We start from the raw sequence: 57,671 nt of genomic DNA, 5'->3' as shown, positions 1-57,671 counted from the left end.
GAGCTAATTCCTTCTATTAATGAAACCCAAGTAGACAATCTCCAGGCAGCTATTGACTTGTTAAAAAAAATAGACAAAAAGTTAGAAAAGAATTTGCCTAATGATACAAAAATGGCAAAGCCAATATGGCATAAAGTAATTATGCAGGCAATTTATAACGATATAACGAACAATCTAGTATTATCAAGAGCTAAACTTATAGATAAAAATACTGTTAAGCAATCTACAATTAATATAGCTGACAAAGGCAGTTATTATGGCAATATCTCAACTATATATACCAAGGCTGGATTAAAAGAAATAATATTCCCAGAGATAACCTCCTATAAAGAGGTTATTAATTTACTAAAAAAATATGATATTGATAGTTCTGCTATTAATAACTATTATAATAATGCTTTACAAACATATATAGACAATTATAAAAAATCATATATTAAACTTATAACTTCATACAAAAATAGTATAAATCCTAATGATATAATTTCTTCTTTACTACTTATTTCATCAACTAGTTCCCAGTTTAATAATATGTTAAAAACTCTAATAGAGAACACGACTTTTGATAAAAAAAACCTAGAAAAAATACCTCAATTAGAACTAATTAATTTATACTTCCAAAACGTTAATAAAATGATTTCTAACCCTAATGATATGGAACAATATAATCAAATAATAAGAAGTATAGTCGATAAAATTCATGACTCTGATGACAAAAGTGATGCTATAAACAAGGTAACTCTTGATTTATTTACACAGCCAAAAGGTTCTTATTTATATAAGGTAAATTCTTTGCTGAAGAAGAATAATATCAGTGAAGAAAATTCTATTATTTTCACAGCACCATTACAAAGTATCATGCAATTTGGGAGACCTTATCTTACCACGTGTAAGTATAATCTTTGGGAAAAAGATATATTACCAATGATTGATAAACAAAAAAAATATTATCCTTTCATAGATAAATCTGACACAGCTATTTCTCCAAAAGAGCTTACTGAAACCTTTGGTCCAAAAGGGAAATTTTGGAAAACTGTCAAAAAAGATATGTACGGAATATTTGAATACAAAAATGAGCAATGGATAGCTAAAATTCCAGGTCTATTTGGCTCTAATACTCAAAATATGGTTAGTATTCTTAATAGTGTCCAAAAACTTACAAACTCTTTATGGGATAAATCTGGAAAGCCAAAACCTTTAGACATTACATTACATATAATGCCAGCTCCAAATGCCTACTTGGCAAATAATACTTTTGTTAAAATGACTATTTTAAGTACTGGTAATGAAAAAGTTATAGGAATTAGTACCCAACAAAAGCCTATAACGCTAAAATATAAATGGTTTGAGCAGCAACCCAGCTCTGTGGGGTATATAGATAACTATGATCAAATTAACTCTATAGAAATACATTCAAGCTACTGGTCTTTTTTAAAGCTTCTTGATGCAGCAAATAAAGACGGTAACACATATACTTGGGATCAAAATAATATAGCTATTAAATTTAAAATTCAATTTGACAATATGTTTAGTGCGTTTAATAAAATAAATACCACGGAGAGCATATAATGAAAAAACACCTTTTTAGTATAACCATCCCCCTTTTATTATCAGGTTGCATAACGACTACAGCAAAAGATAAATTTTATCTTAATCTAAAATCTTCTGCTCAGGCAAATGAGGGTAACAATTATCTAGTAGTTTATGAGCAACCTAGTTCTATGGAAAAGATGACTCAGACAACATATGACTCTCTTAGCAAACAAATTCTAGATAGCGAACACCAAACAAAGCTAATTCACCCTCAGAATCTAACTGACACATTATCGTTTAAATCTAAGGATGAGCCTGGAGCTATATATTTTGTTATGAATATAGGAAAAGATTATAACATCTGGAGATATTATATACCTGACCCTGCTGGAAACTCATGGAGTTGTACAGTAGATAATAAGGGGTATATAAGCTGCAAAGAAAGCGAGTAATAATATTATGGCAGATAATAATAATAATTTTTTTGAAATAACTTCTGACGATATAACTATAAATGCAAACCAAAAAACCATTTTGACACTAAGTCAGAAAGATGAGTCAGCTAAATTAACAGCTAAAGAGACAACTATTGAATGTAAAGATAAAATTATTCTAAAATGTGGTAGTAATAGTATAGAAATAAATTCTAGTACAGTGATCATAAAATGTGGAGAAAGTTCGGTGGAGCTTTCTTCTAGTGGTGTTAGTATTAAAGGAACATCTATAAATCTTGATTAATTTGTTTGAAAAAATAGTTGCAAATTTAAGGCTCGTAACTGTTTAATCAAAGATATAAAACAACTTAATTTATTTGGCGTAAATAAAACCATTACTATCGGAGTAGTACTTTAAATTTTTATAATTATTATCTATTAGGCTATTTTCAAGATATTTTCTTGAACGAAGACCCATGTAGAAATCGTCTTTTGGTCTTTTTTTTATGCTGAATTGAAAATCTTTCTTTGAAAGATTCCTTATATTAGTAAAAATATTATACATATTGTGACATATCGGGGAACCAGGTTTTTGTATGCTAAAGTTAGCGACACCTCTAAAGAAATATAAAAAATTTTCTTTATATCTCCATAAATACTCAAACAACATTTCAGCAAAAAAACATTTCTCAGGACCATATGAACCATAATCAGATATTAATTGATAAATACATTTAAACGCTTTTTTAAGTCTACTCGTTGATAAGGATACTTTAAGCATATTAGTAACAAATTTTCTAACATACGCATCTTCTTCTTTTGACCCTATTTGCTTTTTAATATAGTTATTAAAGCAAACGATAGTAGCATCCATCAATATACTCATACTTCTAAATTCAGAATTACGAAGTTTTAATAAAAGTGCATGCCATTGATCTTTATTAGATATCCATGGCGGAGATGATTCTACATATTCTGTTCGATGCTTATCTTCTTGTTTACGATAAAATTTAATATTATTTCTATACGTATAATCTAAATTATAAAGCTGGTAGCATTCTATTAATTCCCAAATGGTAACACTAGGTATTTGTATAAGAATACTATCAATTAGGTTCCCAATCTTGTCTATAAGGCGTTTATTTTCAGGATCGATTTTGGGTGAGTCGAAAAAAGCATCTGTATTTTCATTTTGGCTAAAAGAATCAATATTATGAAAAGCAGTGAGCAAATCTATATTACATTTATTTATATACGGTTCAAGCTTTATTCCATCCAAAATAAAATGTATTTTTTTGCCTCTTTTTACAAAATGGGATATGTTTTTTTTGCAAAGAAAAATTATAATTAAGTAATAAACGTAAGCACTTATTATGAATTCGCCGTCGTTGAATTTTTGTGGATATTTGCCAATAGCTTTGGCCCAACTAATCGCATACTTCCTATAAGAACATGTTTCATGAGGGAATTTTGTAAGGCGACCTTTGGTTTGTGGATGCTCCAAATTTCCGTCAAAATCAAGGAATTTATCGAAATTGTCAAGTTTAAATTCATTTTTTTCTTTACCCAAAAAATTATATATTTGTAGAAATAAATTGTAAAAGTTAGGTTGTAAAGACATCGCAGGCTTATTTATACCTATTAAGATATTGTATTGATCACTTAGAACAAGCGATGACTTTATATCTTGGAACCCATTTTTCAATAGATATGTCTGCGGCTCTTCCCTGTTACCTAAGCCGTACAATAAGTCGCCATAGCTAAAATTGTTTTTTAAATACATAATAACTATTTTTTATTTTCTATTATAATTAATTTTATTTTTTAAATAAAGGTTTTATTTACATTTTTGTAAAACACAGGATGGTGTGGTTTAAATATATTTTAAATTTGTTGTTATTCTATTTGGAATCTGAGTCATAAACTAATAACTGTTAATTTAGTTGGCAAAATAAGAGCTGTAAAGAAGAGCATCTTTCTGACACATAATGGCTTTCAGATACACAATAACCTTTTTACAAGTTTCCTTGCTTTAATAGGATTAAATAAAATTGTACTTAAAGATAAATGGTCAGCTCCAGCATCTAGGTATTTTTGGGCATCTTCTAGAGTGTATATCCCGCCGCCGCCAATTATGGTTATATTATCGCCAAACTCTTCTCTAGCTGCTTTTATAGCTGGTAGGGTATATTTCTGCAAAGGGTAGCCTGATATACCACCTTTTTCAGTAGGTATTGTGTTACACAAATGAAAAGTTGTTATTCCAACAGCTACATACTCTTTTATCTTAGCATTAATATTTATAGTTGGTGGCATTTTGATAGATATATTTCTACCCTCAAATAGATAGGCAAGCTCAGCAGGAAAATCAACGATACTAGCATTAGGACAACCTATATTAATTTCTATATTTTTATGATTAGCAAACTTTTGTGTTTTTAAAGTTGCTGCAAAACTATGCCAGTCTGCTATTTCTAATGCAGCTAATGAAATAATATCTTGCGATCTTTTGGGTGGATTTGTATTTGCTAAACCAGGATTACGTAAACCAATTTTATTACGCCAAGCATTTTTTTCTATTTTGCGAATAGTCTTTATAGCTTGTTTTATAAGACCCCAACGTCTATTTACTGTAAAAGATCCATATACATTAGAGGTTTCTTTAAATTTAATATACTTCCCAAAGGGTGGGGAGATTATTATCTTCTTTAAATTTTGGTTTTGCATAATTTTCATATAAAATCTTGTAATTTAGCCACGATATTATCAGCTTTTAATAGAGGTCTTCCGACTATTATATAGTCAACGCCTAACTCTTTAGCTTTTTGCGGAGTTAAAGCATTAAAATGATCATCTTTAGAGTCTGACTCAAGTCTAACGCCTGGTACGTATAGTTTAACCTTATCGCCAAATTTTGCTTTTACATTTGCAACTAAATGTGGATGACATATAAAATTTTCCACACCTAAATTCACACATCTTTCAAACTTAGCTAAACTATCTTGTTTATCAAAATTAGCATCACTACTTAGTGTAATCACTGCTAAAGGAGTAGCCTGTGTATTTGCACTAAGAGCTGCTTTTACCATCTCATCACTAGCTGTACCATGAAAAGTAAAATATTTAAAGTTTGGAATAGCTTTTGAATAATTTTCAATGGCTGTTTTAACAGTATTTGGAATATCATGTAACTTAAAATCTAAAAATATATCTTTATCGCCTACAAGTTCGTGAATCTCTTTAAAAGAAAGAGTAGAACATAAGATATGACCTATTTTTATACAGTCAACATACTTTGAAATAATGGCTGTCTTTTCTAAATCAGATTTAGAAATACCATCAGCTGAAAACATTATTTTCATATAATTCTTCTTAAAGTTAGTTACTAAACTAGTATTTTGTATTAGTATAGCAAACCTTGTTGAATATAACTAAATGGGTTTTTATAAAAATTTATTAAATATCTATAAACACACATAGATATAATTAATATGACTATCTTTTGCAGTCACTCAAATCACCAAAGTTGTCATCAAAACTAAGTTACTGAGTTTTACCTTTCCTTTGGATACCGCTTTTTGGGATTAGCTATAAATAACCATTATCTTTATACAGTCGTAGTTAAAACTCATGTTCAAACTCTAAAGCTAGACCTTTCTTATCACTTACTATTTTTCCTTGATGGTATTTTAATATGCCATTTACGATAGTTGAATGGATTTTTGACTTAAATGTATAACCTGCAAAAGGTGTCCAACCACATTTATAATGACAACTCTCATCAGTTACTGTATGCGGATTATTCAAATCGACTAACACTAAATCAGCCATATAACCTTCTCTAATAAAACCACGATCTTTAACTTTATACACTATAGCAGGAGCGTGAGCCGTTTTTTGTACCACTTGTTCAAGTGTTAAGAAACCTTTGTGATAATGCTCTAAAACCGAAATAAGTGCTTGCTCAACTAATGGTAAACCAGCTGGTGCTTTAAAGTATGTCCCTTGCTTTTCTTCCCAAGTGTGCGGAGCATGATCTGTAGCTATTACATCTATCACGTCATTTTTAACTGCTTCTAAAAGAGCTAAACGGTCAGTTTCTTCTTTTATAGCTGGATTACATTTAATTAAAGCTCCTTTTTCAGCGTAATCTTTACGTGAGAAAAATAAATGATGAGCACAAACTTCAGCTGTAATTCGCTTTTGTTCTAGTGGTAACTCATTATTGAAATGAATCATTTCCTCAGCTGTAGTTAAATGTAAAACATGCAAACGAGAGTTATATTTTTTAGCTAAAGACACCGCTAATTGTGACGATTTAAAGCAAGCTTCACGTGAACGAATATCAGGATGCAAGCCAAATGGTACGTTTTCATCATATTTTTCACGGGCTTTATCTTCATTTGCTTTAATCATAGGTGTATCTTCACAGTGAGTCACTATTAGTAAAGGACTATTAGCAAAAAAACCCTCTAATGTTTCTTGATTATCTACTAACATATCACCTGTTGAAGCACCCATAAAAATTTTGATTCCACAGGCATCATTTGGTTTTAAGCGCTTAAGCTCATCGATATTGTTATTCGTAGCTCCTAAATAAAAAGCATAGTTTGCATGTGAACGTTGAGATGCTCGCTCTTTTTTCTCAGCTAACCTTTCAACTACCGTAGTAGCTGGGTTAACATTTGGCATCTCCATATAAGAGGTAATACCTCCCATTACAGCTGCTCGTGACTCAGATTCTATATCTGCTTTATGCATTAATCCAGGTTCTCTAAAATGTACCTGATCATCAATCATTCCAGGAAGTAAATGTAATCCTATGGCGTCTATAACTTGGCCTGCTGATTTATCTATATTTGCAGCAATTTGAGTTATTTTGCCATTTTCGATGAAAATGTCAGATTTAAAAATTTTTCCTTCATTTACAACGGTAGCATTTTTAATAAGTAAACTTTGAGTAGACATATTTTATCTCCTTTTGACGTTCTAAGGAGATTATAATCAACGAAGTTATAAATCTCTAGGCTTAAAAAATATCGTATATGGTAAGTCAAAGGAGGATTTTAATAATTTCTAATTACTTCAAAAACTTCTTGTAATTTTTTCTCATCTTTTTCACCAGTTTTAGATTCTACTCCAGAGTTTATATCATATCCAGAACATTTGAGCTCTATTGCTTTAGCTATATTTGTAGAATTTAGACCACCAGATAAAATTATACTTTTTCTATCCTTTATAAGATTCCAATCAAAAGTTTTGCCTGTGCCACCTTTTTTACCATTTACTTGGCTATCTAAAAGATGGTAATCAACATTATCTAAGAACTTCGGAATTTCTGTACCGACACCGTACGCTTTCCAGATCTGACAATTTTTATGCAATTTAGCTTTTAAATTATCTATGTATTGCTGGTTTTCGTTGCCATGAAGTTGGACTGCGTTTAACTTTAAACCATATGCAAAATCTACAACTTCATTAATATCAGCATCAGCAAACACACCTACATAATTTAATCTAACTTTTTTAGATATCTGTTTAGCGATGTCATAATTTATAAAACGAGAAGATTCTTTTACAAAAATTAATCCTCCATAAACAGCTCCTGCATCATATGCTTTTTGAGCATTCTCTACAGATGTTAAACCACAAATTTTATTAAATCCATAGATAATCTTTCTTACAGCAAGTTCTAGGTTACGTTCCCCCATAAGAGAGCTGCCGATAAGAAAACCGTCAGCATAATTTCTTAAATCTCTAACCTCTTTGTTTTTATAAATACCTGACTCAGAAATTATAATTGCTCCTTTTGGTATTTTAGGGGCTAGTATTTTTGTTGTGTTTAAATTTATAGATAAATCTCTAAGGTTACGATTATTTATACCTATAACTTTTGCTTTTAGATTTATAGCTCTTTGCAGTTCCTCTTCATTACTTACTTCTGTTAAGATACCCATATTTAATCTATTAGCAACTTTTGCTAATTTTTTATATTCTTGATCTCCAAGCACAGAAAGCATTAATAAAATAGCATCTGCCTTATAATATCTAGCTAAATATATTTGGTATTCATCTATAATAAAATCTTTACACAAAATAGGTTGTTGTACTTGGTTTCTAACTATTTCTAAGTTTGCAAAACTTCCCATAAAAAATTCTTCATCTGTAAGTACAGAGATAGCATTAGCATAATTTTTATATACAGAAGCTATTTCATTAAGATTAAACTTTTTACGGATAATTCCTTTGGAAGGTGAGCCTTTTTTGCACTCTAATATAAATACAGCTTTTTCAGACTCCAAAGCTTTATAAAAATCCCTATCTGCTTTGACAATTCCATTTTTAAAAATTTCTAGAGGGAATAATCTCTTTTTTGCAAAAAGCCATTTTCTTTTTGCTTCAACAATTTTTGCTAATATCGTTTCCATATTTTACTTCTTTAGGCTTTTTGTGACTATTTTAAACGAAAAAGAAGTAAATGTTGAATATTTAAAACCAGTCTTTTCTTGAATTTGTAGGTATTTATTTGTTACCGTGTATAATTTAAATTCCAGAGCGGAGCTATCGCTGTAAAATATAAATTATATCGCTACCAAATATGGTAAAATGTATTTTATATAAGTAACTAATTAGCGGAGTATTAATTATAAAGTTACTATCAGAATTTGACGACATATTGGTTATAGACAGAGAATACGTTTTTAGAAATATAAGCAACCCTAATGAGAGCTCTATAGCTATTGGACCTTTATTCACCTGTGTAGCATTTTTATTGATATGCTATTTAGATGAAACAGACGTTGATGAGGTCATTCTATTTGCTGCTCACTTACAATGTGGCGGATTTGGATATAAAAATTTAGACAGTATAGATAAAAAGATATCTAAAAAAAATATCCAAAAATTGGAATACTATTATATTATCCCAGGATCTATTGATAAATATTATGTAGAAGATATTGAGAAAATAACAGCTTTTTTAAAAGAATATAGTGTAACAGTTCAAGATAACGTAATTGAGCTGCGTAGTGATGGTGCTCCTACTCCACTATTTATATATACCCATATTTCATTTCAAACTACAGAACTAACTTTAAGAAAAACTAATAGTGATTTGAGCTTATACATATTTGATCTTATATATGAAGATCAAACTAAATATGCATGGGAAAGAAATTCATCTATTTGTAGGTGTTGTAAAAAAACAAAATTAAAACTATTTCATAGGCACCATTGTAGGGTTTGTGGTAAGTCAATATGTGATAGATGTACCTTTAGAAAAAATATAATTGATAAACACATCAGACTAGCTACAAAGAATAGCTTTACTCCTTCAAAGAAAAAAACGGATGAAAACCTACTAGAAGTTAAAATTTGTGCCAATTGTATTAATCTATACTTAGATGATATTAGTGATTTTAAGTGAGCTGAGGGTGCCATAAAGTGTAGCAAAGAATGAGTACTTATATCCTAATGATGTTTAATTTTTCTCTTACTACTGGAGACGCACACCTATTTTCAGAATCTAACGTTATAACAGTAAAACTCTAGTCCTCTTCCCTTAAAGTGACACTAATAATGAAATCTATCGAACACTTATTATCACAGTTTCTATTAAAAAAAGATATTGTCTATCAAAAATACCTTATATAAAATAATGTTTTTAGCGTGTATGGTTAAATGTCAAAGTGTATAAAACCGTTTGAAAAATAAAAATCTCTGGCTAAATAAAAATGCGGGATACCGAAGTTCAGTTTAATTTTTATATCACAAGACAACGACGTTTTATAACATATAATTTCTTGTTAAATTGGGGATCATAAAGTATGAATATTTTAGACAGCTTAAGTAACATAGAGTTGTCTTATTCAATCATCAGTTTGTCAGCCAATATTTTTAAACAGCACAACATAACCAGATTTAGAGATTGGTTAAAAGTTTTAAGTATGCAACAAAATCCAAGAAGGAGATAATAATGAATGACTTTGAATATATAGACAAGGCAGTTAGCATTGTTTATATGCAAGATGATTTGCTGGCTATGCTATCATTAGTAAAAATTTTGGGTAAAGATGGTGAGCCAATATACGAATCAGCAGAGACAAGTTTAGTAAAATTTATCTCATCTTTAAAAAGCCTTGAACCAATTGTCCTTGGTGAAGGGGTTTCAAAAATTACTTTAGAACAGTTGCTTAAGCAGCTTGAAAACCCTCTTACAAGAACTAAGGCATCTATTTTGTTACAACAGTATCATCAAGACCTAGTGACAAAGATTAATTTAGAAGCATCAACAAAACAAAAAAACACTTCTGTTAATGGTATGGGCGTTTTGTTATATGCTTACTCTTTGGTTCAGGCTTTTTACAGCGCTAAACCATTAGCTACGCTTTTAAAAGCTGTGCACACTTTAGCAGTTAAGGAGAACGGTTATACCTATGCACTAGAGCAAATAAAAGACTCGGAAAATGCACCTTATTACCTGTATAGCTTACTTATGCCTAGCGAAATTATTGAAGAAAATAATAATGCTGAAGCAGCATTTTTAGAAAGGCTTGACCAACGTTACGAGCAATCAGGATTGCCTAAAAAAATCAGCTCTAAGCTAAGAGGAAAAAGGTTTGAAGATGGTTATTACTATGAAATGCTTTACTATGTATTAAGTTACTTTGCTGATTCTAAAAATTATGCAGAGGTACACAATAAGATTTCAGAACAATCACGTGAACCTGAAAGTTATTACATCATCAGTAAAGATCTGTATCCAGAGTTTCCAATAACTGCGCCAAGTACCATAGATGAAAAATTAAAATCGGTTTTGTGTAATGCTGAGAATATACAAAAAAAGACAAATGAGTATTTTAAAGAGCTTGAGCAAATCAAAAAAAATGCTGAAAAGCTGAAAGAATATAAGCGTAAAACGTTAAATGTCAGTTTAAAACAAGCTATTTTAATGTCTAAACTAAACTTGGCAGTTGCTATGCTTCATGAGTTAGGTACGCGCTTATCAAAGCTAGATATTGAAATTAAAGATAAGTTACTTTTGCCGAAAGAAGCCGTTCTTAATACAAGAAAGCTCCCTAGGTTCCAACAGTGGTGTAGCGCATTAGATGAGTTGATGTTGCGATTAAACAATAAAAGGGATAGTTTCTCTTGCTTGGTATATCATAAAATAATGTCAGCTACTTTAGCAAGATATGATGAATTATCTAAGATTTATGACGAAATATATACTGGAACAGTTTATGATGATAAAGCTATTCGTGGCTTAGTTACAACTAAAGCAAAGATGATTGCAAGTATCCAGATGAATCCTCTTAAATTACTAGGTGATGTATGTAGTGAAAATAATGTCCAAAAAAGTGATCAAGAAACAATTAAACACCTATTTTTAGATTTCCATAGTGAAATTCTTCCAATTACTAAAAACTGCTTGGAAGAATTTTGTTATTCATCTCCAACTAGTTTAAATAAACAATATCAGCTTGCAAAGAGAGAAACGCATCGCCATCCATTATATCCGTTAATAACAATATACAGCGAGTGGTATAAGCTAAGGTCTTTTGTTTTATTTTTTGAGAACTTTGGTAATACTCTTAGCGGCTATCTTTTAGGGTTTGAGAAAGTTAACGGAGTTGCATTTGAGATGCTCCATAAAGATTTGGTGTATCTAAGTTATGCTTTTGGTGCAATTTATAATGATCTTGAGCAATCCGCGCAAGCAATGTTGTTGAAGTATATGGCGATTTTTGCTATTGATCCAAGCAGTGAAAATTACTATTTAGCATTTAAAAAGTTTGCAATTATTGAGAGCTGTATTTTCACACACTCAGCGTTTAAATCAGTATCCTTTAATGCAATGCTAGATAAATATATTAAAAAAGAAAATTTAGAAATAAGCTCTCAATTTATAGAATTTATGAAAAGCTGTGAACGTACTAGAACTGGGTTTACACTTTTTAGTGTAGATCGAGGTACACACACTCTAGCCTATCAAGCAAGTGGTCAATACCAGTTTGAGTTAATTGTTACACATCAAGAGTTTCAAGAAGTCCAAAATGAACTTACACAGTTATATGAATTGGGTGGGGTTCCAGCACTTACAGCAATTGCAATGGTGGTATTTATAAAAAGTTATAATGATAAATTTTTAACTGGAACACGAGCTAAAGTTGAAAGCTTTAAAGGGCTTTATACTTCAGACATTTTTGCAGCTTGGCGCAGAACAGGCGTCAATAGTATGGGAAGAATTCTTAGATTAGTTAATTTAGATAATGACTATAACAGCCTACTGAAGTTACTTGAGAAGTTACAACAATATAAAACAACAGAGTCTATAAAGAAGGACGTAAATGATTTTTTAAAGGAAAAAAGTCAGCTCCTTATAAATTGTTTTACAGAAAAAACTAGGCTAAATCTTGAGCAAATTAAATCCACTATTGATAATATTGACCGAATGCTAAACGTAGAAGCAGTTACCAAAGCGACAGGTAAATCAAAATGTAGGGAAAACTTATTACAATCAAAGGAAGTTTTTAGCTGTTTATATCAAAAGCTTGTTTACCTTGATATCGCATGTTTTTCTCAACGCTTAATTACAGGATTAAAACCATTTAAGGCTAATAGAAAATTTATTGATATGTTGGCATATTATTTGACCAAAACGTTTGTTCGCAATGATGAAGTAGTAATTACACGCTATGAAAATCTACCGAAGCTTGAAAGTTTTGGCAATGTTAACAAGAATGAAAATTTTCAACTTGCGTTACAGAGCGATACTCAGCTTGCTTTCCGATCAAGCTATGAGAAAGACCGTGAAATTTTAGGAATTACTCACGATCATGAGACAGGTAGAGAAATCGTGCCGCGTGATACCAGCAATAAGTTTTATTTTTTCTTGAAAATGCTCACTAGCATGTGCGAATACTACATGGATAGTATTATTAGAATATTCGGTGATCACTATGATAAAAAAAATAAGGAACGTTTTGATCAATTTCTAGATAAATTATTGGAAGATTTTCAAATAGCAGTTAACACTGACTTTAAGACCACCTACTTAGATAAAGTAGTTTCAGATTTGAAACTAAATATCAAAATTATTAATTTATATGTTATATTTTCGTCAGCTCCTGAAACAAATCGTTTTAAAGAAGATAATGGTGTTGACCTTCATTTTTTGCAACTATTTATTGAAGAAAGTATTGCAAGCCTTAAGGTTAGATCTTTTGATAAAGTAAAATTCTTTGATAGTTCATACCGAGAATTTAGCTTGATTGAGCGTTTCACCAAAGTCTACGATGAACTTGAATATATTTATACCTTTATGAAAGATAATGATAATTTTATTATATTATCGCGTTCAGATTTATTTGCTATATACAACTTAGCAAATGATCAAGAGTTCAATAAGCGTCTTTCTAATCCAAAAGATAAACAAGCTCAGGCTTTAAAGACCATATTTGATAGTAAAAGCACAAAGCGCTTTAAACTTAAAGATCTAAAGCGTGCAGTTGATTCCTATGAATTATATTTAACAAAACATGTTATATTCCCTGAATACAATGAGAATACAGTTTTGTCATGTGGATTATTATGTTATGAGTATAACCAAATTATTACTATCATATATCAGGATATCCTTGAAAGAAGCCAAAACTACCATGGGCTGTACAAGTTTAAATGGTGGCATGTCGCATCTTTAGGGTTCGGTGCTGCAATTGATTACCTTTATACGACGAACAATCTTGCTGAAGGAATTAAAGAAATTCAAACAATAATTTCTAAAGGGTCGTCTAATGCTAACCAACAAATTCAACACATCATAGCAGTTGCAAATAAGCGTTTACAAAAGAATAGTAAACGCAATGATAGCGTGCGACGCCTATATGCGTTTTTAAATCAAGATTTATCTAAATATATAGCAGAAAAAACCAAACAAATTAAGCTTTCTAAGCCAGATTTTGAGTTTCGACGAGTGTCTACTGTTAATCAAAGTAGTTTTGAGCAACATTTAAACAAAAAAGATTCGAATGATGGTAAAGAAAAATTTAGCTCTATGAATGACAGTTCATTAGATATTGGTATAAATAACGCATTAGTACTCTCAATTAGCCAAAATTTAGCTCCTTTAAACTTACTTACACCAGAATTGCGAGCTTCTATGGCTCTTGATATTGTTCAAGATATCGCTAGTCATAATGTGGAACGCGCATCCTTTATTTCTAATGGATTTATTGATATTTGCGTTGGCAAAAGGCACCAGGAAGGAGTTATTAACTTAAATCAAGATGACAAGTTTATAATAAAACCTTGCCGAACGATACTAAGTGATGAAATTGAAAAAGGGAATATACTAACTGAGATTAGCCAATTAGTAGCAGTTTCAAAAGATAGCTTAATTATCTTACCAATTAGTTTTGGAAACTGGCACTTTATGTTATTTATGGTTGACACTGTAAATAAAAGGCTTTATTTTTTTGACTCATTAAACGGTAATCGAGCTGAGTGGGCTAAATCTAAAATCAAAGTGTTAGGGATAGAACGTTATCAATTAGTTTGTCTTACAGAATCATTTCAGCAAAACAATGATTGTGGATTTTTAGTGCTTGCCTTTATAGATCAGATTTATCTTCGCAATAATAAAAATATGGATATGGTTGAGCTATATAGATCAATCAAGAAAGAATATGATAGTAGTTTCCTAAGACAATATTTTTGTCACTATGCTGGGAAACCTTATGCTGCAGATAATTGGGTATTCACCATTAAATAAAACTAAATAATTTTGGCAACAATCTTTGTTTCTTTGTTATGTAACTTAAAAATTGAGAAAATCTAAGGCTTGATAATCTTTATATTAAACTTTTTTCTGATATCTTTTATAGGCGTATTCAGGTAACTATCATGACTGTACCAGTCCTATTTTTTAGTCATTTTAAAAGCTCTTTATATCCTTTTAAATGTAACGTTGGAACCAACTAAGGTCCAAATATCATTTATAGCCTCTCCTTTTATTTAATCTTTTGATTGCTTAGCTTTTTCGTTATTCTTATCCTTAGGCTTTTTATTTTCCTCGTTACAAGCTTTGTCAGTATCATGACAAGGGCAAGCAGATTCAGAATCACAGTTATCTTTTTTATAGTATTTATAAGCAAACAATACGATAACTGCAGCTATAACAACCAACCAAGCATTACCATAGCTGGAACCTGGCAATATAGCTAGGATTAAAGTAATTATCTTTAATACTACAGCAACCCCTAAAATAGCTAAAAAGACTGCTAAAGCGCATTTAGCCATTTTTTTATAACATTCAGGATTTTCTTTAAAGCAACATTTCATAATTCTATCTCCATTGTTTTATGATACAGCTTAATTTTACCAAGAAAAAACGCTATTAGGTAGTATTAATTCAAGAGGCAGCAGATGAAAAATTAAATGATTTGGCTGCAATAATTGCTTGCACTATTTATTGCCTAAATTAAACAAAGGTTACCAAAAATAATATCGTTACAACAAGTTTTTTTATACCATATAACATAAGTAGATGTAAATATTGAGTTTTAAAGCATGAAAGAATTTAGTAAGAAAACCCATACACCTTTTTTACAAAAAAATTATCATAATTTATTATCTAACCCTATTGATCATTATCTTAGGGGTGTAACAGCATCTTTAAAGGCTTATCCTGCTATTTTGCTTGCTGAGGAGCAGCCTAATTCTATCAAAAATGGTATCAGATTATTAAAAAAATTAAGTGATAACAAACGCATCGGCCATGCTACAGCGAAAAAATTTTGGTCAATAGTAGGAGATTCAAAAGTATTAGATTATTACGAGTTAGTTAAGAATGCTAATGAAGGGGCAAAGGTCATATTTGCTAATAATTTTGACTTAACTAGTATCTTAGCTGAGATTTTAAATATTTCAGGAAAGTCAGCTTTAGATTTGCTTAAAAGCATAGGGCTTGGAGAAATAGGGGCATTTGCTCTTGATTTAACTATTCCTGATTGTTGGGGCACTTTAATTGGTGTTAGTTTATCAGTTTGTTTACTTGGGCTGGATTTTGGCAGTTGTGCTGTAGTTGGTATGGCTGCGGATGCTGGTAAGAGCGTTAAAAAGACTTATGATTATACTAAAAAAGGTCTTGAAATTGGTGGTGTTGCTCTTAATCATAATTTGATGCTCCAAGTCTTAATATGTAAGATGTTAAATGGGATTATTAAATACAAACCTACTGGCATGCCTTCTAGAATCTGCGTTGATATTGTTGACATGGTGCTTTTTCTGTTTTCAAAAATGAATGGTGTGTATATAGGGTCATATTCATTATTTGAACTGCTAATGGTTAATAAGCTCAATTTTATTAGTACAGCTCGTGACAATAAAGTTGATGCTTATATAATGAATCTTTATAAAGAGTTTCAAAAAAAATCTGAAGCATTAAATTACGTTGTAAATATAAAAGATATTGATGAGGTTATGAAAATTAGGCAATCTTTTTTTCAAAATCGTTTTAGTAATTTAGAAAGTCACTATGTCTCTGTTATGAATGCTGCTACAGATGATAAAATAAAAACCCAAGCTAAAAACAAAAATAATTCTGTCATTACACAACCTGATGAAGTATCAAGGAAAATAGCAGATTCTTATCTAACTATTCAGACAATTTTCAAGGAGACATTAGTAATAGAAGAAAGGCGTATAGCATTAAGTGGTAAAATTCCTATTGAAAAAATTAATAATAGTACCAGTAACTTTTGCAGCAAAGTGTTTGATTCATTTAATGAAGTTGATAGTTTATTGATATATTACCGAACTCAAAGTACTAATATTAGAAGATTACTTGACAAAATTTCTGGTGATTGCAAAAAACTTAGAGTTTCATTAGCCCAGGCACAAAAAGTTGGAGTTAAACGTAGATTTATAAATAATACGGCAGAGGATAAACGTTTAGGAAATTTAAGACAACAAATTGACACTGTGACAAGGATTAATGATCAACAAAATAGGGTTCGTCTAGAAGGTATGGATTTAGCCACAGAATCTTTAGATTATAAAAAAGTTATTCACAATGGTAAAGCAGTATTTGAACGCAGAAATAACACTTTTAGAATGAATCAAATAATTCGACATAGTCAATGTCAATCATTAGATTATTTACTAAATAGTAATTACCAAAACTCTAATAATAGTGTTGATAATTTTCTTAAGCAGGTAGAGGATGCTCTAGGTGACAAAAGTAATATTGATAAATATTATCAATATGGAAAAGCGATAACTTCAACTATACCCAGAATTAAATATAAAGCTATTGATTACTCTAAAGTTTCTGAGCTTCAGATTCTTAGCAGAGCAGCACTAACTTGCTTTTGGAGGACTGAAAGCGAATTTTCACTGAGATTCATTTTCTGGCACTATTGTGTTTGTACAAGAATTGACATAGATGACATTTCAAATAGATTTATTGATGATAAAGTAGCGATAGTACATAAATTATTTTCTGATAATTTGTACAAAAAATTTAAAACAGCAACTTCTAATTTTGAGTATTAGATTTTATATATCATACTACTAATATAAGAAGTATGATATATTGTAAATTTTGACGTTCAAACTACTTATATGAGCCAAATATCAAAAGATGATTATCAAATTTTATTAAAAATGCAAAACTTATATAAAGAGTTAGGCTTGGATTTTCCAGAAAAATATAAAGTAGGTGGAGCAAGAAAAAAATGTTTTTCTACCGAATATTATATGAGCGATGAAATTGCTAATATTGATGCTTTAAGGAAAATTGCAAAGTTCAAACTGCATCTTCATAGTAATAACCCTTATTCACAATATAATAAAATAACAGAAACCGTGTTAAGGCACTTGTGTAGACTGTTGAGAGAATATGTAAATAGATCCATTGGCCATAGAGCTGACCTGGTTAGGTATTTACTCATATATGAAAACATTGATGCAATTTTGGCATTAAGCCAATCTGATATGACACCTAGCTCAATGAAGCAAATTATGTCTCGATGTTTGCTTTATAAACAACTTGGTTATTGTGAGAGGTTTTTTTACGCAGGGATTCTAAGTACAGAATTTGCAAACACATTTAAGAAGATATATGAAGAAATCAGAATTTTAATTTTTGAACTTCTAATAGATTTTATTAACCAAAGCCATGTAGAGAAAATAGGAAGTTTAATTAATATATTAACAACATATCGCGAATATCTCTTTCTCTACTTCACATCTAGTGACATACTCTCGCTTGAAGAAGAGGAAAATAATGATTTAGATATTAATCATCTTAAAGTTTATTTAAACCAAACGATGCTTGGCGCATTTTCTTTATCAGAAAATAAAAGCAAAAATAGATATTTAAATATGGTGAGGTTCACGAAACAATTGGTCCAAATAATAGAAAGAGAATTTCACATAAAATTTATTTCTATTGGCACTAATAATTATAATTTAAAAGATATTACCGAATCGCATAATCATATTAGACATATCACAGCCAATATTTGTAAAAGCTATGACGACTTTGCAAAAAATTGCGTATATAAAGAACTCTCGGGAAAATACATGTCTAAAGAATCACGAGATCTAAGGGATCAGAATATATTTATAGGTAATAAAAATGGTTTAAAAGGTATTGTATTTTCAGATTTGTTATTGGCATATTTTTGTAATGGCTTTTTAATATCTTCATCGCTAGGCAATTTAATCGATGGTTCTATAAAGTCGGGATTTATCGATGAGGTGTTACAAAAAAGATCAGATAAACGTAAATTTTCTAAAATGATCCAAGATTTTATAATACCCTTAATAAACTTGCTTAGAAACTATATTATTATTTCAACCATTTTAATTGAGCTCAAACTATATAAAGATTTCTATATACACCACGGTGAGCAGTCTCGGGAAAATTTAACTAAACTATTTATAAATCTTTCAACTGATATTCAAAAAGTGCTAAACCATACCAGAGATAATATGTCAAAAGTAAAAGATTATTTAATTGAAGAATCGCCTATACCTCACAAATGTAGAGAAATGAATTCTATTTTTAATCAATTAAACGTTGGCGAATCATCTTATGTTTCTAATATTTTTAAAGAGTCTGAAAGTATATGTATACAGAACGATATGATTAGTAAAGGTGAGTTGTTAGACTTTAAACAATTTTTTATATCAGCAAAAAATAATAAAGATATATTTTCTATTTTATCTTTATTCGGTATGAGGATAAAAGGTTATAATAATCACCATCAAAATATAAACCCAAATATGAATGAGAAAATCCAAAAGTGGGTAAATGGAAGTAATGAAGTAATTTACGATACTATGAAGGTTTTTCTTGAGCAAGTACAGTTTACTAAAAAGCAAATTGATAATATTAAAATAGGTGAAGAAAATATAGATATTAACGCCTTGGATGAGAACATTAACATTAATGTTTCATACTTTATTGCTTAAATAATCTCTATGTAAAATAAACCTAGTTAAGTCTTTGTTATAAGATATAGATTTAAATAAAGAGGCAAATTATGGCAAAATTAAATGAAAACCAATTTAATACGCTAAACCGTATATTCAAGTACTATGAACAAAGTAATATTTATGTAGATAAAGAAAAATATGGAATTGACTTAACACCTCATAGAATGTTTAGTTTTTTTCTAATCGGGGAATTTGGACCAAAAAGATGGTACAGTTATTCAAACGATTTAACACAAGAAAACCTTAAAAAAGCACGACTTGAAGGTAGGTCAAAATTGATAGAAGACCCTCATGGAAAATTTACATCTCTTGCAATAACTATCTCAAACGTATTTCAAAACTATTTTCATTCACATGACTCGGAATGGCTTACTTCTCCAGATATTATAAGAGGTATTGTGGCGCAAATAGAGTTAGAGTGGATAAAGAGCAAATTATGTAGATATCAATACTCTAATTATGCTTTACTAGAAATAGCTAAGCGAATCAAATTTTATACAAATCTAGAAACTGATGAATATTTTTATCAAGGGAGATCAAAAAGGTTTATTGAAGTAATAAGACAAGTTAAAAAGGAATCTATTCTTGTATTAAAAGAATCTATGTTAAATTATTATAACTACGGAAAAGTGAAGCAATTTAAAGATATAAAAAGAGTAGCTACATACAATAATGAAATAATACTAACTATTATAACATCAGATGAACTGCAGAACGCTCATGATGGTCGCTACCAAGAGTTAATAGAATTTATTTTTAATACCTCTAGAGAGATTTCAAACATGCATATTATTGATGATTTAATCAATAAAAAGCAACCTAATAATCATATACCATCAGGTGGGATGAATCGTTTAATTTTTAACAAAATTAAAAAACCCAGTAAAGAAGATTTAGTAATTAGCTTTTTATCTAAATGTGAAGACACTTTAAATAAAGCGTTATTGAAACTAGATAATATTAAAAAGTACGCTTTAAGTAAAAAGATTACAGGATACACCACAACACAATTAAGGGCGAGAAATTTTGCCCTCCCTTTAAATGGAAATTTGATTCCTGATAAGTCATATCACCACTCAGGGCTAAAGAAAAAGCAGTATTTTGACCAACAATCATTAGAAGCATTATTAGATATTCATAAAGCATTTTTAGTGTGTGTTTTTATAAACTCTATTTCCTCTGCGATAGAATGCTATTTAGAAATATGTGGAGAAATTATCTTTAATACTAATGAAGAATTTAAGAATATTGTTTGTGGTTTTTTAAATAAAACTACGAATGTATTGCTTTATGAAATAAACCCAAGCAAAGCTTTGGATGAGTTGATTTACACTTTTGTAAGGAATAACGGAGATAGCGAGTTTTTATCTGCCGCTAAAAGGAAGATATCTATCACCCCAGGCTTTAATTCTAATGGATCATTGCATTTGCTAACGGAGCTAATATCTTTGTTGGCAGACACTAAAGAGTATAAAAAAAATATTAATACCTCTGGGGCTGAAATCGGTGAGATTAGTAGCTTTATTAAAGAACATGGAGGTTATTTACATAACAATCCTATAAATGATGAATTAATAGATATAATTCACACCAATGGCACACCTACTGATGTAACGATGCTTTTTGGAGCCTCAGCTGCTTTAGCATATGTAATTTATAAAACGTCATCAATCACAAGATTTTTTTAGGGTAAAGGTAAAGCTGAACAAAAAGTTAAAGGATAAGTAACATTTAATTACAAAGCCAAAGCGTGTTAACATTTTCCTAAGTTGTTTGATATCGGTTAATAAGTTTATAGGAGTAGTTGATTATTATCCGTCTTATAGTGAGTCTTAAGTTTATCTTTATTCCACGCATTCATAGTTGCTTTGGATATGGTGACACCTTCATAGTTTTTAGATGGGTTAGCATACATTTCCAGATAGTAGTAAAAGCTACCATTTTGTTTCTTGTTTGGAAGCAAAACAGCAGCATTTTTATAGCTTTCTATAAATAGATCTTTAATGCCGGCTATATTGTTACAGTAAGATATAATATCTTCATCTTTTGTTAATGAGAAGGTATAATCGTAACTATTATTAAGGTGCGTTGTTAGCATTTCTATATAGAATTTTAGTAAAATTGCTCGAGTTTGCCCTGTTATCCCATGTCGATTAATAACGCCATATCCCTTTGATGTTGTTGCTATTGCCAATAATTCTGCAATTAACCCTGATGCCATTTTGCTAATAATACCTGGTGGAAATATTGATTGCAGGATTTTTAAAGATTCTGTGGGATTTGAGCCACCCATTAAGGAAGTAATTTCATCACCTATATGTGGTTCCAAAGAACCAAAAGCAAAAGTTTGAGCTTTACCTTTTGCTATGTTAATTGCTCCAGACCCTGTAGGAGGAGAGCCAGTTTTTTCGTGGTATTTTCCTTGGTAGGCGATAATTGCTTCACAGATTAACTGTTTGATCTTAAAAGTATCTGTTATATTATTAAAAGATTTTTTTATAGCTTTAGATGCGGCTTCGCTGACTACTTCATCAAGATGATTATCTACAATGTCTTTATTTTGTATACACCGTTCGATTTTTCTATTTAGATCTGTATAATGGTCGTATTTTTCATTTCCAAGTAGTGCTTTAATTTTATTTCTAAATTGAGGTTCTCCACATAAGAAGGCCCATAGTTTATCAGTATCACTTACTTGCATGACTGATCTGTAATCAAAATCTACATTATTATCATCCAAATATTTATCGTTGTAAACATTATTTAAGGACTTTCCTACAGCATTAAAAAGATTTTTAGTGACCTTAGGTTGTAGAGTATCAGGGGTAAGGTAGCATTTCAGTAGATCACCCATATTTAAATAATCATTATACTTATTTGTTACTATACATGCATTGTGGAATACTGCTAGAGCAATGAATGAGTAGTGTGAGGTTATAAATCTTCTTTTATTATCGTCTTCTTTATTACTACTTAGATTAAGAAGAGTATTCCCGAAATTTTTAAAAAATTCATTCAAAGCGGCCCGGTCATTATCATGATCACGCATACGAATTAAAGCAGCCTTAATATTATTAGCTTTTTCAACTTCCACTGAAGTAATATTATTGGTGTGTACGCTTTGGTTTTTTTGCAAAAAAAGGTTGCCTATATTACTACTAATAATGTTCTTGTTGCTCTGTAGTTTATATAATTCATTAAAATTAGAGATGCCTTTTAAAAAAGCCTCAATTAAAGCGTCTTCTGATATGATTTTTGGGATATCTGCCATGTCGTTTTCCTCAGATGATGTATTTTACACCCATATTTTATTAAATTTTATTAAATAGCTTTCATTTTTTATTCGACCATGTATCAAGTTTCTCATATTGGGTAGAATTGTCAATTCTGTAGAATAATTTTTTATGTGTTGTTGTAAAAGTTTTTAGATTTTGCGTTAATAGACAAGAATACATTTCGCATATGACTCTTAATTTTGTAAAGAAACTAGGTAAAAGGATAGGTATTCAAAGAAATATTGCTAAGAGACCTAAATTTTGAGTTAGCAAAGTTTTATAAGGAATCAAAAATAAGAGAAAAAATTTGCATAAATAACTAAAAAAGGTAAAGGTGTACAGGAATTCGCACGGATTATTTAAAAAGTATGTAAATTTTCACTCTCTAAATAAATAGCAAAAGGTTATAAAATAGTAAAACTATTTCGATTACTCCGGTTTTTAATTTTAAACTCACAGTTCATCAAATAATAATTTTGACCAATAAATTTTGCGAAATAAACACATAACTATTATAATCTATTTTATAACTATGTGATTTGGAGAGTTGCAATGAAACAAGCGGTTGATAAAAATATTATTGAAGCTACAAGATATTTTATAGCGTTAGTCGAAATGGGGTCCTACACTGCTGTGAAAAACTTTTATTCTGTAGAATTAAATACAGTTAAGAGTAAGCTTGAGGCTTTAGAAAAGTATTTAGATATAAACCTTTACCAAAATGTCCACAATAAGATAGTTATAACTAAAAATGGGATGAAATACTATCATTCGTGTCATAAGTTGTATTTTGACCTTGAAGGTATTATTAATAGAGTGAAATATAAAGGTTTAGACAACTCTTTCTCTATACGCGTCTTAAGTACTCGTGCTGGTTTAAATTTTACTATTCCGTATGTTTTACCTAAGCTAAATGAAATAAATCCAGCTTACACATTTACTTTTGATAGCTATTTTTTATATCAAAACAAAAGTTACCATTATCAATTAGATAATTATGACATTGCAGTTATAAATTCTAGGGATTTACATGTAATTGACCAAGACCGATGGATAGTTTGTTATACAATTGATTCAACCACTATACATTCTAACCTCTATGCGAAAAAAGAGTATATTGAAGCAAATAAACTTACAGACCCAAATAGCGTTTCTAAAGCACCTTTTGTATTTAGGCGTGATGAGATGGTTAATCATAGTTTTGGCTTTGAAAGTGGTAGTGAAAATAAAAGCTACCCTATAAATAATATAAAATATGTTGTTGAGGATGATACCCTTAAAGTCAAATTTATAGAAAGTGGTTTGGGGATTTGTATTCTACCGGAACATGCAGCAAACATTTTATTAGAAGGAAAAGAAGGAATAGCCAAAATAGAGGGATTAACTTCAGATGTATTTATGGAAGAGCAACTTATAATAGTGTCTAAGTATTTAACTGATAGGAAAGAGATTATTGCTGCTTTTAGAGAAAGTTTTGATGAGTTTTTAAAAATTTGGGGCTATTGTCCTAAATGATTATAGGTTACGACTTTATTTGCTAGGAAGTCATAAAAATAAATATACAAATAGTATAAAAAGTTTCTAGAATCAGATAAGAGATGTTTGGGAAGATTTAACAGACTTAACTATATGATATGTATTCTATCTTTAGCAAGAGATTCTTTTGTAGACTAAATTTAAGTAAAAACCAATTTTATAAACATGTCTGCATGCTATAATTAAAAACTAATAGAGTACCAGTTTTAATTGATATGCAAGATTTATATCATGTCATAGGCTATCCAGTTAAACATAGTCTTTCCCCTAAAATCCAAATGGAATTAGCTAAACAGTACAACCAGGACATGCTTTTTACGGCAATAGAAATTGCACCAGAAGACTTAGAGCAAAAAATCAAAGAGTTTAAAGCTAACCCGCAAATAAAAGGTTTAAGTGTAACAGTTCCCCATAAAGAAAGAGTTTTTGAACTATGTGATGATGCGGGCGATATTGCAAAAGACGTTAAAGCAGCTAGTAATGTTATATTTACACCTGATCGTAAAATGATTGCCTTAAATTACGATGGTTTGGGAATAGTTAATGATATAAAAAACAACCATAAAGTAGGTTTTCAGAATAAAGATGTTCTTGTAGTAGGGGCAGGTGGTGCAGCTAAAGCTGTGGTAGCTGCAATTATAAAAGAAAAACCTAAATCCTTAACTATAACAAACCGCACTAAAGAAAAAGCTTTAGTTATTAAAAGTCTATTTAAATATAAATGTGATATTGAAATTGAAGATTTTGAAAATATTTCAAAATGTTTTGATATAGTCATAAATTCAACATCGTCAAGTATATCTAAAGAGTTTTTACCATTAACTGTAGAAAATTTTAATGAAAAGGCTCTAGCTTATGATCTTATGTATTCTGAAACTGGTACAGTCTTTACGCAATGGTGTCAAAACAATGGTATCAAAGCTATAGATGGCAAAGGAATGTTACTTGAGCTTAGCAAAGCTGTTTTTAAATATTGGCGAGGGATTTAAAACAAATATTTTAGTTGTGGTAAAATATAAAGTATATAAAACTCTGGCATGAAAATGTTTAGTGTAGGTTAGATTGAATAAGAAAATATTGTTTCTAGGAGTCGGTGGTATAGGCGTTTCAGCTTTAGCTATAGCAGCTAAAAAGCTTGGAGCAACAGTTGCTGGGTATGATAGCAAACCAAGTAAACTTACAGCTAAGCTAGAATCTTTGGGGGTAAACGTTTTTTCTAATCCTCTAGAAACTGATGTAGAAGAGTATGATATGGTTGTCTACTCTAGTGCTATTAAAGGTGATCACCCTTTATTATCTAAAGCTCGTCAATTTAATATACTTTGTTTACAAAGAGCTATGTTTTTGGCTATATTAATGAGGGATTTTAAGTATAGTGTAGCGATTACGGGAACTCATGGGAAAACAACTACTTCAAGTGTACTAGCGACGTTATTACAGCAATTAGATAGAACTAGTAGTTTTGTTGTAGGAGGCGTAGTTAAGCATACTAATTCAAATATAGATATAAATGGTACAGGTAAGTTAGTTATAGAAGCAGATGAAAGTGATGCTTCTTTTTTACACTTAGATCCGACTAGTATAGTAGTCACGAACATTGATAAAGATCATATGTCTACATATAAAAATAGTTATGATAATTTACTGAAAAATTTTTACGTTTTCTTATTCAAAGAGAGTGTCGAAAGTATCTATTTGTGTCTAGATGATAAGGGTTGCCAAGATTTGTTAGAAAAATATAGTTTTGGAGGAAAAAAAATAACTACTTATGGTTTTGCTAATAATGCTGATGCTAAGATTGCAGGCTACCAAATAGAAGATGGTTACACTAAATTTAGTATTTTCTATAATCAGCAAAAGTTAGACTTTTGCACTATTTTACCAGGTAGATATAACATTTTGAACATAACAGCTTGTGTAGTAAGCTGTTTAGATTTGGGTTTTAAGTATAGCCAAATTAAAAAAGCTCTTAAGCAAGTAGCTGGAGTAGTAAGAAGGTTTGATATATACACTAAAACTATCTCAAGTCATACAGTGCAAGTAATTGATGACTATGGGCATCATCCGGTTGAAGTCATTAATTGTCTAAGTGCAGTTAAAGATAAGTATCCTAATAAAAAAATTATTCATATATTTCAGCCTCATCGCTATAGCAGAAATAGAGATCTTTTTGATGATTGGACTAAAGCTTTAGCGATAGCAGATAAGCTTATCTTACTTCCAACATACTCTGCAGGTGAGGATATTATAGATGGTGCAACAAGTTTAGACTTATCAAAACAATTATCAAACTGTATTCTGGTAGGGGATTTTAGCCAAGCAATATCAGAGCTAGAAAATGTTATTGATGATGGTTATGTAGTTTTGGTTCAAGGGGCGGGTGACATAACAAATCTAGTGGAGATGTTAGGTGAGTAATTTAGAAAAAGGAATATTATACGTGGTTGCAACACCTATAGGGAATCTTCAAGATATAACGCTTAGGGCTATAGAAACCCTAAAAAAAGTAGAAATCATCTTAGCAGAAGATACTAGGGTAACTGGTAAACTATTATCTAACCTAAATATTAAAAATCAGCAAAAATTGATCTCGTGTCATGACTTTAATGAAGAGCAACGCATAGAGCAAGTAAAGCAACTTTTAGATGATAATAAAAATATAGCTCTTGTTAGTGATGCTGGTACTCCTTTAATATCTGATCCAGGTTATAAAATCGTAGCTACTTTACGTAAAAATGGTTATACAATAATGCCTATTCCAGGGGTTAGTGCTGTAATTACAGCCTTATCAGTAGCTGGGTTGCCATCAGATAGTTTCATTTTTAAAGGTTTTTTATCATCTAAAAAGAATAAAAGGCAGCAAGATTTAGAAAGCTTTATCAAGCTAAATTCAACAGTGATAATTTATGAGTCAGTACATAGAATAACATATTTATTAGACGATATTAGTGAGGTTTTACCAGCTTGTAATATAGTTGTCGCAAAAGAGTTAACCAAGCAGTTTGAGCAGCTTATAAGTGGAAAAGCTTGTGAAATAAAAAAATACTTTGTGGATAACCCTGATAGGCTAAAAGGAGAGTTTGTTATTCTTTTAGATTGCAATAACAATGATCAGCTAACAGTAGATTCTAGTATTGATCAGGAAACTTTTTTGAAAGAATTATTGCTAGAGCTTCCTCTTAAAAAGGCTGTTAAAATAACTACTAAAATTTTAGACTTAAAAAAAAATGAAGTCTATGAAAAAGCATTACAGTTAAAAAAAGATTTGGAAGATTAGTATGTTTAAAAGATCTATATACACTTTTAACAAGATGTTAAAACACAAAAAAGAGCTAAAGAATATCAAAAAAGATCACGCTCTAGAAAGTGTTATACAGCTTGAACCTGCATTCTTAAAGCAAAAAGGAATAAAATACTTGGCTTTAGATTTTGATGGCGTGTTAGCTAGTCATGGTAAACCGAAAATATATCCAGAGGTAAAAACATGGTTAGACAGTTTTGCTCTAAAGTTTGGAGAAGAAAAGATTTTTATTCTTTCAAATAAACCAACTAATCAAAGATTAGAGTATTTTAGAAAAAATTATCCACAAATCAGGTTTATATCAGACGTTGCAAAAAAACCTTATCCTGAAGGTCTTTTAAAAATACAAAGTTTATTAAACTGTGATATGAAAGAAATAGCTTTAGTTGACGATAGATTACTTACAGGTTGTTTAGCTTGTATAATCGTTGGAAGCTACCCTATATTAATTACTAAGCCATATGTTGATAGACAAAATTACTCTAAAGAAGAGAAGTTCTTCAATTTTCTGCGTTATTGGGAACAGAAGTTATTCTTATAAACTCTAATCCTCTAGCATTTTGATATAACTTTGCTTAAGATTATTATTAGCAGCTTTCAAAATAAATTTTTTAATATGAAAAAAACGATACTTTTAGTTATATTCTTATATGTTTTTTATCCAGTTTTTGCAACAGATACTTTTTCACAAACTTTCTTTGATAATTATAATCCTCAAACGGAAAACAACTTTGCAACTAAAGAAGATGATTATCGTGATGATAGTAAATTAAAAAAATATGGTGAAAATTATGATATTGAAAATGCCAAGGAATATAATTGTGAATACGATGTTGCTGGAGATCTTAGATGTTGGAAATATAAATTAAAAGACACTAGTAAGTCAAAAAAAAGTAATAAAAAAGTGACTAACATCTCAGTTGATATCAAAGATTTAAAAATAAAAGAGATTAGTAGAGGGGCGGACTTTAATTGTGCATTAGATAATGGTGATGATTTATACTGTTGGGGGCATAACGATAGAGGGCAATTAGGGCGTAAAACCAAGAAAGAAAATATTAACATGCCATTAAAGATTGCTAGTGATGTTAAATTTAAAAGAATATACACAAAGGCTCATTATGCATGTGCTTTAGATAAAGATAATCATGCTTATTGTTGGGGAGATGGAACTTTTGGGGAGGTTGGTAATGGTGAAAAAGGTATCTTTACTACCCCTCAAAAGGTCAAAACGGATCTGCAATTTAGCCATTTAGTTATGGCAACAACGTACACTTGCGGTGTAAGAAAAGATACAAAAGAAATCTATTGTTGGGGTAAAGGTGTAAAAGGTCATTCTAATACGTCTAACCTTGACTCTAGTGTTCCCGTTAAAATTTAAGTATGCAAAAACACACAAATAAATTTATTACCAACTCTCAATATTCTAAAGTTATTACAGAAATTATTAGCCAATTTGATGAATGTGAAGAATTTATTATAAGTGTAGCCTTTATCACCCTTAGCGGAGTTATTTGTATACTAGAATCGTTACGCCAACTTAAGCTTAAAGGTGTAAAGGGTAAAATTCTAACTGGATGTTATCTAAATTTTACTGAGCCTAAAGCTATAGAAAAGTTGCTAGAATTTGACAATATAGAGCTAAAAATACTCGACTCTGAAAACTTCCATGCAAAAGGGTTTTTCTTTCGTAAGGCGGATAACTGGCATATTATGATAGGTAGTGCAAATCTGACACAATCTGCCCTTACTGTTAATAGCGAATGGAATCTATTATTTAGCGCTAATTGTCAAGATAATGTAGTCAGACAAATTTTAGCAGAATTTAATAAGCTTTTTGATAGAGCTAAAGAAGCTTTGGCTATACTTGATGATTACCGTTTAAACTATGAAGTTGTCAACAGACTTATTACTTTTGGCAATTTGGAAAAAGTTAAATCTATCTCACCAAATTTTATTCAAAGCCAAGCACTAGAAAACCTAAAGTCTCTAAGGTTGAGTAATATAGATAAAGCTTTGATAATCAGTGCAACTGGTACAGGAAAAACTTTTTTAAGTGCATTTGATGTTGCATTAGTTAAGCCAAAACGATGTTTATTCGTTGTACATCGAACTAACATTGCTACTAAAGCAAAAGACACCTTTGCAAAAATTATTAAAGATAAGAAATTAGGGCTTTATACAGGAAGTAGTAAATCTCAAGCCGATTATTTGTTTGCGACAATTCAAACTCTTAAGGATCCAAAAGTCTTTAGCAGTTTTCAAGCTGATGAATTTGATTACATAATCATCGATGAGGTCCACCATGCAGAAGCTAATAGTTATAAGAAAATTTTAGGCTATTTTAAACCAAAGTTTCTTTTAGGAATGACAGCAACACCAGAGCGTACTGATACTGGCGATATATTTAAGCTATTTGATTATAATATTGCTTATGAGATTAGACTGCATCAAGCTTTAGAACAAGATCTGCTTTGTCCTTTTCATTATTTTGCTATTGAGGATTTTTACCTTGAATCTGAAAAGGTATTAGCTAAAGATTTTGCTAAATTAACAAGTGATTTTCGTATAAACCATATTGTGGGAAAAATGAATTTTTATGGGTTTAGTGGTCAACATAGATCAGCTTTAATGTTTGTTAGTAACGTTAATGAAGCAAAAGAGCTAGCAACTAAGCTTAATCAAAGAGGTATAAAGTCACAAGCTTTAACAAGTCAAGATTCAGAGTATACAAGGGATTTGGCTATATCAAAACTTGAAAGTTATAGTTTAGAAGTGATCGTAACAGTGGATATTTTTAATGAAGGAATTGATATTCCTTGTATTAACCAGGTTATTTTACTACGCCCAACCCAAAGTAGTATTGTTTATATCCAGCAGCTAGGCAGGGGACTTAGGAAATTCAAAGATAAAAAATTTGTTGTGGTTTTAGATTTTATTGCTAATTATGAAAACAATTTTTTGATACCTGTAGCCCTAAGCCAAGATAACAGCTATGACAAAGACCAACTTAAAAAGTTTGTTGTTTCACCAAATAATTATATTAGTGGTAAAAGTACGATAACCTTCACTAATATTGCTAAAGAACTAATTTATAGAAACATCCAAAAAACTAATTTTTCTCAGTTAAAAAATATAAAAAGAGATTATGTTCAGTTGAAGAAAGAGTTAGGTAAAATACCTACGTTAGTTGACCTTGAAACACATAATTTTATTGCTCCAGAGGTTATTTTATCAGCAAAGGATACTTATTATGACATTCTTAAAGCCTTCAAAGAGGATATACCAAATTTAAATGAGCAAGAGTACAGAATTTTAAAGTTTATCTCAAAGGAGTTTACTCCTGCAAAAAGGTTGTACGAAATTTTAATTTTGGAAAAACTTCTAAAGCAATCGTGCATGGAAGTTAAAAACTTGGAAAGATTAGTAGCTCAAGAAATAGAGAATTTTAATATAGAAAGCTTTGTTAGTGCATTACAGCACTTATCTCTAAAAATATTTACAGTTAACGCTGGTAGGCAAGAGTATACACCTTTAATAAAGCTAGAAGATAAACAGATCTCTCTTTTACCTTATAGCACTATAATTGGTAACAGTTTCTTACAGTGGCACATACAAGATTTACTGGTTTATAATAAACTTATTTATCAGCAAAAATATCATAAAAATAAACTCCGTGGTTTATCTCTGTATGCTAAATATTCTAAAAAAGATATTGCTCACTTACTTAATCAAGATTATACAAACGGTGGAGTTAATTTAGCTGGTTATAGATTTTTTGATAATAAGGCTTTGTTGTTTATGACTTTTGATGAGAATAAAAAATTTAGCCAATATGATAATAAGTTTCTTTCAGATTCAGTCTTTACATTTTACTCTAAAAAGAACAAATCTTTAGAAGATAAACAAGAAAAAGCCTTAGCAAAGAATAGCGTTATAAGCTATGTGTTTGCTAGAGTGGAGAAAAATGACGGCTATTACTATTTAGGAGATATACTAAAGTGTATAGAAGCTAAAGAGCTATATTCTAGCAAAACTATTAGATACACTTTTGAACTGTCTAAAAAGTTACCAGCTGACTTATGGGTATATTTTAAAACTGTTTATAAAAACCAAAACAGTATTGGTAGGCTATTTTGAATTTACACAATTACCTAGTGTAATAGCTTTGACTTAATCTGACATTGTGTATAAAATAAGATGTCAAATTAAGGAAGAATAAAATGAATGCATCTCAAAAGATAATCAAACCCAAATTAGGTCTGTTAGAATTAGCAAAACAATTAGGTAATGTCAAGCAAGCTTGTAAAGTGATGGGTTACTCAAGAGACAGCTACTATCGCTTTAAAGAGTTATACGATAATGGTGGAGAATTAGCTTTACAAGAAATATCCCGTAAGAAGCCATTAGAGAAAAATAGAGTTGAGGCACATATTGAGCAAGCAGTAGTTAATATGGCTTATGAATATCCGGCGTATGGACAACATAGAGTATCAAATGAATTAGCAAAGCAAGGAATATTAGTCTCAGGAAGTGGAGTTAGATCTATTTGGCTTAGACATGACTTAGAGAATTTTAAGAAGCGATTAACAGCACTAGAGACCAAAGTAGCTCAAGATGGCTTTATACTTACAGAAGCTCAATTACAAGCTTTAGAAAAAGAAAAAGCTAAAAAGGTTGCTACTGGTGAGATTGAAACGCATCATCCAGGTTACTTAGGATCTCAAGATAGCTATGTAGGGTATATAAAAGGTATAGGTAAGATATATCAACAGACATTTGTAGATACGTATACTAGAGTAGGATTTGCTAAGTTATATACAGAAAAAAATGCAATAGTAGCTGCTGATATGCTTAATGATAAGGTATTACCATTCTTTGAGGAACATGGAATAGATCTATTAAGAGTATTAACAGATAGAGGCACGGAATATTGTGGAAAGCTGGAGAATCATTCCTACCAGATGTACTTAAGCATAGAAGACATTGACCATACTAAAACAAAAGCTAACTCCCCTCAAACTAATGGTATCTGTGAAAGATTTCATAAAACTATGAAAAATGAATGTTATGAGACAATGTTTAGAAAAAAGGTTTATTCAACGATTGAGGAGATTCAGCAAGATGTTGATATATGGCTGGATTATTACAATAACGATAGACCACATTCTGGTAAGCACTGTTATGGAAAAACGCCTATGAAAACTTTTATTGACTCAAAACCTTTGGCAAAAGAGAAAAATTTAGGTAATATGTTTGATAAATCTGACACTAGTTTAGAAATAAATTCAGTCTCAAATTAATTGGTGACTGTCAGATCAAGTTTGAGCTACTACACTAGAAAGGCTCGCTGTTCACGCAAAATTTTGCATAGAGTACTTAGCCTCCAAAAACTCATAAATACCTTCATCTGAACCTTCTCTACCTAATCCAGATTCTTTAATACCTCCAAAAGGTGCCTTTTCATTTGAAATCAGTCCTGTATTTATACCAACCATACCATATTCCAAAGCGATTCTAACTCTTCGTATTTGATTTATATCATTACTAAAGAAATAGCTTGCTAAACCATAGTTTGTATTGTTGGCTCTTTTTAAAGCTTCTTTCTCGGTATCAAAATCAAAAACAGCTATGACTGGTCCAAAAGTCTCTTCACAACTAACTGTCATTTGATCAGTCATATTATCCAGTATTGTTGGCTCAAAAAACTTTCCTCCTAAGTTAGGGTTAATTTGTCCACCACAAACTATTTCTGCTCCTTTTGATACAGCATCATCTATATGAGCTTGTACTTTCTCTACAGCAGACTTATTAATCAAAGGTCCTATTTGTACGTCCTTATCTAAGCCATTCCCTTGCTTTAGCTTAGCTATTGCTTCTTTAAGCTTAGACATAAATTCAGCTTTGATATTTTTTTGTACAAAGATTCTATTTGGCGCTACACACACCTGGCCAGCATTTCTGATTTTTGCAGCAATAAGTCCTTCGACAGCTTTCTCAAGATTTGCACTTTCAAATACTATAAATGGAGCATTACCTCCAAGCTCTAGAGATACCTTCTTGACAGTCTCAGCAGCTTGTTGCATAAGTAACTTACCAACTTTTGTCGAACCCGTGAAGGTTATTTTTCTGACGATACTACTATGTTGAAACTCTTTTCCAATGATACTTGAATCTCCACAGATCACCTGCAGCAGATTTTCATCAGCACCTGTGTCAATAAATAACTCTCTTACAGCAAATGCAGTTAAAGGTGTAAGCGCAGAGGGCTTAAGTATCACACTGCAGCCTGCAGCAATAGCTGGAGCTACTTTTCGTGTGACCATAGCAATAGGAAAATTCCATGGAGTAATAGCTGCAACTACACCTACTGGCTGGTAGTCAACTCGACCTTCCGCGTCTTCAAAACCAGGTTCAAATATACGGCTATCTATCCTTTTAGCTTTTTCTGCATACCACTGTATAAAATTAGCTCCATATAGTATTTCAGATTTTGCTTCAGTTAAAGGTTTGCCACTTTCTAAAGTAATGATCTGAGCCAATTCATCAGCGTTTTTAACAATTAAGTCATACCATCTGCTTAAAAGTTTTGATCTTTCTGTAGCTAACTGCTGTCTAAAACTATTTTGAGCTTGTTTTGATAAAATTATACTTTTTTGAATATATTCAGCACCTTTAGTCTCAAGCTTACAAATAAGCTCATCTGTAGCTGGGTTTATTACTTCAAAACTATTTATTCCATTAAAGGAATATCTGTTTATAACTCTAGTTAATAATTTATTATCTAGCATAGTTTTTTCCTATAAAAATTTTTATATTGCTTGTATAGCAGTAATTGCTATTGTGTAAGTTATATCATCAACAGTTGCCCCTCTAGAAAGGTCATTTACAGGTTTATTAATGCCTTGCAGTACAGGGCCAATACTTAATACATTAGCGCTTCTTTGCACAGCTTTGTATACTGTGTTACCAGTATTTAAATCAGGAAAGATAAGCACTGTAGCTTTACCTGCAACAGGGCTGTCAGGAGCTTTTTTCTTTGCTACACTCTCTATCATTGCAGCATCATATTGTAATGGCCCATCTACTAATAATTCTGGTACCTTTTGCTTTAAAATTTCTGTCGCTAGGCGTACTTTCTCTACTTGAGCACCAGAACCAGAAGTGCCTGTACTATAGCTAATCATAGCAACACGAGGCTCTATACTAAATTTTTTAGCAGACTCCGCGCTTTGAATAGCTATATCTACCAATTGTTCTGCTGTAGGATCTTGATTTACTGCACAATCTGCAAAAACTATAACTTCATCAGGCATGCACATAAAAAACACCGATGAAACTAAAGATACATTAGGTTTTGTTTTTATTAATTGTAAAGCTGGTCTTAGTATATCTGCTGTTGTATGCTCTGCTCCTGAAACTAATCCATCTACCTCTCCAAGGTACAACATAAGAGTAGCTACTATTATAGGGTCTTTTAAAGCATCTTTGGCTAAACTTTCGGATAATCCTTTATGCTTTCTAAGGCTCATTAAAGTATCTAAATATCTTAACTCTTGAGCCTCATCTAACGGGATAATTTCTATACCTTTAGGTAAGCTAAAACCATTTAACTCAGCAACTTTATTAATCTTTACTTTATCACCAATAAGTACACAATCTGCGATACCCTGCTCATAGCAGTTTTTAGCTGCTAGCAAAGTTCTAGGTTCGTAACTTTCAGGTAAGATAATTCGCTTTCTAGCTTGTCTTGCCATTTTTAGCAGATGGTACCTAAATGCTGGTGGCGACATCACTTGTTGCTTTGGAACCTCTTGTCTGATCGCGTGTAAAATCTTTTCTTTATCCAGTGAGCTTACTATGGCTTCTTTAACCATTTGGATACGTTCTTTATCATCATTTGGTATACCCATAAAATCAATATTAGCTAGCTTAAGGATTGTATTTACGCTTCTATTTTTTGTGGTTAATATTACTAAACCAGCTTCTTCAGCTGTATCTAAACATAGCTGCTTTACCTTCTCGTCTAAATATTCCTCCGCTGTTAAAATAATCCCTGCTATCTTTAAACCATTTCTAGCAGCTAGACACACTGTAACTAATATATCCGATCTATCAGCAGAGGTTATTACTAAAGAATTTGGTGCTAGATCTCTAATAAAATTCTCTATCCTTCTAGAGCACATTGTCACTTTATGTACTCTAGCATCAAGGTTATTAGCGGTAATAACATTTAGTTTCAAACTATTTTTGATATCTACAACCCGTGGATAAGTTTTTTCTTTATCCCACTCTATCACACCTAATAAAGAGAGTTTATTTTCTCTTAAAATAGGTAGCTCTCGGATTTCTTCAAAGCTGACACTATTTCTCCTAATAGTAGAAGCATCCTCTTCTGCCAAACTAAAGCTCATATGTCCATCATCATCGTAGGGTGCGTTTAGTTTTGTGATTATTACCCCTAAAGTTTTTATTCTTTGAGGTAAATTCCGATAAGCGTAATCTAACTCACTATTGATATCATCCAAAGATTTATTACCATGATATGAAACCACTATAACTTTAGCTGATAGAGCTTTGATTAATTCCGTATTTAATTCACTAATTACACTATTTAACGGATATAGTTTATGGGTATCATTCCCTTGACGAAATAAACCATAAACTATAATAAAATCATAGCCTTGACACTTATCATAAAATTTACTAAGCAATATTTCTACATAATCTTTTACACGGCCATTTAACAAATATTTTTCAATCTCTTCTATAGTCATTCCTATATCAAAAATAGGGTGAAAAGTGGCTACTTTAAAACCTTCTTCCTGTAAAGCATATTCTAAGCTTTTTGTTAAAATCCTAAGTCCAGTATACTTCGATGTGGGTAACATAAGTATAGATGTTTTCATATCGTACCTCTAAATAAGACGCATTGTTTCCTGAGCTATCATCAACTCTTCATTTGTGTTTATAATCATAATATTATGGCTTTCTTGAGTATTAATAAAACTTTCTTTATTACTATTTTTTTGATGATCAAGCTTAAAACCAATATTTTTAAGCTTAGTGACTATATTCTCACGAATATTAATTGCATTCTCACCAATCCCACCTGTAAAAATTAGTCCATCAAACTTTTCAAAATAAACCATATAACTTGCAACAAACTTAACGACTCTATGACAAAACATTTCTATGGCTAATTTCGCTAGCTCATCACCTTGGTTAGCTAAATGAGAAATCTCTCGCATGTCACTATGCCCACAGATCCCTAATAGCCCGCTTTGTTTATTTAAAATAGTTGTGATTTTGTTTATATTCCAACCTAAATTATTGGCTAAAAAATCAAAAATTCCAGCGTCAATACTACCTGAACGTGTACCCATAATTAAACCATCTAGCGGTGTAAAACCCATACTTGTATCTACACTTTTACCTTCAACTACAGCTGATAAACTACATCCATTACCTAGATGGGCCACTATAAAATTTCCATTTTTTTTGCCTAAGAGTTTAGCTGCTTGAGTAGATACATACTTATGTGATGTACCATGAAAACCATATTTTTTTATATGATATTTTTTAGTTAACTCTCTAGGGATAGCATATTCCGATACGTACGCCGATATTGTTTGATGAAATGCTGTATCAAAAACAGCTATTTGTGGTAAATTTGAAAATATTTGCTGACAAAATGTTATACCCTCTATATTTGCTGGATTATGCAGTGGTGCAAGTGGTATACAGTCTTTAATTTTTTCTAGGTTTTCTTCATCTATTACAACAGAGTTTGAAAAGTACTGTCCGCCATGCACGACTCTATGACCAACAGCTATAATACTGTCTAAATAATCATTTTCTTCTAAAAATATTTTTAATTCTATAAAAATATCTTTGTATTTACCATTCTCTATAATTTTTTCGAAATTTTGCTTACTATTAAAAACTATTCTACAATTTCGTTGACCAATATTTTCAGCCAAACCTGTTAACAAAGACATTGAACTTATAGGATCTATAAGAGCAAACTTAACTGAGGAACTGCCGCAGTTTAGTACTAGAATATGAGGCATTTATTAAAACATTTAAAATAACTATTGGACTTAATTATACTATCTATTGTTACATAAGGCGAACTGTAGACATCTGTGAGACAATCGCATTAGGCTTCTTTTGAAATTCTAGTTTAGAAGATAGTAATCAAATTTGACATGAGGTTGCTATCAAAATCCCCCTAGACCCTATCAAATTTATCATATATGAAATTATTTTTTTAATTTGTATTATTGATTGTGTTAAAAAAAGAAAAATTCTGTTTGATTCGCTGTTTGCGGCGGAAGCTATTTTTTTTGTATATAAAGGAGGTATATAAAAATGGATATAGATGATCTTATGAATGAAATGATGGACTCGTACGAAGAAAAATTATTAGATAGAAATGAAAAAATAATTATTAATAAACAATCAGTTAGAGAAAGGCTTAAAGTAACACCTACAAATATTGATAAAAGTATGCTTTTGACATTTGTAAGCCCAGAATCTCTTAAATATGCTTTTTTGGATGGTATTCAACAATACAACTCATATTTTAATATTCAGATCAACTATGGTGAAATAGCTAAAATTGCTAAACGATTGAATAAAAGTGAACACTATGTCTCAACAGCAGGCCTACAAGCAGCTGCAGAGTGGAATCGTCTTATGAGCTCAGCAGATGACTCAAAACGTATATTAAGTGTGTTACAAACATTTCTTGAGTACCAAGGTGCTTATGCTGAAGCAGGTTATAATACAGAAACTCTACAATACTCTAGAGCTTTTGACTGGAAATCAGCACAAACTTCTAAGTTAGATTCTAAGGGTAATTCTATAAAGAAAAGACACATGTCATCTGAAAGTTTAGTATCTATGAGTACATTTGTATATATGGCCATTCTACACCAAGCGACTATATTTAGAGGTCTAAATAATAAATTAAACTTATATATGATTGCAGCAGCATCTAACTCACCTGACACAGGTAGTAGACCATTTCAAGGAGTTGGAGCAATGATAGCGAAATTTATTACAGGAAGGATCAATTCAGGAAACAGCTTATTTTTGAGTGAAGGTGATGAATCAGAATTAGATATGGTTTCCCTACCCGAATCTGAAAAAATTTTGGCTGGATTAGCATATTTACTATCTAAAACCCCTGAAGGAGCAAAAGTGCTAGGAAGTATTATATCTGGAGATAGATTAAAACAATTTAGTGAATTAGGAAAAAAACTTGCTAGTTCTAATAATTTAACCCAACCTAATATAAATAAAGACGCAGGGCTTTCTGAAAAGATGATAAAAAACACTGGTAAATATTTAGCTCTTATTACCCAAGGAATAAGTGATTATGTTTCTAAGGTAACTAATAGAGTTGGACAGACTGATCATTTTAATTTACAGTTAGGGTTAACAGCTGGAAATATCTCAATGGCACTTAAGCCATTAGGTTATATTCCTGTCCTTGGCGGAACAATAGAATCATATTTTAACACTATTTTAGGAGGGCTAGCTGATAAAAAAACTTATGGAGTCTTAGAACCTCATGGTGTAGATGGACGCGTTCGCGCTTTTTTATTTGGCAATGCATGTAAGAATTTTGCTATGCATGTTAGAAAGACGCAGCAATATCTTACTTCTTCTCACAATAAAAACAGAACAGGTCTACAGTTTGGTCAATTAAATAAAAAATCATTATTATTGGCTATAGACTGCTTTCATAATACATATAAAGACTGTTTAAATATCATGCCAAATAGAAAAGGGTCTTTGGGAACAATGTTGCGCATGCATGCTAACCCAGATGTAGATCTAATGAATGGTAACTTACCAGATATAGATCAAGCGGCAATGAACAAATATGTACAGCAGCGATTATAACTGATAGAGTTAGAAACGAGTCAAATATGAAAGTAAGAAGTCATATTTTCATGTATTCAGATTGTAGTAGTAAAAAAACCTAAAAATTCTTATCGATTTAATTGTTTTAAAGAGAGCCTTTAAAAAGGTATATCATCGTCAAAACTAGATGAATTTATCTCTGCAAAGTCAGGGACGTTATCTTGTTGTGTGGTTTGATGGTTAAAATTACTAGTTGCTTGCTCATTATTATAGCTTGCGTCACCTTGAGTATTACCACCAATAAACTGAAAATTACTTGCTACTACTTCAGTTGAGTATTGTGTGTTACCATTTTTATCTTGCCATTTGTTTGTACGTAATCTACCTTCTATAAATAGCTGTGAACCTTTATTAGCATACCTTTGAATAATCTCCGCTGCTTTACCAAATACAACTATTCTATGCCATTCTGTAGTTATATTTTCACCCATGCCGTCATTTGTAGCTAAACTTAAGGTTGCAACGGTTGTACCATTCTGGGTAGTTCTAACTTCTGGAGTTATACCCAATCTACCTAGTAAAATAACTTTATTTACAGTTCCTTTTGCCATTATCAAACTCCTATATTAAATTTTCATCATCAACTATAGCTTACCTTAAAAAAAACTAACTTATAAGTCATTTATAATAAAAACATAATTTTTTTTAATCTTCGGTGATTATAGTATTCTTTATTTCATCATAACTAAACCCATTATATACTAAATAGTTTATAGCTTTTTGTTTTAGTTTTGGATCTAGCTCTAACATTTCAATATCTGTATACTTTTTATATAAACATTTCTTGCATAGGTCAAACCAGTCAATGTCTAAACTCGCCAAAAAGTTTTCTACCAACTCTTGAGATAAACCTTTTTGATATGCAGCTATATTTATAATCCTCTTCTTTCCTCTTAATTTGTTAATTTCACTACTAACAAAAACCTCTACGAACCGCCTATCTGATAACCAATTATTTTGCTCAAACTCATCTAGCAAACGCTCTATTTGCTCTTGTGAGATATTTGCTCTTTTATTTAATTTATCAAAAAGCTGTTTGCGTGAATAATCTTGTTTAGCAAGAAGATATAAAAGGTAGTTTCTTTCTTTAGATAAGCTCATTTTGAGTTTTTGAGTTTACTTTTGGTTCAGACTCTGAGTTTTGGTTTGTGTACTCTTGAGGAAGCAAAAGCTCTAAAATAGACTTTTCTATCTCATCACGTTCGACAGTATTTTCTTTTAGATAATCTTTAGCTTTTTCTTTACCTTGACCTATTTTTTTACCTTTGTAACTATACCAAGCCCCAGATTTTTCAATAATATTGTGCTTTGCACCAAGGTCAACAAGCTCTGCCTCTAAAGATACACCCTCTCCATACACTAGCTCAAACTCTGCCTGTTTAAATGGAGGAGCAACTTTGTTTTTAACTACCTTAACTTTGATTTCATTACCACTAACATCAGCACCATCTTTTAGCGATCCACCTTTTCTTACTTCTAATCTTACAGAAGAATAGAATTTTAAAGCATTACCGCCTGTTGTGGTTTCAGGATTACCAAACATTACTCCTATTTTCATACGAATTTGGTTAATAAACATTACCAAAGTATTCGAGCGTTTGATATTGGCTGTAAGCTTTCTCAAAGCTTGTGACATTAATCTAGCTTGTAGACCCATATGAGAATCTCCCATATCACCTTCTATCTCAGCTTTTGGAGTAAGTGCTGCTACAGAGTCAACAACAACGATATCCACGCCACCAGAGCGTACAAGCATATCAGCAATTTCTAAAGCTTGTTCACCAGTATCTGGTTGAGACACTATTAGATTGTCAATATCTACTCCTAGAAGCTTAGCGTATTTAGGATCAAGCGCGTGCTCAGCGTCAATAAAGGCTGCTGTGCCGCCTTGCTTTTGACATTGTGCTATCGCAAGAAGAGTAAGAGTAGTTTTACCAGAAGACTCATGTCCGTATATCTCTATTATTCGCCCTTTAGGATAACCTCCTATCCCTAAAGCAACATCTAATGCTATAATCCCTGATGGGATAACATCAATATCATGTGCAGCCTGCTGGTCGCCCAACCTCATGATTGAGCCTTTACCAAACTGCTTTTCAATTTGTGATAATGCTGATTCTAACGCTTTTTCTTTACTCATTTTTGACTTCCTTAGTGTTGCTTAGTGCTATCACTAGATTTCAAAGAATCTTGATACATCGCATCAAAGTTTACCGCGGACAGACATAACTGAGGGAAACCGCCGTTAACTACTAAGTCAGAAATAGCTTCACGAGCGTAGTGATAAAGTATGTTCGGGCAAAAAGAATACTTAGCATGTTCTATTTGTTGATCTTGCATATTAGAAATTGTAAAAACACCTGCCTGCTTAACTTCTATTTCAAAAGCTGTGACACCATCATTCTCAACTTTTACTTCTACAGTTAGTATACTTTCATAAGTATTTTCTTCTGGTAGTTTTTCTGCTGTAATTTTTAAATCTGTATGTAATTGCGGTCTCCACTGTGTAGTCCATATTTTGTCAGAATTTGGAACAGAGAAAGAAAGATCCTTTATATAAACTTTTTGGATTTGAAATTGTGGTTGTGTTTGTTGATCCATTTTATGATCCCTCTTTAGTTTAGTCTTTTTAGTTTGAAGATGATTTTACTGGATAGCTAGCTTGTAGCCATGCTTTTAGACCATCTTTCAAAATATATACTTGCTCAAAACCTTCTTTACGCAATAATTGCATAGCTTTTTCTGCTTGGTCACCATAAATAACTATTGGTTTTGTTTTACTTTTAATTAACTTTTTATGCTTATCTGCCAAATCATTAATATTAATATTTTGAGCTCCTATAATATGAGTTTTACTGTATTGCTCATGATCTCTAACATCTAAATATATCCCTTTATTTTTATTTACGGTAGCAACTGCTTCTACTACTGAAAGCTTATATTGAGACTTCTTTGATTGGGTTAGCTCAAAAACTATATATATAGCTAAAATAAGAATAAAAGATATACAAAATAACAAATTCTGTGATACAAAGTAAGCTAGATTTTCCATAACTTTATTTCTAATAATTAAAATATACCTGAGATAAGATTATACATATCTTTAGGTATAAAAAAAAGCAGTTTTGGTATATGGGACTGTTGCAAACTAAAATTATATGTTTCTAACTGTGAAGGGTACCTGCGGTTGCGTGCTTATTGATAGACATTTCTCTAGCAAGTACTCTTATTTGGTTTAGATAAAGTTTTATTCATAAAACCTAAACTCTTTTGAATACTTTGTCTCAGGCATCTTGTATATGACTCCTAAAGTGATTATAGATGTAACTACTAAATAAAAGGCAGGAGCATAACTAGAGTTAGTTAAACTAATTAACCAAATACAAATCATAGGAGTAGTTCCAGCAAATAAGGCATTTCCTAAATTATAAGCAGCAGACATGCCACTATACCTATATTTTGTTGGAAAAAGCTCTGTAACAGCTATTTGGAAAGCTGCTGTCATGGCAGAAATAAGTAAAGCTAATATTAGCTCTAATATTAAGATACTTTCTAACCCCCCATTATTAAAAAATGTAAACATAGGAAAACTTAAAATAGCAATTAAAATTATAGGAAAGTATAAAAATGGTTTTCTCCCCCATATATCTGATAACCACCCAAAAATAGGCGAGACTACTGCATATAGTGTTGAGACAACTACAGTTATAAACATAATTTTATTTACATTGAACTGTCTATTGGTTATCAAAATATTAGGTAAAAAAGTAGCCATCATGTAATAAGCAATACCCACATAGCCGGTTATTACAAATGTCCAAACAAGAGGCATCTTAGGGCCACTTAAAGCATCCCTTAGCGGGGTTTTGCTTAGTCTACACTCATTTTTTATGCTTTTAAAAAAAGGAGACTCTTTTGCCTTTTTCTGAAGAGTAGTTGAAACAATTGCTAATATTAAGCCAACTCCAAAAGCTACACGCCAGCCATATGCTAGCATTTGTTCTTTAGTTAAAAAAGTAGATAATATACCAACAGTTGAAGCACTCATAATAACGCCTATTTGTGAAGCTAAACCAGCTAAAGCTGTCGTAAATCCACGATACCTACTTGAAGCGCTCTCTGCTAAAGCTACTAATACACCAGAATATTCACCACCTACAGAAAATCCTTGGAGCATACGGGCAAAAAGTAATATAAAAATAGCCCATATTCCCCCAGACTCGTAAGTAGGCATAATCGTCATAATCAACATAGGCACACACATCAGAATCATACTTAATGTAATTGCATAACGCCTGCCAAACCTATCTCCTAATGATCCAAAAAAGAACCCCCCAAGCGGGCGCATAATGTAACTAGCGGCAAATATACCAAACACTGTAAGCAAAGCTACTGTTTGATCTTCTGTTGGGAAAAACAATATGCTTAAATAAGTAGAAAGATAACCATAAAGACTAAACTCAAACCATTCTAAAACAGCTCCAAGATTCGTTATAAAAATAGTTTTTCTTCGTTGGCTTGAAGTTAATTGTTTTATCATTTCGATCGAGTAAATATTAATACTGTTATTTATTATATAGGTTTAAGTATTTTAGAGGCAAATTTTATAAGTTTCATAAAATGTACACCACGATCAATTAATATAAATCTTTTGCTTTTGAACAATGCTGTTATTTTTATATTTAAATCACAAATATGATTTAATAATAAAATAACCCAATATTTTTTATTGCTTAATTATTAATGATGTAAATTTTGGAATCATAATAAACATTGAGAATACAACCTAGCATTAATATACGAATTATGATTTTTATAAAAAATTTAAATTACTTTTTGATTTCTCCATTAAGAAAGCATTATTTAAAGTTGTATTTGTAATCCCCTCCAAAGCTTCTTTAGTTAAAAAAGCTTGGTGAGCAGTTACTAAAACATTTGGAAATGTGAGAAGCCTTTCAAAGATGTCATCATTAATAATTTCTCCAGACATATCTCTAAAGAAAATATCTTTTTCATACTCATAAACATCTATAGCTAAACCAGCTATGGATTTAGATTTAAGAGCTTTGATGATAGCTTGAGTATCAATTAATGCTCCACGACTTGTGTTGATTATAAATGCCGAAGGTTTTATTAAACTAAGAGCTTTTTGGTCAATTATATATTTAGTATCATCATTTAACGGGCAATGTAAGCTTATAACATCAGCTTTCTTAAATATAGTATTCAAATCTACTAACTTAGCATATATAGGTATATCCTTTTTGTTTATAAAAGGATCATACACTAAAATTTCTCCACCAAATCCAGACATAATTTGACCAAAAGCTTTACCAATATTACCAAAACCAATTATTCCTATAGTTTTTTGATGAATATCAAAACCTTCAAGTCCTTCTATATTAAAATTACTTTCTTTGACTCTATTATAAGCCTTATGTATCTTACGATTTAAACACAATAAAAGAGCTAAAGTATGTTCAGCAACTGAAAATGGTGAATATGCCGGTACTCTGGCAACTTTTATACCTAGACTTTTAGCATGGGCAACATCAACGTTGTTAAAACCGGCACACCTTAGAAGAATATTTTTGACTCCAATATCGTCAAGTTTATCTAATACATCTGCGTCACAAACATCATTTACAAAGATGCACACAGCATCATAGCCTTTAGCAAAAATAAAAGTTTCCTGGTTTAAAGGATAATCACCAAAAGTTAGTTGATGATTAGAGTTTAGTTTAGAAAAATACTCTTTGTCATACTTTTTAGTAGAATAAAAAAAGATTTTCATGAGCTTTAGCTCCTGTTTTTAGCCAACAGAAATTCTCTTATACTTAATTTTAGTAACAGCATCATACTTATCGCCAAGACGGCGTTTTTTATCTTCTATATAAGCATCATAATTACCTTCAAACCATACTACTTCACTATTACCTTCAAAAGCAAGCATGTGTGTAGCAATACGATTTAAAAACCATCTATCATGCGAGATTACCATTATACAACCAGGAAATGCTAAAATAGCCTCTTCTAAAGCTCTTAAAGTTTCTACATCTAGATCGTTTGTCGGTTCGTCAAGCAATATTACATTACCACCACTTCTAAGTAGCTTAGCAAGATGAACACGGTTTCTCTCACCACCAGATAACTGAGATATATATTTCTGCTGATCAGCACCTTTAAAATTAAATCTACCAACATACTGACGTGATGGTATAGTGTATTTACCAACTGATATAACATCTAAACCATCAGATATTTCTTCCCACACGGTTTTGTTATCATCTAGAGCATCGCGAGATTGATCTACATATGCTAGATTTACAGTTTCTCCAATTGTGATATTACCAGCATCTGGAGTTTCTTTGTCTGTTAGCATTTTAAAGAAAGTCGATTTACCAGCACCATTAGCCCCAATGATTCCAACAATCGAGCCAGGATAGACATCCATATCAAGACCATCGATTAGTAATTTATCATCAAATGATTTAACAAGATCTTTAACCTTGATTACATTATTTCCTAAACGTTCTCCAGGTGGGATATATAGCTCTTGAGTTTCATTACGCTTTTGGAACTCTTGCGAGCTTAATTCATCAAATTTTGCAAGTCTAGCTTTTGATTTTGCTTGACGGCCTTTAGCATTTTGACGCACCCACTCTAACTCTTCTTTTAGTGCTTTTTGGTGCGATGATTCACGCTTTTCTTCCATTTCTAAGCGTTTCTGTTTTTGCTCAAGCCATTCTGAGTAATTACCTTTAAATGGTATACCTTCACCACGATCTAGCTCTAAGATCCACTCAGCAACATTATCTAAGAAATATCTATCGTGCGTAATAGCTACAACAGTACCTTTGTATTCTGCTAGGAATTTCTCAAGCCATGCTACAGACTCTGCATCTAAGTGGTTAGTAGGCTCATCTAGAAGTAAAATATCAGGAGCAGATAATAATAATTTACATAAAGCTACACGACGAGCTTCTCCACCGGATAATTTAGTAACATCAGCATCCCAAGGCGGTAAACGTAAAGCTTCTGCAGCTATTTCAAGCTTGCGGTCTATTTCCCAAGCACCAGCGGTATCTATAGCATTTTGTAACTCTCCTTGTTCTTCAAGAAGTTTTGCCATTTCATCATCAGACATTGGTTCACAGAATTTCATACTAATTTCATCAAATCTAGTAAGCATATCTTTTAAGTGGGAAAGGGCTTCTTCAACATTACCACGGACATCTTTAGTATGATCTAGTTTTGGCTCCTGTGGTAGGTAACCAATTTTAACTCCTTTGCGTGGAGCTGCTTCGCCAATAATCTCTGTATCAAGACCAGCCATAATTTTAAGTAGGGTCGATTTACCTGAGCCATTTAAACCAAGTACCCCAATCTTTGCACCATCAAAAAAAGATAGCGAGATATCTTTGAGTATGTATTTATTAGGCGGCACAACTTTACCAACCCTATGCATTGAGTATATATATTTTTCAGCCATGAAAATTATTTTTTGAAAAATTTAAAGTAGTAAGATTATAGCAGATATGCTTAATAAAGATGATAAGAGAAAATTATTTTTCATAACCAATATACTCAACAGAGTCATTAGTCACTTCAAATTTAAATATCACAAGTCTAAACCTAAAGAGAAACATCCCTTGCGTAATACTCTCTTCTTTAACTCTTCTAATAATTTCTTCTTCTAGAGACTCATCTGTATATCTACATAAATCGAATATACTTGTAAAATCAGTATATAATTTTTTAAAGTTTATAATTTGCATAATTAATATAGTGCCTGGTGTTGTTATGTAGTTTTAATATACTTTATGGAAAGTATTATCTCTATTAAATTATGCAAAGTTTTTGTTCATGGAACCTATTCAGCACGTTGATTTTTTTTAAAATCGTATCATTTCTCTAGGCACATTATTTATTTTATTCACATCCATAGTTAAAATAACTTTCTTAATAATAATTTATAATTTTATTTAATTGTGATAATGTTTAATATATATTAGTTTACAATTTTGAAAAACAAATTATGTATGGTATAACTCATAAAGAAATTGAAAAAATTGCTCGGTTTTTTGATAATGGAAAAGTAGTGGACTTATCTAATTATGGATTAAATGATGGTGCTATAGAGCTGCTAGTTAAAACTATTAAACACCCTGACAAAAAAACTCATTTGAATCTTAAAGGTAATAGTATTGAAGACCAAGGAATAAAATATATTACTAATAAGCTAAAAAATTTGAAGGTGTTAGATCTTTCAGATTGTAATATTACTGACAAAGGAGTGGAATTTATTGTTAATCAACTAGAAGGTTTGGCAGGATTAAACCTTTCAGGTTGTAATATTACTAACAAAGGAGTAAGAGATATTGCTTTAAATACGTCATCTCTAAAATCTTTGAGCTTTTCAAGTCATGAAATTACTGATGTAGGAGTAAGAAGTATTACAACTTTTATGTCACATCCGAAATGTTTAAAATCCCTAGAACTTTCTAGCAATAGTATTACTGATGTAGGAGTAGAGTATATTACTAGAAATCTGTCGTCTTTAAGTTCATTAAGCCTTTCTAGTAATAGTATTACTGATGTGGGATTAAAGTATATTGCTAAAAATCTGCCATCTTTAAGTTCATTAAGTCTTTCTAGCAATAGTATTACTGATGAAGGGGTAAGATATATTGCTCAAAATTTACCAGCTTTAATGTCCTTGAATCTTTTAGATTGTAAAAAAATTACTGATGTAGGAGTAAGATATATTGCTAGAAAACTGTCATCTTTAAATTCATTAGGTCTTTCGAGCAATAGTGTTACTGATGAAGGGGTAAGAGATATTGCTAGAAAACTGTCATCTTTAAATTCATTAAGTCTTTCTAGCAACAGTATTACTGATGTAGGAGTAAAGTATATTGCTAAAAATCTACCGAAGTTAACGTCATTGGATTTTTCTAATTGTAGAAAAATTACTGATCAAGGAGCGATAAGAGTTATTAAAAGTATGTTTTTAAAAGAACTAGGTCTTTCTGGTTGTGATATTACAGATAGGGCATTGACACATCTTTGTAATCAAAATTATAAAAGAGAGGGCTTTTTTAACAACATTTGTGAAGCTAAATTGCCTGATGAGAGAAATTCTACCTCTAGTAATGTGGGAGGAGATACAATTTGGGGGGGGCGATCACTTAATCTTTCTAATTGTAAAGGAATTACTGATGTGGGGGTATCGTATGTCGCTCATTGTAGATTCTTGGAAGAACTTAATCTTTCAGGTAGTAGTGTTACTGATAAAGGATTGAAACGTATTGGTTTTGGGCTATACAATTTAAGGATCTTGGACCTTTCAAATTGCTCTGATGTTACAGATAAAATGATAGTTCCTCTCCTTATAAATAACCTACCTAAATTGGAATTTTTAAACGTTTTGGGTTGTAATAATATTTCTATAGCTATGTTAAATTCGACTATCAGGCTACGTCCAAGATTATTATCATTAAAAAGTGATATGAGCATATATAAAGATGACTTTAATACTGTGGATTTATCTTACAGTAAATTATCTCTATCGGAGCTTATAGAAAGGGTGAATTTATTTTTAAAACTAAAAAGAACAATTAATAAATTAAACCTCGAGGGTAACAATATTAAACAATTTCAGCTCAAAAGCATAATATCTCTTCTAAGTTCTAACGAAATATGTCAAAGCCTGAAGTCATTAAACCTTTCGGGTTGTGAAATTGATGATAGAGGATTGGAGGTTATTACTAAAGAACTGACACATTTGAAGACTTTAATTCTAGCAGGTTATAGTGCGGGTAGCTTTTTAGAAGGATTGTTTGCAAATGGTAGGATGCCAAATTTGAGGACTTTAGTTCTTGCTGATTGTAATATGCAGGTTGATATGGTGGTGGCTTCTCGTATCACTCAAAAGTTCCAAAATTTAGAATCACTAGACCTCTCGGGCTGTAGAATTGGTGATAAAGGATTAGAAATTATAGCTAAAGGATTAACACGCTTGAAAACTTTAATTCTCGCAAATTGCGATATGGCTAGCATTAAAGATGGATTTTTAGCGATTGGAGGAATGTCAAATTTGGAGTCTTTAAATTTTTCAAGTTGTGGAGAAGGTATAAATGACAACATCATGAATTATATAGTTAGAACTTTACCAAATTTAAAGTTGCTCAATATTGCTTACTGTAAAATTACTGCTCGAGGGGTAAAAACTATTGCAAACAAACTAAGAGGATTGAGTTCGTTAAATCTTTCAGGTAGTAACATTAGTGAGATGGATGCGCGTATACTTGCTCAACAGCTAAACTGCTTAGAATTATTAGATCTTTCAAACTGTCAGAATATTGACGATAAGATGCTAGGGACCTTAACCAAAGAGTTTCCACATTTGGCATTCAAGAGTCTAGATTGTAAAAATTTAGGCTTTAAGACAAAGAGCTCAAAGTTATTAATAATAGGGTTTTAATGCCTAAAATGTCGCATATTTGTAAAGACCATTGCTATACCAGCTTTGTTTGCAGCGTCGATTACTTCTTGATCATTTTTTGAGCCACCTGGTTGAATCACAGCTTTTGCTCCTGCTCTGATACACTCTTCTAAACCATCAGCGAAAGGAAAAAAAGCATCAGAAGCAACTACAGAGTTTGTAGCTCCAGCATGTACTTGAGCTTTTTCAGCCCCAATCCTTGCAGAATCAACACGACTCATTTGTCCAGCTCCAATTCCTACAGTTTGAGTATCTCTAGCATAAACGATAGCATTTGATTTAACATATTTGACTGCTTTCCAAGCAAACATCAAATCAGCCCATTCTTGCTCGCTAGGAACTCTATCTGTAACTACTTTACAATCTTGTATTGTAACACCACCATTATCATAAGATTGAGATAATATACCTCCATGGATATTCTTGCTAATCATACGTGATGATTTAGTATCAAAGACTATACCTGTTTCTAATACTCTTAAGTTCTTTTTAGCAGCTAGAATCTCTAAAGCTTGCTGTGTGTATGATGGAGCTATTATTACCTCTAGGAATATTTTTCCTAATGAGTTTGCAAACTCTTCATCAACTTCGCAGTTAAATGCAACTATACCACCAAATGCGGAAATTGGGTCACATGACAAAGCTTTTTGCCATGCTTGATAAGCACTTTCACCTGACGCTATACCGCATGGGTTAGCATGTTTAATAATTGCACAAGATGGTTCTGTAAACTCACACACCATTTCAAAGGCGCCATCTGCATCGTTAATATTGTTATAGGATAATTCTTTTCCTTGTAACTGTTTGGCGTTTGTTGTACTTACTGTGTTAGGGTTTGTAGAGTATACAGCAGCTTTTTGGTGTGGATTTTCGCCGTATCTAAGTACTTGCTTTAGGGTGCCTACAGAAAAAAGTTTTTCTGGATATTCTTCTTTTAACTCTTTAGAAAACCAATTAGCTATATGGCTATCATACTCTGCTGTATGTGAAAAAGCCTCTAAAGCTAGTTTTCTACGAGTCTCTAAAGTAGTAGAGCCATTATTTTCTGCCATTTCTTTTATTATGGTTTGGTATTGGTTTGGATTAGTTACGATAGTAGTGTGCTTGTGGTTTTTTGCACATGAACGAACCATAGAAGGGCCACCAATATCTATATTTTCTATACAGGTTTCAAAATCAGCACCTGAAGCTACAGTGTTAACAAAAGGATATAAATTAACTACAACCATATCTATTTCGCCAATATTATTTTCTTGCATAGCTTTGATATGCTCAAAGTTATCTCTATCAGCCAAAATACCGCCATGAATTAGAGGGTGCAAGGTTTTAACCCGACCATTCATAATCTCAGGAAAAAGAGTATGTTCTGAGACATCTTTAACCTTTAGTCCAGAATCTTTTAGAGTTTTAGAAGTTCCACCTGTCGATAAAATCTCAATACCATATTTAGCTAATTGATTTGCAAAATCTACTATACCAGTTTTATCCGAGACAGATATTAAAACCCTTTTGATCTTTTCCATTTTTATTCCTTGTGAATTTAGAATATTTATAAACCTTCGGTACTCATTATAACAATTTTGGAAAGAAAAAAACTATAGTTAGTTTGCCTTAATAAAGATTGCACTAGCAAAATTAGTACTAATATATTAGTATATTAGACATCTAAATTTTAAATCTCAAAAAATTCAAATAAATGTCAAATATCGTAATCGTTGGTGCCCAGTGGGGCGATGAAGGTAAGGGTAAAATAGCAGATACTTTAGCAGAAAAGTCAGATTTGGTCGTTCGTTACCAAGGTGGTAATAATGCTGGCCATACTCTTGTTGTAGATGGTAAAAAAACATTTTTACATCTTATACCATCAGGTGTTTTGCATAAACATACTAAATGTGTAATAGGTCATGGAGTAGTTTTAGATCCAGTAGCTCTTGACCAAGAAATCACTAGATTATTAACAAATGGTGTGGAAATCTCTCCTAAAAATCTGTTTGTTTCTGAATCATGCGTTGTTATTACTTCTTATCATAAACTTTTAGATGCGGTTAGAGAAAATAATACTAATGAGAAAATAGGTACAACAGGTAAAGGTATTGGCCCAGCGTATGAAGATAAAGTTTCTCGTAAAGGTATAAAGTTTAAACATTTATTTGATAAAGAACAGTTAAGAACGAGACTTGTTAATAGCTTATCGGAAAAAGAAATTTTGTTTAAAGATTTGTATAAAGTTGAGTATCCAAGCTTAGAAGAAGAGCTAGAAAGATTGTATAACTTAGGGCAAAAACTCAAACAGTATGCAGCAGATACTTTTTCTATAATTGATGGAGCTATTTCACAAGGTAAAAATATTGTTTATGAAGGAGCTCAAGGCGTATTGTTAGACATTGACTACGGTACCTATCCTTTTGTTACATCTTCGAATACTTCAGTAGCAGGTGTTTATTCAGGTGCGACAACAGCCGGTCATAATTTGGACCATGTAATTGGTATTACCAAAGCATATACTACTAGAGTTGGTGAAGGACCTTTCCCTACAGAGCTTTTTGATGATATCGGTAAATTTATCCAACATAAAGGTGGGGAAATAGGTGTAACTACAGGTAGAATCCGTAGATGTGGTTGGTTAGATTTACCACTTTTAAAATATTCTGCTAAATGCTCTAATTTAACATCTATAGCTTTAACAAAAATTGATGTACTCTCAGGTATGGACACTTTGAAAATATGCGTTGGTTATAATTATGAAGGTAGAGAAATCGATTGTGCTTACCCTGGTATTGATTTAGCTAAAATTGAGCCTATATTAGTCGATTTAGAGCCTTTTACTATCCAAGAAAAAATTACTCAAGATAATATACCAGAAGCTCTTAAAACATATTTAGAAATGATCGAAAAACATGTAGGCATTCCTATATCCGCAGTTGCTTATGGGCCATCTAGAGAACAAATTTTATTTTTAGAAGATTATTTTAAATAAAGGTTAAGTGTAATGAGTTATTCTGCGTATGATACAGATGTGTACATAACTAGTGAAGAAATAGAAAAAGAAGTAACAAAGCTTGCTCAAAAAATAAATAAAGATTATGAGGGGCAAGAACTTACTTTAATATGTGTGCTTAAAGGCTCATTTATGTTTTTTGCAGACCTTGTTAGAAAGTTACGTGTAGACTTAAGAACTCAATTTGTAACAGCTTCATCATATGGTTCTGGTACTAAAAGCTCAGGTAAGGTAAATTCAACAGTAGAAGCTTTGAAAGAAGAGCATATTAAAGATAAGAATATAATAATAGTTGAAGATATTGTTGATACTGGACATACTTACCATAGATTGCTAGAAGGGGTTAAAAATTTCCAACCTAAAAGTTTAAAATTTGCAACTTTATTATTTAAGCCGGCAAGATTAGAAAGAGAGGTAGTTTTAGACTATGTTTGTTTTGAAATAGAAGATAAATTTATAGTCGGTTATGGTCTAGATTATGATGAAAGATTTAGAGAGTTGCCATATATAGGTTTGATAAAGTAAATCACTTTTCTAAAGTTTATCAATTTATAAGCGTAAGTGTGCTTTAAAACAACAGTCTAAAATTTTCAAAAATTTCATTACGTACAAATAATCATTCCAAAGATTTAGTAAATATAACCCTTAACGTTTATAATATAACTATATTTAATGTATTGTGGGTAGATATATGAAAGTTCTAATAGTTGGTGCTGGCCCTACAGGGCTTACTTTAGCTGTAGAATTAGCTTATAGAGGTATCGATATTCGAATCGTTGAAAAAAGAAAAAATGCTTCTAATTTATCTAGAGCTATAGGTATACAGCCAGCTACATTACGAAGGTACGCCCATTTAGGAGATATCACACAGAAGATATTGTCTGAAGGTATACATATATCACAAGTAAATATTTTTCGACATAACACGCTTTTAGCAAGTATAGACCTGAAAAAATATTTAGCTGACGATGAGCTTATGATTTCATTACCTCAAGATAGAACGGAGGCAATTATAGAGCAGAAACTAAAAGAGCTTGGCAGAGAAGTTGAATATGGAGTTGAGCTAAAAAGTTTATACCAAAATGTTGATGCTACAGTGACTGCAGAGTTTTCAAATGCTGAAGATGAAACGTTTGATTATGTGGTTGGTGCAGATGGTGCTCATAGTAAAGTTAGAGAATTAGCAGGAATTGAGCAACAAGGTTATGTATTGCCTGATACATGGTATATAGCAGATTTTTATGCCAAGTCAGAAAATATTGACGCAGCTACAGTTTCAAATACTAAAGCAGGCTTGTTTTTTATGATGAGAATGGCTGATAAGAGATATAGAATTGTTTCCAACCATGAGATAGATTTAAAAAAATTACCGTATAATCTAGAAGTTGATAACGTTTATCGTCAAGGTAGCTTTAAAATATCTATTAAGCAAGCTAAGCAATATTTTAAAGGACATATTATCCTCTGTGGTGATGCAGCACATACTCATTCTCCTGTTGGTGGTAGGGGTATGAATCTAGGTATAGCGGATGCATTTGCTGCAGCTAAAGCTATTGTAACAGGCAATTTAGCAGCTTATAATGATAAGCAACATGCAAAAGGCAAAGAGATAATAAATATGACGGAACGTGGTAGAAAGTTTATTATGTCGCAAAGCCAAGGTAACGCATGGCTACTTAGGTTAATCCTTCTTATATTGTCTAAGACTCCATGGCTACAGCGGAAATTTGCTAAGACTATAGTTACTTTTTAGTAAATAAAGAAGTTTGTATCGGTTAAAAAAATCTATTTTTTAGAATACTTATAAGATATAAACCACATATGATAGTTGTTATAAGAAAGCTAATAGGTATATCTATATAGTATGCTATAGCTATACCAGCCCATACGGTTAGTAAAGAAATTATAGAGCTTAGAAAAATTGGTTTATAAAAACCGTCAACCCATTGTATTGCAATTGCAGCAGGTCCAATTAACAAAGAAAAAATTAGTAATATCCCAACTACCTGACAAGCCATAGACACAGTAATAGCTATAGCTATAAAAAGTGCTACAGAAAGTAGTTTATTTGGTATTTGTTTTGCTTCTGCAAATACAGGATCTAGAGAAGATATAAAAAGAGGTCTAGCAATAATTGCTAGTAGAATAATTGTAAATATTGCTAATCCTATTAGCACATATATTTGTTCAATAGATACTGCTAGGATATTTCCAACAAGTATAGTCATTACTGAACCAGAATAACCTGTTTGGTATAAGAAAAGGAAATAAGTACCCAAGCCTAGGAAGAATGTTAAAACGATTCCTATAGCAATATCGTTTTTTTTGATTTTATCACCAAAAGCTCCCATGAGTATACCAGCTATTAGGTTGATAACTAATTGACCGGTCATGGGCGAGAGATTTATTAATACAGCTCCAGCAGCTCCAGTAAGGCTAATATGTCCCAAAGCATGAGATGCAAATGATAATCTACGAATTATCACGAAAAAGCTTATGACTCCACACATAACCGCAATAATACTTCCAGCAATAAAAGCATTTTGCATAAAGGTATAGTTAAACACAGATATCCTCCTGTAAGCAAGGCAATTCATCACAGTAGTGGCAAGCACCGTCTTTAAAATGGATAAAAGCATCTAGCTGGGAACTTATTTCTTTCATGTCATGAGATATTATTAACAAAGTAATATTCTCTTTTTTATGTATTTCTTTTAGACTTGCAATAAACTTTTGTTTTGCATTAGGATCTAAATCTGATAGTGGCTCATCAAGCAAAAGTATTTTCGGTTCGTTTATTAGAGCTTGAATCAAAAATATACGTCTTTTTTGACCGCCAGATAGGTCTTTGAAAGGTTTTTTGATATATTCTTTAGTTTCGGTTAGTTCTATAAGATAATTTAGTTTCTTTTTAAACTCTCTACTAAAGAAAGGCAAGCCCCAGGATTTTGGTTTAAAACTGTATTTTATTAGTGTCAAACCAGAAGTTTTTTCCTCATAATTAATTTCACGTTCTTGGGGGATATAGCTAATAGAGTTTACATCTATTTTTCCATCATTTATGGTGATTTCTCCAGAAATAGCAGGTATTTTTTTGAGGATAGTTTTGAAAAATGTTGACTTGCCTATACCATTTTTTCCGACTATTCCTACCCATGCATTAGTTGGGACATTTAAATTAAGAGGTTGGCTTAAGGGAACATTCTTATAGCCGATAATCAGATTTGAGCATTTAATCATTTTGAGCTGTCTTACTATTTTCTTTAGCTTGCTTTAATGCTTTTGCTGTAGTATTTAAAGTTTCAATCATCCAGCTTATAACATTTTTATCTGCAGGCATGGTTTCTGTAACTCCAACTACAGGAATATCGTTTTTACCAGCAACATTTAATATATTTTTGGTAGTGTTGTCTGTAACTTGCTTGTTGTAAAATAATACTTTGACTTCTCTATCAGCAAAAAGCCTTTGGTAATCTATTACCATTTTTGGACTGGGTTCTGAATCATTCATGATAACCCATTGGAAATCTAAACCTTTCATATCTAAGCCAAGAGCTGTAGCCATATAACCAAACAGAGGCTCTGTTGCAGTAACAGGGGTACCTTTATATTTTTTATTAATTTCGGTTACAAGCTCAAACACCTTTTTATATTTTTGGTTAAAGGCTTGATAATTTTTACTGTATAAACTACTATTTTCTTCATCCATTTCAGAAAAAATAAGTTCTAATTTTTCTGCTAAAGCAGGAAAAGTTTTTGGGTCATACCATAGGTGGGGATTAATGCCTAAATTTGAAATTTTTTCAAAATCACTTAAATCTTCTACTTTAATTACTCTTGCATTTTTATTGCTTTTTAAGATAGAGTCCACCCATGAATCATAATCTGCTCCATTGTAAATAATTACATCAGCATCAGCCAGTAGTTTGGCGTTTTTTACTGATGATATAAAAGTATGAGGGTCCCCATCAGCGTTACTGATAATATTTGCAACATCAACATTATCTCCACCAATCAGACTAGCAACGCTGCCATATTGGTTTTCTGCAGCTACGACATTAATTTTTTCAGCAAAGGTTAAACTACAAAATCCAATAAATAGCAGTAAAAGATATGATAGCTTTTTCATTATATAACTTTAGAAAATATTTGTTTAAATAAAAATAATAAATCAAATAATTAATTGAGTAAAGCACTATTGTTAGCTTCTAGAGTCTTTTATAAAAAAACCTATTATAAAAGAAAAAAACATTAATATAGGGATAGCTAGCATAGTTACTTTAAATGCAAAAAGTTCATGATGTGATTGGCTTATATAGTTAATAATCTCTCCTGTTAGTGGCTGTAGGACTCCGCCGCTAAGAGGTAAGAATAAGTTTACTAAAGCTAAGGCTGTGGCAATGCGTGTTATCGTAACGGTATTCCTTAACGCTGAAAAGTTAAGTACGTGAACTGCTTGAACACCACCAAATAATAAACATAATACGAAAACTATATATACGTTAGTATTTATGTACAGTAGTAATATAACTATAAATATTCCTAAAAAAGGAGCTATTATAAGAGGCTTTCGTTCTCCGTCTAATAACGTAGCGATCATCCCCCAGATGGGACTAAATATAGCGACACCTATAAAAATTAAGGA

The 57,671-nt window shown here is 31.4% G+C and carries 45 protein-coding genes (2 of these 45 cut by a window edge); 21 read left to right on the top strand and 24 right to left on the bottom strand.

Translation table 11 applies throughout. From position 1 onward, the window contains the following. The 3 genes in view from FRA_RS07540 to FRA_RS07530 are tightly spaced (at most 7 nt apart) and all read left to right on the top strand, a layout consistent with a single transcriptional unit that may run on beyond the window. Positions 1-1,569, top strand: partial view of a cation-binding protein gene (locus FRA_RS07540; RefSeq protein ID WP_035720417.1) — the end only. Its footprint begins 1,725 nt before the window's first position; the window shows 1,569 of its 3,294 coding nt (coding positions 1,726-3,294); the start codon falls outside the window, past its left edge; it ends in the stop codon at positions 1,567-1,569. Next, positions 1,569-1,985: a type VI secretion system lipoprotein IglE gene (gene iglE / locus FRA_RS07535; protein WP_321174121.1), complete on the top strand. Its 417-nt coding sequence runs from the start codon at positions 1,569-1,571 to the stop codon at positions 1,983-1,985. Before FRA_RS07540 ends, iglE begins: the two co-directional genes overlap by 1 nt. Positions 1,986-1,992: 7 nt before the next feature. Beyond that, positions 1,993-2,271 (top strand): hypothetical protein, encoded by a 279-nt coding sequence (locus FRA_RS07530; protein ID WP_035720413.1) that lies wholly within the window; start codon positions 1,993-1,995, stop codon positions 2,269-2,271. Between the two features lie 69 nt (positions 2,272-2,340). On the opposite strand, the gene FRA_RS07525 is transcribed toward FRA_RS07530, so the two are convergent. The 5 genes from FRA_RS07525 to trpCF form a co-directional block, all read right to left on the bottom strand. Beyond that, positions 2,341-3,750, bottom strand: coding sequence for a hypothetical protein (locus tag FRA_RS07525; protein WP_035720412.1), 1,410 nt, complete (start codon positions 3,748-3,750; stop codon positions 2,341-2,343). A gap of 212 nt (positions 3,751-3,962) precedes the next feature. Beyond that, entirely contained in the window at positions 3,963-4,694 is a 732-nt protein-coding gene (locus FRA_RS07520; RefSeq protein ID WP_035720569.1) for a beta/alpha barrel domain-containing protein, read from the bottom strand. A gap of 5 nt (positions 4,695-4,699) precedes the next feature. Beyond that, positions 4,700-5,329 carry an orotidine-5'-phosphate decarboxylase gene (pyrF, locus tag FRA_RS07515; RefSeq protein WP_321174120.1) on the bottom strand — a complete coding sequence of 210 codons (630 nt, stop codon included), beginning with the start codon at positions 5,327-5,329 and terminating at the stop codon, positions 4,700-4,702. 259 nt (positions 5,330-5,588) lie between these two features. After that, on the bottom strand, positions 5,589-6,935 hold the full coding sequence (locus FRA_RS07510) for a dihydroorotase (protein ID WP_035720411.1): 1,347 nt from the start codon (positions 6,933-6,935) through the stop codon (positions 5,589-5,591). Between the two features lie 98 nt (positions 6,936-7,033). Then, entirely contained in the window at positions 7,034-8,395 is a 1,362-nt protein-coding gene (gene trpCF / locus FRA_RS07505) for a bifunctional indole-3-glycerol-phosphate synthase TrpC/phosphoribosylanthranilate isomerase TrpF (protein ID WP_035720410.1), read from the bottom strand. Between the two features lie 248 nt (positions 8,396-8,643). Here trpCF and FRA_RS07500 point away from each other — a divergent pair, with 248 nt between their 5' ends. Together FRA_RS07500 and FRA_RS07495 are read left to right on the top strand one after the other, a co-directional pair. Further along, entirely contained in the window at positions 8,644-9,393 is a 750-nt protein-coding gene (locus FRA_RS07500; RefSeq protein WP_035720409.1) for an FYVE zinc finger domain-containing protein, read from the top strand. A gap of 549 nt (positions 9,394-9,942) precedes the next feature. Beyond that, positions 9,943-14,739, top strand: a complete 4,797-nt coding sequence (locus FRA_RS07495; RefSeq protein WP_035720408.1) for a C48 family peptidase — start codon at positions 9,943-9,945, stop codon at positions 14,737-14,739. 242 nt (positions 14,740-14,981) lie between these two features. On the opposite strand, the gene FRA_RS07490 is transcribed toward FRA_RS07495, so the two are convergent. Next, positions 14,982-15,308, bottom strand: a complete 327-nt coding sequence (locus FRA_RS07490; RefSeq protein ID WP_035720406.1) for a hypothetical protein — start codon at positions 15,306-15,308, stop codon at positions 14,982-14,984. A 228-nt stretch (positions 15,309-15,536) separates the two neighbouring features. On the opposite strand from FRA_RS07490, the gene FRA_RS07485 reads away from it, so the two are divergent. The 3 genes from FRA_RS07485 to FRA_RS07475 all read left to right on the top strand — a co-directional run bounded on the left by FRA_RS07485 (position 15,537) and on the right by FRA_RS07475 (position 21,160). Continuing rightward, entirely contained in the window at positions 15,537-17,522 is a 1,986-nt protein-coding gene (locus tag FRA_RS07485) for a hypothetical protein (protein ID WP_035720405.1), read from the top strand. A gap of 69 nt (positions 17,523-17,591) precedes the next feature. Then, the gene (locus tag FRA_RS07480; RefSeq protein WP_035720404.1) at positions 17,592-19,448 is read left to right on the top strand and encodes a hypothetical protein; all 1,857 of its coding nucleotides are present in this window, start codon (positions 17,592-17,594) and stop codon (positions 19,446-19,448) included. A 71-nt stretch (positions 19,449-19,519) separates the two neighbouring features. Further along, positions 19,520-21,160 carry a hypothetical protein gene (locus FRA_RS07475; protein WP_035720403.1) on the top strand — a complete coding sequence of 547 codons (1,641 nt, stop codon included), beginning with the start codon at positions 19,520-19,522 and terminating at the stop codon, positions 21,158-21,160. 104 nt (positions 21,161-21,264) lie between these two features. On the opposite strand, the gene FRA_RS07470 is transcribed toward FRA_RS07475, so the two are convergent. Beyond that, the gene (locus tag FRA_RS07470; RefSeq protein WP_035720402.1) at positions 21,265-22,743 is read right to left on the bottom strand and encodes a hypothetical protein; all 1,479 of its coding nucleotides are present in this window, start codon (positions 22,741-22,743) and stop codon (positions 21,265-21,267) included. Between the two features lie 556 nt (positions 22,744-23,299). Between FRA_RS07470 and FRA_RS07465 the strand changes: the two genes are divergently transcribed. The 8 genes from FRA_RS07465 to FRA_RS07430 all read left to right on the top strand — a co-directional run bounded on the left by FRA_RS07465 (position 23,300) and on the right by FRA_RS07430 (position 32,887). Further along, on the top strand, positions 23,300-24,262 hold the full coding sequence (locus tag FRA_RS07465) for a type 2 periplasmic-binding domain-containing protein (RefSeq protein WP_035720401.1): 963 nt from the start codon (positions 23,300-23,302) through the stop codon (positions 24,260-24,262). Between the two features lie 236 nt (positions 24,263-24,498). After that, a complete protein-coding gene (gene aroE, locus FRA_RS07460) occupies positions 24,499-25,272 on the top strand; it encodes a shikimate dehydrogenase (protein WP_035720400.1) in 774 nt (257 codons plus the stop codon). Positions 25,273-25,345: 73 nt separating this feature from the next. Beyond that, positions 25,346-26,701: a UDP-N-acetylmuramate--L-alanine ligase gene (murC, locus tag FRA_RS07455; RefSeq protein WP_035720398.1), complete on the top strand. Its 1,356-nt coding sequence runs from the start codon at positions 25,346-25,348 to the stop codon at positions 26,699-26,701. Further along, positions 26,694-27,560, top strand: coding sequence for a 16S rRNA (cytidine(1402)-2'-O)-methyltransferase (rsmI, locus tag FRA_RS07450; RefSeq protein WP_035720397.1), 867 nt, complete (start codon positions 26,694-26,696; stop codon positions 27,558-27,560). The genes murC and rsmI overlap by 8 nt, the downstream gene beginning before the upstream one ends. Before the next feature lies 1 nt (position 27,561). Beyond that, entirely contained in the window at positions 27,562-28,125 is a 564-nt protein-coding gene (locus tag FRA_RS07445; protein ID WP_035720396.1) for a YqeG family HAD IIIA-type phosphatase, read from the top strand. A 75-nt stretch (positions 28,126-28,200) separates the two neighbouring features. After that, a complete protein-coding gene (locus tag FRA_RS07440) occupies positions 28,201-28,965 on the top strand; it encodes an RCC1 domain-containing protein (RefSeq protein WP_035720395.1) in 765 nt (254 codons plus the stop codon). A gap of 2 nt (positions 28,966-28,967) precedes the next feature. Next, positions 28,968-31,724, top strand: coding sequence for a DUF3427 domain-containing protein (locus FRA_RS07435; protein WP_035720394.1), 2,757 nt, complete (start codon positions 28,968-28,970; stop codon positions 31,722-31,724). An 83-nt stretch (positions 31,725-31,807) separates the two neighbouring features. Continuing rightward, entirely contained in the window at positions 31,808-32,887 is a 1,080-nt protein-coding gene (locus FRA_RS07430) for an IS481-like element ISFw3 family transposase (protein ID WP_035718769.1), read from the top strand. Positions 32,888-32,938: 51 nt separating this feature from the next. Here FRA_RS07430 and FRA_RS07425 read toward each other — a convergent pair whose 3' ends face one another. The 3 genes from FRA_RS07425 to FRA_RS07415 are packed head-to-tail and all read right to left on the bottom strand — an operon-like array spanning position 32,939 to position 37,657. After that, positions 32,939-34,375, bottom strand: coding sequence for an NAD-dependent succinate-semialdehyde dehydrogenase (locus tag FRA_RS07425; protein WP_035720393.1), 1,437 nt, complete (start codon positions 34,373-34,375; stop codon positions 32,939-32,941). Between the two features lie 21 nt (positions 34,376-34,396). Continuing rightward, entirely contained in the window at positions 34,397-36,493 is a 2,097-nt protein-coding gene (gene pta / locus FRA_RS07420; protein ID WP_035720392.1) for a phosphate acetyltransferase, read from the bottom strand. 9 nt (positions 36,494-36,502) lie between these two features. Beyond that, positions 36,503-37,657, bottom strand: coding sequence for an acetate/propionate family kinase (locus FRA_RS07415; protein WP_035720390.1), 1,155 nt, complete (start codon positions 37,655-37,657; stop codon positions 36,503-36,505). A 301-nt stretch (positions 37,658-37,958) separates the two neighbouring features. On the opposite strand from FRA_RS07415, the gene FRA_RS07410 reads away from it, so the two are divergent. Continuing rightward, positions 37,959-39,500: a hypothetical protein gene (locus FRA_RS07410; protein ID WP_035720389.1), complete on the top strand. Its 1,542-nt coding sequence runs from the start codon at positions 37,959-37,961 to the stop codon at positions 39,498-39,500. A gap of 119 nt (positions 39,501-39,619) precedes the next feature. On the opposite strand, the gene FRA_RS07405 is transcribed toward FRA_RS07410, so the two are convergent. The 9 genes from FRA_RS07405 to FRA_RS07365 form a co-directional block, all read right to left on the bottom strand. Then, positions 39,620-40,072, bottom strand: coding sequence for a single-stranded DNA-binding protein (locus FRA_RS07405; protein WP_035720387.1), 453 nt, complete (start codon positions 40,070-40,072; stop codon positions 39,620-39,622). Positions 40,073-40,166: 94 nt separating this feature from the next. Then, positions 40,167-40,622 (bottom strand): regulatory protein RecX, encoded by a 456-nt coding sequence (locus FRA_RS07400; RefSeq protein ID WP_035720385.1) that lies wholly within the window; start codon positions 40,620-40,622, stop codon positions 40,167-40,169. Further along, positions 40,609-41,661, bottom strand: coding sequence for a recombinase RecA (gene recA / locus FRA_RS07395; RefSeq protein ID WP_035720383.1), 1,053 nt, complete (start codon positions 41,659-41,661; stop codon positions 40,609-40,611). Before recA ends, FRA_RS07400 begins: the two co-directional genes overlap by 14 nt. An 11-nt stretch (positions 41,662-41,672) precedes the next feature. Further along, positions 41,673-42,122 carry a protein-export chaperone SecB gene (secB, locus tag FRA_RS07390; protein WP_035720381.1) on the bottom strand — a complete coding sequence of 150 codons (450 nt, stop codon included), beginning with the start codon at positions 42,120-42,122 and terminating at the stop codon, positions 41,673-41,675. A 28-nt stretch (positions 42,123-42,150) separates the two neighbouring features. Next, positions 42,151-42,573 (bottom strand): rhodanese-like domain-containing protein, encoded by a 423-nt coding sequence (locus FRA_RS07385; protein WP_035720378.1) that lies wholly within the window; start codon positions 42,571-42,573, stop codon positions 42,151-42,153. A gap of 195 nt (positions 42,574-42,768) precedes the next feature. Continuing rightward, positions 42,769-44,061, bottom strand: coding sequence for an MFS transporter (locus FRA_RS07380; RefSeq protein WP_051686778.1), 1,293 nt, complete (start codon positions 44,059-44,061; stop codon positions 42,769-42,771). A gap of 273 nt (positions 44,062-44,334) precedes the next feature. Beyond that, a complete protein-coding gene (locus FRA_RS07375) occupies positions 44,335-45,315 on the bottom strand; it encodes a 2-hydroxyacid dehydrogenase (RefSeq protein WP_035720376.1) in 981 nt (326 codons plus the stop codon). Between the two features lie 18 nt (positions 45,316-45,333). Then, a complete protein-coding gene (ettA, locus tag FRA_RS07370) occupies positions 45,334-47,013 on the bottom strand; it encodes an energy-dependent translational throttle protein EttA (RefSeq protein ID WP_035720374.1) in 1,680 nt (559 codons plus the stop codon). Between the two features lie 73 nt (positions 47,014-47,086). Beyond that, on the bottom strand, positions 47,087-47,299 hold the full coding sequence (locus FRA_RS07365; protein ID WP_035720372.1) for a hypothetical protein: 213 nt from the start codon (positions 47,297-47,299) through the stop codon (positions 47,087-47,089). A 260-nt stretch (positions 47,300-47,559) separates the two neighbouring features. On the opposite strand from FRA_RS07365, the gene FRA_RS07360 reads away from it, so the two are divergent. After that, the gene (locus FRA_RS07360) at positions 47,560-50,007 is read left to right on the top strand and encodes a leucine-rich repeat domain-containing protein (protein ID WP_035720370.1); all 2,448 of its coding nucleotides are present in this window, start codon (positions 47,560-47,562) and stop codon (positions 50,005-50,007) included. Here FRA_RS07360 and purH read toward each other — a convergent pair. Continuing rightward, positions 50,004-51,551, bottom strand: coding sequence for a bifunctional phosphoribosylaminoimidazolecarboxamide formyltransferase/IMP cyclohydrolase (purH, locus tag FRA_RS07355; protein ID WP_035720367.1), 1,548 nt, complete (start codon positions 51,549-51,551; stop codon positions 50,004-50,006). The two genes, FRA_RS07360 and purH, sit on opposite strands and share 4 nt — an antisense overlap. Before the next feature lie 173 nt (positions 51,552-51,724). Between purH and FRA_RS07350 the strand changes: the two genes are divergently transcribed. The 3 genes from FRA_RS07350 to FRA_RS07340 all read left to right on the top strand — a co-directional run bounded on the left by FRA_RS07350 (position 51,725) and on the right by FRA_RS07340 (position 54,779). Next, positions 51,725-53,005 (top strand): adenylosuccinate synthase, encoded by a 1,281-nt coding sequence (locus FRA_RS07350; RefSeq protein ID WP_035720366.1) that lies wholly within the window; start codon positions 51,725-51,727, stop codon positions 53,003-53,005. A gap of 12 nt (positions 53,006-53,017) precedes the next feature. Continuing rightward, entirely contained in the window at positions 53,018-53,551 is a 534-nt protein-coding gene (gene hpt, locus FRA_RS07345; protein WP_035720365.1) for a hypoxanthine phosphoribosyltransferase, read from the top strand. Positions 53,552-53,717: 166 nt separating this feature from the next. Continuing rightward, the gene (locus FRA_RS07340; protein ID WP_035720363.1) at positions 53,718-54,779 is read left to right on the top strand and encodes an FAD-dependent oxidoreductase; all 1,062 of its coding nucleotides are present in this window, start codon (positions 53,718-53,720) and stop codon (positions 54,777-54,779) included. 22 nt (positions 54,780-54,801) lie between these two features. Here FRA_RS07340 and FRA_RS07335 read toward each other — a convergent pair whose 3' ends face one another. From FRA_RS07335 to FRA_RS07320, 4 genes are all read right to left on the bottom strand, one after another. Beyond that, positions 54,802-55,623 carry a metal ABC transporter permease gene (locus tag FRA_RS07335; RefSeq protein ID WP_321174123.1) on the bottom strand — a complete coding sequence of 274 codons (822 nt, stop codon included), beginning with the start codon at positions 55,621-55,623 and terminating at the stop codon, positions 54,802-54,804. Next, complete coding sequence (locus FRA_RS07330) at positions 55,586-56,266, bottom strand: metal ABC transporter ATP-binding protein (RefSeq protein WP_035720361.1); 681 nt, start codon at positions 56,264-56,266, stop codon at positions 55,586-55,588. Before FRA_RS07330 ends, FRA_RS07335 begins: the two co-directional genes overlap by 38 nt. Continuing rightward, complete coding sequence (locus tag FRA_RS07325) at positions 56,259-57,155, bottom strand: metal ABC transporter solute-binding protein, Zn/Mn family (protein WP_035720360.1); 897 nt, start codon at positions 57,153-57,155, stop codon at positions 56,259-56,261. Before FRA_RS07325 ends, FRA_RS07330 begins: the two co-directional genes overlap by 8 nt. Before the next feature lie 72 nt (positions 57,156-57,227). After that, a protein-coding gene (locus FRA_RS07320) for an MFS transporter (RefSeq protein WP_035720359.1) crosses the window boundary here: on the bottom strand, positions 57,228-57,671 show its 3' end. It continues 780 nt past the right edge of the window; 444 of the gene's 1,224 nt are visible here — the last part of the coding sequence; its start codon lies off the right edge, out of view; it ends in the stop codon at positions 57,228-57,230.

This window comes from Allofrancisella heilbronnii (genome assembly GCF_000710735.2).
Classification (GTDB): Bacteria; Pseudomonadota; Gammaproteobacteria; order Francisellales; family Francisellaceae; genus Francisella; species Francisella frigidaquae.
Note: the sequence above shows the minus strand (reverse complement) of the source record. Positions and strands in the feature narration are given on the sequence as shown.

Bases quoted from the DNA above. Each gene is read 5' to 3' on its own strand.
- FRA_RS07490 (WP_035720406.1), bottom strand. From the start codon at position 15,308: ATGAAATGTTGCTTTAAAGAAAATCCTGAATGTTATAAAAAAATGGCT.
- FRA_RS07325 (WP_035720360.1), bottom strand. From the start codon at position 57,155: ATGAAAAAGCTATCATATCTTTTACTGCTATTTATTGGATTTTGTAGT.
- ettA (WP_035720374.1), bottom strand. From the start codon at position 47,013: ATGGCTGAAAAATATATATACTCAATGCATAGGGTTGGTAAAGTTGTG.
- FRA_RS07445 (WP_035720396.1), top strand. From the start codon at position 27,562: ATGTTTAAAAGATCTATATACACTTTTAACAAGATGTTAAAACACAAA.
- FRA_RS07335 (WP_321174123.1), bottom strand. From the start codon at position 55,623: ATGAATTGCCTTGCTTACAGGAGGATATCTGTGTTTAACTATACCTTT.
- FRA_RS07410 (WP_035720389.1), top strand. From the start codon at position 37,959: ATGGATATAGATGATCTTATGAATGAAATGATGGACTCGTACGAAGAA.
- FRA_RS07470 (WP_035720402.1), bottom strand. From the start codon at position 22,743: ATGGCAGATATCCCAAAAATCATATCAGAAGACGCTTTAATTGAGGCT.
- FRA_RS07440 (WP_035720395.1), top strand. From the start codon at position 28,201: ATGAAAAAAACGATACTTTTAGTTATATTCTTATATGTTTTTTATCCA.
- FRA_RS07510 (WP_035720411.1), bottom strand. From the start codon at position 6,935: ATGTCTACTCAAAGTTTACTTATTAAAAATGCTACCGTTGTAAATGAA.
- FRA_RS07365 (WP_035720372.1), bottom strand. From the start codon at position 47,299: ATGCAAATTATAAACTTTAAAAAATTATATACTGATTTTACAAGTATA.
- FRA_RS07520 (WP_035720569.1), bottom strand. From the start codon at position 4,694: ATGCAAAACCAAAATTTAAAGAAGATAATAATCTCCCCACCCTTTGGG.
- FRA_RS07465 (WP_035720401.1), top strand. From the start codon at position 23,300: ATGAAACAAGCGGTTGATAAAAATATTATTGAAGCTACAAGATATTTT.
- FRA_RS07350 (WP_035720366.1), top strand. From the start codon at position 51,725: ATGTCAAATATCGTAATCGTTGGTGCCCAGTGGGGCGATGAAGGTAAG.
- FRA_RS07380 (WP_051686778.1), bottom strand. From the start codon at position 44,061: ATGATAAAACAATTAACTTCAAGCCAACGAAGAAAAACTATTTTTATA.
- FRA_RS07525 (WP_035720412.1), bottom strand. From the start codon at position 3,750: ATGTATTTAAAAAACAATTTTAGCTATGGCGACTTATTGTACGGCTTA.
- FRA_RS07485 (WP_035720405.1), top strand. From the start codon at position 15,537: ATGAAAGAATTTAGTAAGAAAACCCATACACCTTTTTTACAAAAAAAT.
- pta (WP_035720392.1), bottom strand. From the start codon at position 36,493: ATGAAAACATCTATACTTATGTTACCCACATCGAAGTATACTGGACTT.
- FRA_RS07385 (WP_035720378.1), bottom strand. From the start codon at position 42,573: ATGGAAAATCTAGCTTACTTTGTATCACAGAATTTGTTATTTTGTATA.
- FRA_RS07425 (WP_035720393.1), bottom strand. From the start codon at position 34,375: ATGCTAGATAATAAATTATTAACTAGAGTTATAAACAGATATTCCTTT.
- FRA_RS07400 (WP_035720385.1), bottom strand. From the start codon at position 40,622: ATGAGCTTATCTAAAGAAAGAAACTACCTTTTATATCTTCTTGCTAAA.
- FRA_RS07415 (WP_035720390.1), bottom strand. From the start codon at position 37,657: ATGCCTCATATTCTAGTACTAAACTGCGGCAGTTCCTCAGTTAAGTTT.
- trpCF (WP_035720410.1), bottom strand. From the start codon at position 8,395: ATGGAAACGATATTAGCAAAAATTGTTGAAGCAAAAAGAAAATGGCTT.
- hpt (WP_035720365.1), top strand. From the start codon at position 53,018: ATGAGTTATTCTGCGTATGATACAGATGTGTACATAACTAGTGAAGAA.
- FRA_RS07430 (WP_035718769.1), top strand. From the start codon at position 31,808: ATGAATGCATCTCAAAAGATAATCAAACCCAAATTAGGTCTGTTAGAA.
- aroE (WP_035720400.1), top strand. From the start codon at position 24,499: ATGCAAGATTTATATCATGTCATAGGCTATCCAGTTAAACATAGTCTT.
- FRA_RS07435 (WP_035720394.1), top strand. From the start codon at position 28,968: ATGCAAAAACACACAAATAAATTTATTACCAACTCTCAATATTCTAAA.
- iglE (WP_321174121.1), top strand. From the start codon at position 1,569: ATGAAAAAACACCTTTTTAGTATAACCATCCCCCTTTTATTATCAGGT.
- FRA_RS07495 (WP_035720408.1), top strand. From the start codon at position 9,943: ATGAATGACTTTGAATATATAGACAAGGCAGTTAGCATTGTTTATATG.
- FRA_RS07475 (WP_035720403.1), top strand. From the start codon at position 19,520: ATGGCAAAATTAAATGAAAACCAATTTAATACGCTAAACCGTATATTC.
- FRA_RS07330 (WP_035720361.1), bottom strand. From the start codon at position 56,266: ATGATTAAATGCTCAAATCTGATTATCGGCTATAAGAATGTTCCCTTA.
- FRA_RS07340 (WP_035720363.1), top strand. From the start codon at position 53,718: ATGAAAGTTCTAATAGTTGGTGCTGGCCCTACAGGGCTTACTTTAGCT.
- recA (WP_035720383.1), bottom strand. From the start codon at position 41,661: ATGAGTAAAGAAAAAGCGTTAGAATCAGCATTATCACAAATTGAAAAG.
- purH (WP_035720367.1), bottom strand. From the start codon at position 51,551: ATGGAAAAGATCAAAAGGGTTTTAATATCTGTCTCGGATAAAACTGGT.
- secB (WP_035720381.1), bottom strand. From the start codon at position 42,122: ATGGATCAACAAACACAACCACAATTTCAAATCCAAAAAGTTTATATA.
- FRA_RS07360 (WP_035720370.1), top strand. From the start codon at position 47,560: ATGTATGGTATAACTCATAAAGAAATTGAAAAAATTGCTCGGTTTTTT.
- FRA_RS07405 (WP_035720387.1), bottom strand. From the start codon at position 40,072: ATGGCAAAAGGAACTGTAAATAAAGTTATTTTACTAGGTAGATTGGGT.
- FRA_RS07530 (WP_035720413.1), top strand. From the start codon at position 1,993: ATGGCAGATAATAATAATAATTTTTTTGAAATAACTTCTGACGATATA.
- FRA_RS07480 (WP_035720404.1), top strand. From the start codon at position 17,592: ATGAGCCAAATATCAAAAGATGATTATCAAATTTTATTAAAAATGCAA.
- pyrF (WP_321174120.1), bottom strand. From the start codon at position 5,329: ATGAAAATAATGTTTTCAGCTGATGGTATTTCTAAATCTGATTTAGAA.
- FRA_RS07375 (WP_035720376.1), bottom strand. From the start codon at position 45,315: ATGAAAATCTTTTTTTATTCTACTAAAAAGTATGACAAAGAGTATTTT.